Here is a 56425-nt window from a genome sequence, read left to right as displayed (position 1 = left end):
TCCATGCCGTGACCCTGCTGGACCTCACGCCCGACGAGGCCGGCGCCGTGATGCGCACGGCCCAGCGCGTGGCGCAGGCCGTGCAGGCAGCGTTCGACCCCGATGGCATCAGCCTGTTCCAGGCCAACGGCGCGGCGGGCGGGCAGACTGTCTTCCACTTCCACCTGCATGTGCTGCCGCGCCACGAGGGCGACGGCGTGGGCCTGGGCTGGCCGCGCAAGGAGCCCGGCATGCAGGCGCTGCAGGACCATGCCGAGCGTCTCAGGCAGGCGCTGGCCTGAGCGGACTCAGGCCAGGGCGGCGTAGCGGGCGAACACGGCCTCCAGCTGGCGCATCCAGTGGGCGCGCTGCTGGGGCGTGACGAAGCTGGCGTCAAAGCTGTTGACCGCCAGCTGCCAGGCCTGCTGCGAGTTCATGCCGGTGGCGGCGAACAGCTGCAGGTAGTTCTCGTTCACATAGCCGCCGAAATAGGCCGGATCATCGGAGTTGACCGTGACCTTGAGCCCTGCCTCCAAGAGCTGGGGCAGGTTGTGCTGGGCCAGGTCGGACACCACGCACAGCTTGAGGTTGGACAGCGGGCACACGGTCAGCGGCACGCCGTCGCGGACCAGGCGCTGCATCAGGGCCTCGTCGCGCGCGGCCTGCACGCCGTGGTCTATGCGCTCGGAATGCAGCACGTCCAGCGCGCCCCAGATATAGGCGGGAGGTCCCTCCTCGCCCGCATGCGCGACCAGGTGCAGGCCCAGCTCGCGGCAGCGCGCGAACACGCGGGCGAACTTCTCGGGCGGGTTGCCAACCTCGCTGCTGTCCAGCCCTACGCCGATGAAGCGGTCGCGCAGCGGCAGCGCGGCCTCCAGCGTGGCGAAGGCGTCCTCTTCGCTGAGGTGGCGCAGAAAGCTCAGGATCAGCGCCGACGAGATGCCCTGCTCTATCTCCGCATCGCGGCAGGCGCGGTACAGGCCGTTGATCACGGTCTCCATGCCCACGCCGCGCTGGGTGTGGGTCTGGGGGTCGAAGAAGATCTCGGCATGGACCACGTTGTCCTGCGCGGCACGCGTCAGGTAGGCGCGGCCCATGTCGTAGAAATCCTGCTCGTACAGCAGCACGCTGGCGCCGGCGTAGTAGATGTCCAGAAAGCTTTGCAGGTCGGTGAAGGCATAGGCGCGGCGCAGGTCTTCCACGCTGGCATAGGGCAGCTTCACGCCGTTGCGCTGGGCCAGCGCGAAGATCAGTTCGGGCTCCAGCGAGCCTTCGATGTGCATGTGCAGCTCGGCCTTGGGCATGGCCTTGAGCAATTGGGGCAGATGCGCGGCATCCACGGCGGGTACGGTGTGCATCAGCAGACTCCGAAGGTGATGCCGCTGGCCCGGAGGTAGCGGCGGTAGGCGGACGACATGCGGTCGGCCGCAGAGTGCATTTCGGCGCGCGGGTCCAGCGGCAGGCACTTGGGCTGCTGCGACTCCAGCACGGGCTGGTCCTGGCAGAAGATGGTGTGCTGGAATTCCTGCAGCTGTGCGTCGGGCGAGTCGAAGTCTGCCACGGCCAGCCGGAACCAGACGCGGCTGGTCTCGGGCGTGACGGGGCAGATGAACAGGGCGATGGACTCGCGCCAGCCGGCCCGGGTGGTGCCGGACTCGGGCAGCTTGGTCAGCACGGCAGCATAGGGCGCCGTGACTTCGTAGGTGTATTCGACTTCGGCCGCGCTGGTGGAGTGCAGGTTGGACTGCGGCTGCACGGCCTTGCAGCCCGTGGCCAGCACGCCCGTGGCCGTGGTCTCCACGGCATAGGCTTCGATGGCCGTGGCATCGCGGCTGCCCAGCCAGCCTTCGTGGACAAAGCCGAAGTGCGACATGTCCAGGAAGTTCTCGATGATGCGCGGCGCGCTGGCGGCCACATCGTAGGGGCCGCAGTTGAGCTTGCGCAGGTGCACGTCCGCCTCGGCTTCAAAGGCTGGAAGGGCCGCCAGGGCCGCCAGGGCCGGAACAGCCGAGAGCTCCTCGCCCGTGGCCAGCCGCACCCAGACCAGGCCGTAGGCTTCCTGTGCCTCGAAGGCCTTCACGCATTGCGAGGGCGGCGGCGTGAAGCTGGGCAGGGCCGGCACCTTGACGCACTGGCCGCTGTCGGCGAACTGCCAGCCGTGGTAGGGGCATTCAAGGTGGCCGTTTTCGACACGGCCCATGGACAGGCGTGCGCCACGGTGCGGGCAGCGGTCCACGAAGACGCGGACCAGGCCTTGCGGATCGCGCCACAGCACCAGGGGCTGGTCCAGCAGTTGCACGCCCAGCGGCGCATCGACAACTTCGTGGGCCTGGGCCACGGGATGCCAGAGGGAGTTTTCGATCATGGGGGGAATCTCTTGCTGTCTGTCTGTGCCGCGGCGGCGGGCAGGCCGCGGCTGGGAGCGAGCATAAACCCACTCGATGCGCAGCACAGGTACGGCACAAGTACGGTAAAGGTGCGGCACCTGTTCAGCACCTGTGCGGCGCATGAACGCCAAGGCCGCCCGAAGGCGGCCTTGGCGGCAGCGGGCAACCCGGCCTGCGCCGGGCGGCCTGGCGTCTGTCTTACTTGCTGTCCTGGCCCGGCACCTTGCCTTCCACGCCCTTGACGTAGAAGTTGATGCCCGTGAGGAACTTGTCCTCGGCCACGGCGTCGGCGGCCAGCAGTTCCTTGCCGTCCTGGCCTGCGATCGGGCCCTTCCAGATATGGAAGGTGCCGTCCTTCAGGCCCTTCTTGACCTCTTCGATCTTCGCCTTGGCTTCGGCGGGCACGTCATCGGCCAGCGAGACGATGTCGATCGCGCCTTCCTTCACGCCCCACCAGGTCTGCTGGCTGCTCCACTTGCCGTCCAGCATCTCGCGCACGGTCTTGGTGTAGTAGGGTGTCCAGTTGATGATGGCCGAGCCCAGGTGGGCCTTGGGGCCGTAGGCCGTCATGTCGGAGTCCCAGCCGAAGGCGCGCTTGCCCTTTTCCTCGGCCGTCTTGAGCACGGCGGCGGAGTCGGTGTTCTGGAACAGGATGTCGGCGCCGCCGTTGATCAGCGAAGTCGCAGCCTCGGTTTCCTTCGGGGGTGCGAACCACTCGTTGACCCAGACCACCTTGGTCTTGATCTTGGGGTTCATGGACTGCGCGCCCAGCGTGAAGCTGTTGATGTTGCGCAGCACTTCGGGAATCGGCACGGAGCCGACCACGCCCAGCACATTGGACTTGGTCATGGAGCCCGCGATGATGCCGGCCAGGTAGGCACCTTCGTAGGTGCGGCTGTCGTAGGTGCTGACGTTGGCGGCGGTCTTGTAGCCGGTGGCGTGCTCGAACTTCACATCGGGGAAGTCGGGAGCGATCTTCTGGATGGGCTCCATGTAGCCGAAGGTGGTGCCGAAGACCAGCTTGTTGCCGTTGGCGGCCATGTCGCGCAGCACGCGCTCGGCGTCGGCGCCCTCGGGCACGCTCTCCACATAGGAGGTCTTGATCTTGTCGCCGAATTCCTTCTCCAGCGCCAGGCGGCCCTGGTCGTGGGCAAAGGTGTAGCCGCCGTCACCGACGGGGCCCACGTAGGCGAAGGCGATCTTCAAAGGCTCGGTTGCAGCGGCAGCAGGGGCCTCGGCAACGGGAGCGGGCGCAGGCGCGGCCTCCTCCTTCTTGCCACAGCCGGCCAGCGCGGCGGCGGCCACGGCCGACAGCGCTGCCACCTTGATCAGGGAGCGTTTGTGAAGATCAGTCATCGAAGTTTCCTCAAGTGGTCCTGCGGCAGGCAGGAAGAAGGCAGGTCTGCAGGGCGCAGGCCCGCCGCGATGGGTCCAGAGAATAAAGCAAGAATGACGCCAGCCGGCCTGTTCATGGGCTGCGTGCCCCTGGAAAACGACATTTTCCGGGGTGCGCACGGAATCGGTGCATGAACAGGACGGCGCCAGCCCTCAGGAACTGCCCAGCATCGCCACCAGGCGTTCCACCGCACGGCGGTGCCCGGTCTCCAGCGCGGCAGGATCGGCGGGATCGAACACCGCGAGGCCGATGCACGGGGGAATGCCGGTGACCTCGAAGGCCACGCCGGCACCATCGCGGTAGATCTCGTTGGACAGGGACACGAAGAAGTTGCCCGGCAAGGGCTTGACCAGGGAGTTGGACAGTGAGCCCGCCGTTGGCTGGCCCACCTGGGTCACCTGGGGCAGCGCCCGCATCATCAGCGTGAAGGTCTCGGCGGCGCTGACGGTCAGATCGCTGGTCAGCACATGCACGGGCCTGGCATAGGTCTGGCTGCCCCTGGGCTCGACATACCAGCTTTGTTCGCTGCGGCCCTGCGGGCGATGCGCCTGCTTGGTGAAGCCCAGCACGCGCTGCCGCGTGAAACTGCCCGCCATCTCGGCGCTGACCTGGTCGAGTCCGCCCAGGGTGTTGAGCGACACATCGACGATCAGCGCGCGCGTGTCCGCCAGCGCGCCCAGCGCGCGGTCCATCTCTGCCCGCGCCGCGGCCATGTCCTTGTGCGCATCGAAGGGGCTGGAAAACTCGCCCATGCTGCCGATCTCGATGTAGCCCACATTGCCCGGCAACCGACCCCAGACCATGGTTCCTCCCAGCACGGGGCCGCTGCCACCCTGCAGGCGGGATGCCAGGTCCTCACGGACCCGCGCCTTCCACAGCTCCTGGAAAACCAGGAAGTCCTTGACCTCGGTCTGCGCCTCGAAGGCCTGGCGCAGGCGCTTCGTGGTGGGCTTGTTGCCCCCCAGGAAGGCATAGCTCAGCGCGCCGTCGCGCGAGCGGATCAGGGCGGTATGCACGTCGTTGAAGTCCTTCAGCGCCTCGCTCATCACGGCCTGCAGGGCATCGTCGTTGGCAGCGGCCGCCGCCCGGGGTGCCAAGCGGCTGGTGATCTGCGGCCAGTCGATGTTGCGTTCCTTGAGAAAGGCGTAGTCCAGGGCAATCACGTCGCTCAGGGCCTTGAAGGTGGTGGCAGGGTCGGTCGCCGGCGCATTGCGGCAGGCCGAGGGCACGCTGCCCAGGCGCTCCAGGGAGTAGGTGGCAGGAAAGCCCGGCAGCTCGAACAGCTCGGCGCGGATGCCATGCAGATTGGCCGTGGTGCGGTAGCTGTATCCCTTGAACTGCTCCACCGTGCCGCCTGCAGCGCCGGCCTGGGGGTAGCACAGGGCTCCGGCCTCCTGGTAGCGCGCCACGGAATTCGACTTGAACTCCATCAGCGTGCCTTCTCCAAGGATGCGCCATACGCCCTCCAGGTCGCCGGACGTGCGGCCATCCACCACGACCTGGCCGCTGCGCTCCGACAGAATCTTGGAGTCGTCGCCGCCGCAGGCCGCCAGCAGCAGGGATGACAGGGCCGCGGCAAGCAGCCAGCGGGGTTGGGTGGGAGCGGGAACTCGAACGTGCATGAAACGCCTCCGTGCAATAAATGAAGAGGTCCGCACTGTCGGCGGCGGGCCTGAAGAAAACCGGACGGCCGCCTGAAGGAATCCTGAAGACCCTGTCTGGGAAAATCCGGCATTGCCCCCACCGGCCCCGCGCCCTGCCCCATGAAGCTATTGCTGGTTGAAGACGATCTGGACCTTGGCAACGGGGTGCGCCTGGCGCTGCAGGACCAGCGCTTCGATGTCACCTGGGTTCGCCGCATCGCCGAGGCCCGCCCCCTGCTGGACCAAGGCGCCTGCGACCTGCTGGTGCTGGATCTGGGCCTTCCCGATGGCGACGGACTGTCGCTGCTGGCACGCGTGCGGCGTGAACGCAAGGACCTGCCCATCCTGATCTTGACGGCGCGGGACGGGCTGGACGACCGCCTGCGCGGGCTCGACGGCGGAGCCGATGACTACGTGGTCAAGCCCTTTGCGCTGGCCGAACTGCTGTCGCGCATCCGCGCGCTCAGGCGTCGCAGCCTGGGCACGGAAGAGCAGGTCTTCGACGTGCGCGGACTGGTGCTGAACGAACGAAGCCGGCGTGTCAGCGTCTTCAGCCGCGAGATCGATCTGTCGCCCAGCGAATTCGCCCTGCTGGCCGCCCTGATCCGCCGCCCCGACCAGGTGTTCAGCCGCCACATGCTCGAAGAGGAGGTGCTGCCGGGCAGCGGGCGCTATGCGAGCAACAGCCTGGAGGTGCACATCTCCAGCCTGCGGCGGCAGATCGGCGAAGGCTATGTGCGCACGGTGCGCGGCGTCGGCTATGTGCTGGACCGCCAGCCTTATGAAGGCAGGCGGCGATGAAGGCCGCAGCCTGCCTGCGCCGCGCCTGGCGCGCAAGGGCCGAGCCCAGCCTGATCCGGCGCCTGGTGCTTGCCCAGGCCGTGGTGCTGGTCGTGGTGTGGATCGCCCTCGGCGCGCTGCTGATGGTGGAGTTCCAGAGCGATGCCTCGGAGCTGGACCCGTTGCGCCACGACGCGGTACTGGCGGTTGCCGGCCCCCTGCTGGACCGCCCTGCCGCGCTGCAGGAAGCCCTCGCCCGCATCGACCTGGCCCGCAGAACCGAAGGGCAGCTGCCCGATCAGCCGCGCTGGCGCGTGAACATGATGGTGTGGCACGGACCGCAGCTGCTGTTTGCCTCGCCCGGCCTTTCCGCCCCCATCGTGCAGACCGCCACGGATCGCATCGAGACAGTCACGGCGGCCGGGGAACGCTGGCGCGCCATGACGCGCTCCGATGCCTCGGGCCAGTTGCGCGTGACGCTGGCCATCTCCAATGAGCCCGGGCGCGGCATGCTCACGCTGGCCTCCAGCAGCCTGCTGGTGCTGCCCCTGCTGATCAGCGCGCCGCTGCTGATTTTTCCGGCATGGGCCGCCGTGTGGCTTGCGCTCAGGCCCTGGCGACGCCTCAGTGCCGAAATCGCGCGCCGTGGCATGGGCGACCTTGCGCCGCTGGGTTTTCAGCCGCGCCACCGCGAGCTCAAGCCCCTGGCCCACTCTGTCAACCGCCTGCTTCAGAGCGTCAGGGACGGGCTGGCCAGGGAGCGCAGCTTCATCGCCGATGCCGCCCATGAGCTGCGCACACCCGTGGCCGCCATCCGCGTGCACGCGGAAGCCCTGAACAACCTGCCTTTGCCGGCAGGGCTGGCCGACCGCCTGGGCGCACGCCTGGATGCGCTGGTCGGCTGCAGCGCACGCGCGTCCCGCCTGGTGGACCAGATGCTGGCACTGATGCGGGCCGACGCCGGGCCCTCCGCGCCGGGCATGCAATCGCTGGAGATCGACAGACTGCTGCAGCAGCGCCTGGGTTGTCTGGCGGGCCTGGCCCGCGAGCGCGGCGTGGAGCTTGATCTGGACGCCGAAGGCCCGCTGCCGCTGTGGGCCGAACGCCAGGCAATGGAATCCCTGATCGACAACCTGGTGGACAACGCCATCAAGTACAGCCCGCCAGGCGGCCTGGTGCGCGTGCGCGCGCGCCGGGATGCGGCCACGCAGGCGATGGTGCTCGAAGTCATGGACGAGGGACCGGGCATTGCGCCGGCCTGGCGCAGCCGTGTCTTCGACCGCTTTTTCCGCGCGCCCGACCAGGCGGTGGCGGGCAGCGGGCTGGGCCTGGCCATCGTGGCGGCCGTGGTGCGCCAGCATGGGGGGAGCATCGACTGCGATGACGCGGACGATGGCCCCGGACTGTGCATGCGCGTCAGCTTCCCCGGCGGGACTGCCCCGCACTAGACAAGCCGCCGCGCATGCGGCGCCTGCGCTTACTTGGCGCCCGGCACCTTGCCTTCGACGCCGTTGACGAAGAAGTTGATGCTGGTCATGAAGCCCAGGTCGCCAACCTGGCCTGCCGTCAGCACTTCCTTGCCGGCGTTGTCCTTGATGGGGCCGGTCCAGACGGCGAAGCTGCCGTCCTTCAAGCCGTCGCGTGCCTTGGCGACCTTGTCCTTGATGTCCTGGGGCACGTCGTCGGCGATCTTCACGAGGTCGATGGCGCCTTCCTTCACGCCCCACCAGAACGAGCCGCCCTGCCACTTGCCGTCCAGCGTGTCCTGGGTGACCTTGCTGTAGTAAGGCGTCCAGTCGATCACGGCCGAGCCCAGGTGGGCCTTGGGCGCGAAGGCGCTCATGTCGCCGTCCTTGCCGAAGGCGCGCGCACCGCGTTCCTCGGCCGTCTTGAGCACGGCCGGGGAGTTGGTGTTCTGGTAGAGCACGTCCACGCCGCCGTTGATCAGCGAAGTGGCGGCCTCGGACTCCTTGGGTGGGGCGAACCATTCGTTGACCCAGACCACCTTGGCCTTGATCGAGGGATCGACGCTTTGCGCACCCAGCACGAAGCTGTTGATGTTGCGCACCACTTCAGGAATCGGCACCGAGGCCACGACGCCGACGGTCTTGGTCTTGGTCATGCCGCCAGCCACGATGCCGGCCAGGTACGCGCCCTCGAAGGTCTTGGTGTCGTAGGTGGCCACGTTATCGGCGTTCTTGTAGCCGGTGGCGTGCTCGAACTTCACGTCCTTGAGGTCGGCCGCGACCTTCTGCACGAACTCCTGGTAGCCGAAGCTGGTCGCGAAGATCAGCTTGTTGCCCTGGCCGGCCATGTCGCGCATCACGCGCTCGGCATCGGCGCTCTCGGGCACGCTTTCGACGAAGGAGGTTTCCACCTTGTCGCCGAACTTCTCCTGGATGGCCTTGCGGCCCAGCTCGTGCTGGAAGGTCCAGCCACCGTCGCCGATGGGGCTGACGTACATGAAGCCGATCTTGAGCTTCTCGGCCGGCGCCTGGGCGGCAGGCGCGGCAGCGGGAGCGGGCGCTGCGGCCTCTTCCTTCTTGCCGCAGGCGGTCAGGGCCGCCACCGAGATGGCCGACAGGCCGATCATCTTCACAAGCGTGCTTTTCAGGCCAGGTTTCAGGGTGCGTTCGCGCAAAGCGGGCATGCGTTTGTCCTTTTGTGGTTCTGGAGGGAGAGAGAAAAAATGAAAGCGTCAGGAGCCCGGATAGAAGGGCTTGCCCAGCGAGGCCGGCATGTTGGCACGGATCCAGGCCGGATTGCGCGAGATCAGCACCAGCACGACGATGGTCGCCAGGTAGGGCAGCATGGACAGCAGCTGGCTGGCCACCTGCACGCCCGTGGCCTGCAGGTGGAACTGCAGCATGGTCACGCCGCCGAACAGGTAGGCGCCCAGCAGCACGCGCGCAGGGCGCCAGGTGGCAAAGGTGGTCAGCGCCAGCGCGATCCAGCCCCGGCCCGACACCATGCCCTCCACCCACAGCGGCGTATAGACGGTGGAGATGTAGGCGCCGGCCAGCCCGCACATGGCGCCGCCGAAGACCACGGCCGCCAGGCGGATGCGGCGCACCGGGTAGCCCAGCGCATGGGCCGACTGGGGCGACTCACCCACGGCGCGCAGCACCAGGCCGGCCCGCGTGCGGTAAAGGAACCAGACCAGGGCCGCCGCAATGACCACCGCGCCATAGACCAGCGGGTGCAGGCGGAACAGCGCCGTGCCCACCACGGGCAGGTCGGACAGCCAGGGCACGGCGAACTTGGGCAGCTCGGGCAGGCGCGCCTGCACATAGCCCAGGCCCAGGAAGGCCGAGAAGCCCGTGCCGAACAGCGACAGGGCCAGCCCCGTCGCGTACTGGTTGGTGTTCAGCCAGATCACCAGCACGCCGAAGATGGCGGCCAACAGCGCGCCCGCACCCATGCCGGCCAGAAAGCCCACGGTGGTGCTGCCCGTGTGGACCACGGCGGCAAAGCCCGCGATGGCGGCGCACAGCATCATGCCCTCGGCACCCAGGTTGACGATGCCGGCCTTTTCATTGATCAGCAGGCCCAGCGCGGCCAGCGCCAGCACGGTGCCGGCGCTGAGCGTGGAGCCCAGCAGCAGTGCATAGGATTCCATCAGCGGGCCTCCTTGACGGCAGGCGCCGCTGCGGGCGGGACCACGGGCGTGCGGGACACCCAGCGCACGCGGTAGGCCACCAGCGTGTCGCAGGCCAGCAGCGTGAACAGCAGCAGGCCCTGGAACACGCCGGTCAGCGCCTTGGGCAGGCCCAGGCGCGACTGGGCGAGTTCGCCCCCGATATAGAACATGCTCATGAGAATCGCGGAAAAGATCATGCCCACGGGATGCAGGCGGCCGACGAAGGCCACGATGATGGCGGCGAAGCCGTAGCCGGCCGGGACATAGGGAGTGAGCTGGCCCAGCGGGCCGGCCACTTCCAGCGCACCGGCCAGGCCGGCGGCGGCGCCCGAGATCAGCAGCGCCGTCCACAGCGCGCGGCGCGAGGAAAAGCCCGCGTAGCGCGCAGCAGCCGGGGCCAGGCCACCGACCTGCAGCGCAAAGCCGGCGCGGGTGCGGAACAGGAAGACCCACAGCATGGCCGCCGCAGCCAGCGCCAGCAGCAGGCCGATATTGGTGCGCATGCCCTGCATGAGCTTGGGGATCTGCGTGACGCGCTCGAAGGTCTTGGTCTGCGGGAAGTTGTAGCCCATGGGGTCCTTCCACGGACCGTAGACCAGAAAGCCCAGCACCAGGGTGGCCACGTAGACCAGCATCAGGCTGACCAGGATTTCATTGGCGTTGAAGCGGTCGCGCAGCAGGGCCACGATGCCGGCCCAGACCATGCCGCCGAGCATGCCGGCCACCAGGATGGCGGGCACGATCCACGGGCCCGTGGTCTTGTCCGCCAGCAGCGCCACGCCGCCTGCGGCCACGGCGCCGATCACGAACTGGCCTTCGGCACCGATGTTCCAGACATTGGAGCGAAAGCACACGGCCAGCCCCAGCGCGATCAGCAGCAGCGGCGTGGCCTTGACGGCCAGCTCGCCCAGCGCATAGGTGGACTTGACGGGGTCCCAGAAGAAGGCCTGCAGGCCGCGCACCGGGTCCTTGCCCAGCATCACGAACAGGCACACGCCGATCAGCACGGTGATGGCCAGCGCCAGCACGGGCGAACCGTAGGTCCACAGCTTCGAGGCCTGGGGGCGTTGCTCAAGCTTGAACATGGGCGCCTCCCCTGGCGGCATTCTGGGCGGCGTTCGGGGTGGCAGCACCGTCCCACAGGCCGCTCATCCACTCGCCGATCTGCTGCACGGTGGCATCGGCCCGCGCCACCGAGGGCGACAGCCGGCCCTTGGCCACCACATGCAGGCGGTCACATATTTCGAACAATTCGTCCAACTCCTCGCTGAGCACCAGCACGGCGCAGCCTTCGTCACGCAATTGCAGGATGGCGCCGCGGATCTGCGCGGCCGCCCCCACGTCCACCCCCCAGGTAGGCTGGGAGATGATGAGCAGCTTGGGCCTGGCATCGATCTCGCGGCCCACGATGAATTTCTGCAGGTTGCCGCCCGACAGCGACTGCGCCGCCGCGTTGGGGCCACCGGCCTTGACGTTGAAGCGCGCGATGATGGCGCGCGCCTGCTCCTGCAACTGGCCCATGCGGATCCACCCGCCCGCGCCCAGCGCGGTCTTGCGCGTCAGCAGCAGGTTGTGCGCCAGGCCCATGCTGGGCACGGCGCCACGGCCAAGACGCTCCTCCGGCACGAAGTGCAGGCCCAGCGCACGGCGCCGGCCGGGGCCCAGGCGCCCCGCCTCCCGGCCGGCAATCTGCACCATTTCGGGCGCTGCGCGCGTGTCCTCGCCGGACAGGGCGTACAGCAATTCCTTCTGGCCATTGCCCGAGACACCGGCGATGCCCACGACTTCGCCCGCGCGCACATCGAGCTGTATGCCATGCAGGTCCACGCCGAAGGGCTCCGAGCGTGGCAGCGCCAGGCCCTGCACGCGCAGCACGCTGGCGCCGACCTGGGATTCGCGGTGCGTGAGCTCGGGCGGCTCCGAGCCGATCATCAGCCGCGACAGCGAGGCATTGCTCTCCACGGCCGGGTTGCACACGCCGGTCACCTGCCCGCCGCGCAGAACGGTACAGGCCGTGCACAGCGAACGGATCTCGTGCAGCTTGTGGCTGATGTAGAGGATGGAGCAGCCCTCGGACGCCAGGCGGCGCAGCACGACGAAGAGCTTTTCCACCGCCTGCGGCGTGAGCACCGAGGTGGGCTCGTCAAGAATGAGCACGCGCGGGTGCGTGAGCAGGGCGCGGATGATTTCCACGCGCTGCATCTCGCCCACGCTCAGCGTGTGCACGGGGCGGTGGGGATCGACCTCCAGCCCGTAGTCATGCGCCGTGGACTCGATGCGCTTCACCACCTCGGCCAGCGGCAGGCTCTTGTCCAGGCCCAGCCAGACGTTCTCGGCCACGGACAGCGTGTCGAACAGGCTGAAATGCTGGAACACCATGGCGATGCCCAGCTGGCGCGCCTCCTGCGGGTTGCGGATGTGGACCGGCTTGCCATCGACCTCGATGCGGCCCTCGTCGGGCTTGACGGCGCCGTAGATGATCTTCATCAGCGTGGACTTGCCGGCACCGTTCTCACCCAGGATGGCATGCACTTCGCCGGCGCCCACGGTCAGCGAAATGCCGTTGTTGGCCACCACCGCCGGATAGCGCTTGGTGATGCCTGTCAGCTGCAGCCGGGGCGGCGCTGCGGCTGGCAGGGGGACTGTATCGGGGGGATTCATGCCTGGGATTGTCTTTCAATTTCTGCAACAAACTGGAACACAAGTCCTTGAAACCGCCTTGGCGGCCCTCATATCGACCACCACTTTGTTCACCAAAAAGGCGGTTCCTGCCGCCCTCACCTAGCGGGCACGGGACATCAGGGCCACATGCCGCACGGCGTCGCGCAGCCAGCGCGTGGAGGCTCCCATGTGCGTGCGGGCATGCCACAACTGGTAGTACACCAGCGGCGCGAACTCCACCGGGCAGGGCAGGATCACCAGGGGCAGGCGCTGGCTGAAGCGCTCGCAGAACAGCCGCCCCGTGGTCAGCACCAGCAAGCTGGTGGCCACGATGTCGGGGATCAGGCTGAAATGCGCGCAGCGCGCCGCCACCTGGCGCTGCAGGCCCATGCGGGACAGCTGGTCGTCGATCACGCCGCGCGCACCCGGATAGGTGGGCGTGGGCGCGATGTGCTCGGCCTCCAGCCACTGGGCCACGTCCCAGCCGCGGCGCACGGCCGGGTGCTGGGGGCTGACCAGGCAGACCACCTCGTCCTCGAACAGGCTGGCCATGTGCAGGCCCTGCGGCGGCTCGGGCCAGTTGCCGATCACCACGTCCACATCGCCCTGGGCCAGTTGCACCTCGTAGTGCGCGTCGCCGTTGAGGGCCAGGATGTCCACGGGGCAGCCGGGCGCCTCGGTCTTGAGATGGGCCACCAGGCGCGGCAGGAACAGCGGGTCCAGGTAGTCGCTGGCGGCGATGCGGAAGGTGCGCGTGGAGGTGCGGGGATCGAAATGCCGTGCATCGCTGAACAGACCCTCGGCCGCGCGCAGGATGTCGGCGGCCGGCTGCACCATGCGCAGCCCGGCCTCGGTGGGCTGCATGTGCGCGCCCGAGCGCACCAGCAGCGAATCGCCGGCCAGGTCGCGCAGGCGTTTGAGCGCAGCGGACACCGCCGGCTGGTGCATGCCCAGGCGCAATGCGGCACGCGAGACGCTGCGCTCGGTCAGCACCGTGTGCAGCACCCGTATCAGGTGCAGATCAATCTTGTCGAACAGGGCCTGGTCGCGCATGTAGCGAAGCAATCAGCGAAAAAAAGAGCGGTCGCGCCGGGGACGCGCCGCAGGTCATGGGGAGCCCGCAGCGTAACCCAGCCATGCCCCCCGCAAGCTAGATACAAGCACCAAGAATGCCCTGGGCAGGGGCGGTTAAACACTTGTGCACGCAGCACATGCAATATGCGAGCCAGTCGCTGGCAAACCATTGTCCAAACCTATACAGACTTGCAGACTGTTAGCGTGATTCAATGAAATCGCTTCAAAAGGAAGTGGATTGCAGGAGACAAGACGATGAAACAGCCAACCCCTTTTTTGGGCATCGTGGCCGCAGCCACGCTCGCCAGTGTGCTGACCGCCTGCGGCGGCAGCGGTGACTCAGGCCTGGGTGTCATCGAGATACGCAGCCTGTCCAACCGGGCCGACATGATCAGCGACGGCAATGCCTATATTGAAATTGTGCTGCCCAAGGGCAGCCCGCCCGGTGCACTGAAGGTGGCGCTCAATGGCACGGATGTCACCGCCCGCTTCGCCCAGCGCGCCAATGGCCGGATTCTGGGCCGGGTCGAGGGATTGAAGGTGGGCGCCAACACCCTCACCGCCACGGCGGCCGGCAGCGCGAGGGCACGGCTGGACATCACCAACCATGGCCGGGGCGATCCCATCTTCGCCGGGCCGCAGACCGCGCCGTGGATCTGCGCCACGCGCAATGGCGCGCAAGCCACCGTTTCCGTGCCCGGCACGGCACTTTCGGCGACCGTGACCACGCGCGTCAGCGGTCTGGATACCGATCCGGTGGATGTCCAGTGCAATACCAGGACCCAGTACACCTACTACTACATGCCCAAGGCCAGGCAAGGCAGCGCCTGCACGATGGGTCCGGCAGGCGCCACGCCCTGCCATGTGGCCTACGACCCATCGCAGCGCCCGGCCGACAGCGAGATCGCCGACTTCACCAACGACCGCGGAGATACGGTCAAGCACCTGCTGCGCATGGAAACTGGCGTCATGGGCCGCGGCACCTTCCAGATCCTGGCCTACCATGACCCCGCGCAGGCCTGGACGCCCTGGGAGCCGCAAAAGGGATGGAACGGCAAGGTGCTGTGGCGATTCGGCGCAGCCGCTTCCGGCAATCGCTTCCAGGAGCCGGCGGTCAACCTCCTCGACCAGTTCAGCGGCAGCCTGCCTTTCGACCCCAACGCGCTCGCGGCAGGCCACATGGTCGTGAAAGCCATGCTGACCAACCACCTGCACAACAACAATGAGTTGCTGGCCGCCGAGAACATGATGCGCATCAAGGAGCATCTGATCGAGAACTACGGCGAAGTGCGCTACACCATGGGCGACGGCGACTCGGGTGGCTCCATGATGCAGACAGTGATCGCCTCCGCCATGCCGGGTCTGCTGCAGGGCATACAGACGGGGCTGAGCTATCCCGATGCGGTGTCCACCTGGATGGAAACACGCGACTGCGGCCTGCTGTCCAGCTACTACAGGACGGCCGCAGGACAGGCACTGAGCGACACCGCGAAGGCCGCCATCAATGGCCATCCGGCCAGCTACTGCGACAAATGGGTAGGGAGCTTCATCGCCCCCCAGAACCCCCGGCTGCCCGACAACTGCGGCGTGGGCTTTCCCGCCTCCATCGTCTACGACCCGCGCACACGCGGCCAGGGCGTGCGCTGCTCGATCCACGACATGCTGGTCCCGGTGTTCGGGACGTTCAAGGACACCGACGGCCACACCAAGCCGCAGCTGCCGTATGACAACACGGGCCTGCAGTACGGACTCAAGGCACTGCAGTCGGGCGCCATCGACGCGGAGGCTTTCGTGCAGCTCAACGAAGGCATCGGCAGCTACACCAACGACATGGACTGGACCGGCGGCACTGCGTCCCGGCCGGCAGCCCGCGAGCGCGCAGTGGCCAGCCTGCTGCCCAGGCTCTACAGCAGTGGCCTCACCAGCAACGGCAGGAACCTGTCCCAGGTGGCCATCATTGACCTGCGGCCCGAGGGCGGCAGCGACATCCACATGACCTGGCGCAGCCTGCAGCAACGCGCACGGCTGGATGCCGCCAACGGCCACCATGACAACCATGTGATCCGTGCCAGCAAGGGCATGGTCCCGCTGCTGATCGCCCCGGCCATGCGACGCGAGGCCTTTGTCATGATGGACCGCTGGCTGACCGCCGTGGAGCGCGACACCACCGCCGCTGCGCTGGCACAGAAAGTGGTGCGCAACAGGCCTTCGGATGTCAGGGATGGATGCATCGCCGCAACGGGAGCCGCCCCTTCGGATCTCGACAAAGTCCTGGCTCTGGACGACCCAGCCTGTCCCCTCAAGCCGACCCTGTCGCCACGCCAGGTGGCCGGAGGTCCGCTCGCGGAGGACATCTACCAGTGCCAGCTCAAGCCCCTTTCGTTCACCAGCCCGGAGTACGCCGGCATCACCTTCAGCCCGGCCCAGCAAAAGCGCCTTGCCGCAGTGTTTGCGGCGGGAGTGTGCGACTGGAGCCAGGCCGGAACGGGCCAGAGCCAGGAGGCGGCCTTCCTGACCGATTTCAGTGCCGGCCCGGCGGGCACCAAGGCCGGGCCTGCGCCGGTCTCGCGCAACGATTGAGTTGCACCCTGCGCGAAGTCCCGCAGGGGTCCGGGGGCCGGTGATCAGGGTTTGCAGCGTGCCAATTCATGCAATGAAGCAGCAGACTTTCATTGAAGATTTGCATCAAGCACCATGCAGCCGCCCACGATCAACGCCGTCCTCAAGTCCGCGCCCTTTGCGCCCCACCTGAGCAGGGCCCACCTGCTCAGGTTGCGGCGGGAGGTGCTGTTGCGGCACATACCGGCCGGCACCCCGCTTTGCCACAAGACGCACCGGGCCGGCCACTGGGCCGGTGTCGTCCAGGGAGCGGTCAAGATCCATGCGCTGTCGCCTACCGGGCGCAGCACCACGCTGGCCACCTTTACCCCGGGTTGCTGGTTCGGCGAGGGCACACTGCTCAAGAACGAATGCTGGCCGTTCGACGCGACGGCGATCGAGGATACGCTGGTGGCACTGATGCCGGCCAGCACCTTTCACTGGCTGCTGGAGCGCAGCCTCGGCTTCAACCGCTTCCTGCTGGACCAGCTCAATGCGCGCCTGGGCCAGTTCATCGGCCGCTGCGAGCATGCGCGGCTGCACCATTCCAGCCGCCATGTGGCGCACTGCATCTCGGAGCTGACCGATTCGAGGCTGTATCCGGACACCGGCAACCGGCACCTGGGCATGTCGCAGGAGGAGTTGGCCAGCCTGGCCGGCGTGTCGCGCCAGATCGTCAATCGCACCCTGGGGGAGCTGGAGGACATCGGAGCGGTCCGCGTCTCCTATGGCGCATTGACCCTGATCGATCCCGAGGGACTGCGGCGCTTCAGCGAATCCTTCGAGTGAGGCACGGCCCCGGCGCTCAGGCGGCCTCCAGCACCTCGACGCGGTTGCGGCCCTTGCGCTTGGCCGCATAGCAGGCCATGTCGGCCGAGCGCAGCGCGCTGCTGACCGTGTGCTGGCGGGCATCGAGCACCACCATGCCGACGCTCACACCCATCAGGTAGCGCTGGCCCTCGTGCGCGCCTTCCCAGTCCTGCACGGCCATGCACAGGCTTTGCGCCAGCAGCATGCCCTGCTCCGCCGAGATGCCCGCCAGCAGCACGGCGAATTCATCACCGCCCAGGCGCGCCACCCAGCCCAGCGGCCGGACCACGCTGTCGATCAGCCGGGCCATGTGGCACAGCACCTCGTCGCCGGCCGCATGGCCTCCCTGCTGGTTGACGTGGGCGAAGTGGTCCAGGTCCAGGAACAGGATCACGCCATGCTGCGGCAGGCCGACGGTCTCCTCCTCCGCCTCTTGCGCCTCCTCGACCGTGGCGACGGCGGTGTTGTCGCTCTGCTGCAGGGCGGATTCACCCTGCTGCAGCGCCTCGGCCGGCAAGCGCTGGGCGGCACTGCATTCCTGCAGCCATTCATGCAGACGCATGGCAAAGGCCTCGCGATTGGGCAGCAGGGTCAGCGGATCGTGCATGGCCTTCCAGCCCGGCTGCTCGCGCACCAGTCGCTGCATGGTCACGTCCTCGACCACCCAGACCAGGGTGGGGTCTGCCGGCACCACGGCGCGCGGCTCCAGGCCGCGCTGCAGGCGCTGCAGGCTCTGGCCGTGCAGGCGCACCCAGATGGGGCGGCCGTCCTTGCGGACAAAGCACTGCTCGCTGTCGAACTGGCCGTACATGTCCAGGTCCTTGCGCACGCGCTCCAGCAATTGGATGTGCGCCGCGTCGGAGGCGCACAGCTGGCGTATCGCCTGCCCCTGCAGCTCGCGCGGCGGGTAGCCGAGCATGCGCGCGGCCTGCAGGCCCACCAACTCCAGATGCGCCGACCGCGTGACCACCAGGCCCACGGGCGCGTAGTCCATCAGCGTCTGCAGCTGCAGTTGCAGCCGGCCGACCTCGTGCGCCTGCTCCTGCCCCATCTGCCCCAGGCGATGCAGGGCCTGCCACAGCGTGGAGGCTTCGCCCCAGGCATGGGTCCAGGGCATGCGCCAGCCGCCTTCCTCGGCATGGCCCGGCTCGGGTTCGGGCGCGGGATCGGGCTCCTCGGCCATCAGCCTTCCCTGGCTCGCCAGCCATTGGCGTGCAGTGCGGTGCAGGGCCGCCATGGGTTCGGTGACCAGGATCAGCAGCAGGACCAGCAGGCCAGCGACACCGGCCACGGCGGCCAGCAGCCACCACAGCACGCGCGGCGCCAGGCTGGGTGCGATGGCTTCCTCGGGGGTGATCCTGACCACCAGCCACTGCGGCAGCGGCATGCCTGCCGTCGTCACCAGGTAGCCCGCGCGCCGCTGGGTGTCGGGGCCCACCTGCACTGCGCCGGCCGCGGGGTCCTGCAGCCAGTCCGCGCCCAGGCCGGGCTCGGCCTCGGCGCGCGCCGACCAGCGCGAGGGGTCGGAATGGGCCAGGATCTGCCCGTCGCGCTGCATGACCAGCAGGCGCCCGCCGGAGCGCGAGGGATCGATGCTGGGCGGCAGCAGGGCCTGGGCGGACATGCGCACTCCGGCCGACAGCACGCCGCTGACCGTGCCATTGCCGGTGCGCAGCGGCACGGCGTACAGCAACTCCATCATTCCGGGATCAGCGCCCTTGCGCACCATGGTGGAGACCACGGGCCGGCCATCGGCCAGGCTGCGCCGCATCACGTCGCGCACGCCTTCGTCCAGATCGACCAGGGGCTCGGAACGGCCGCCGCGCAGGCTGAGCTGCAGCTGGCCACGCGCGTCGGCCAGTTGCAGGGTGTCGAACAGCCGCACGGATGCGTCTCCGCGCAGCATCTCGCCCATCAGGCGGCTCGGGTCGCTGCCCTGGTCGGCAATGCCCTGGGCCAGCACCCACAGCAGGCGCTGCTGCTGCTCCAGCCGAGCGGCCAGCATGCGCGCCACGGTATCGACCTCGTCGGCCTGCCGGGCCATGGCGCGCTCCAGCGTCTGCTGGCGCATGTTGTGCGAGACCCACCAGGCACTGCCAAGGCCCGCCAGCAGCACGGCCGCAGCGGCCAGTGCCAGCACCGTGCAGCGCATGGCGCCCCAGCCTGGGGCCGCGCGCGGCCGCGAGGGCGAACCCGACAGCTGCGGAGCATCCTGGGATGCCAGCAGTACCTGGAAAAAGGGAGATCGGCGGGCGTCCAGTGACATGACGCCATCAATATATGCAGGCCCGAAAGCCGTCCCACTGGGTGGAACCCGCGAACCAGTGGTTACCCCGCCCCGCAAGGCCCGGCGCTTGCAGGCCGGCACCCGTCAGCGGCGTGGGAATCAGCCTACGGCGAGCACTTCGAGGGCCGCCGGCTTGGGCAGATCGATGACATTGCCCCGGCCCGCGATGAGCCCGTGCTCACGCAACTGGCGCAGCACGCGCGAGAAGGTCTCGGGCGCAATGCCGAGCTGGGCGGCGATCAGCCGCTTGCGCAGGTGCAACGTCACGCGCAGGCCGCCAGCTTCGTGCGGCATGGCATGGCGCAGCAGCCACTGGGCGCAGCGCGCCTCGGCGTCCTTGGACAGGCGGCTCACCGCCAGCTCGGTCTGCGCGCAGTAGGCCTGGGCCATGTCCTGCAGCAGTTGCTGGGCGGGCGACGGCAGCTGCGATACGGCCTTCAGGAAGTCGGTCTGGGGCAGTTGCTGCACGCGGACATCGCTGTCGGCCAGCATGTCCAGGCTGCTGCCGCGCCGCTGCAGCACAAAGGCGGCGTCCAGCCAGGCCGGCCCCTCCACGACACCGAGCTGGTGGCGCATCTGCCCACCCTGGCCTATGCCCAGGAGCACGCGACCGCGCTCCAGATACATCACCGTATCCGGCGACTGCCGACGCAGCCTGAGCCAGGTACCCGCGGCCAACACCTGGGCGGAACCCGGCGCGAAGGCGAAAGCTTGCAAGGAAGACAGGGCGAACATGCATGCAACTTTGCCGGCTTTGCTCCCGCCGCGTTTTGAGCCATGTCAATCCGCCGCCAGCACACCGGTCCGCAGGCGGCATACTTGTCACAAGCATGTCACCAGTGAAACGTAATGTATCCAACTGAAAAGTTGAGCCCATGATCGATCCCCAGATGCTCGCCAGCCTGCCCGCTGCCGCGGCCGTGCTCTCCGCCGCCGTGCGGTCCGGCGCAGGCCCCGTGGCGCAGCTCATGCGCGCGGGCGGCCTGTACTGCGTCTTCCAGCCGCTGGCCGATCTGCGCAGCGGCAGCATCTATGCGCACGAGGCGCTGATCCGCGGCCCCCGGGGCATGCCGTTGCACACGCCCGACGCCCTGCTCAAGGGCGCTGCGGCCGAGGGCATTCTTCGGGAATTCGAGCTGCTTGCGGTCTGCGTGGCGCTGCAGGACTGGGGCCGGCAGAGTGCGCCGGGCCGGCTGTTCGTCAACCTCAGCGCCCAGGCGCTGGTGCAGGCCGTCGGGGTCTGCGGCCCCGGCATGGTCGGGGACACGGTGCGCAGCTTCGGCGTGCAGGCCCGCTCCCTGGTGGTGGAGATCACCGAACACGACCATGTGACCGACATGCCCGCCGTCTGCGCCGCCGTGAAGGCCGTGCATGCCACGGGCGGGCGCCTGGCGCTGGATGACTTTGGCGACGGCCGCTCCAGCCTGCGCCTGTGGTCCGAGGCCAAGCCCGACTTCGTCAAGATCGACAAATACTTCATCCACCAGATCGAGCAACGCCCGGCCACGCTGCAGCTGCTGCAGGCCATCAAGGGCATTGCCGAGGTCTTCGGCACCACGCTGATCGCCGAAGGCATAGAGACCGAGGACGAGCTGCGCACCCTGCGCGACCTGGGCATTCCATATGGCCAGGGCTGGCTGCTGGGCCGCCCTGCCGAAACCGCCCAGCCCCAGATCAGCACGCAGGCGCGCAGCGTGGCGCAGGACCCGCGCGTGGCCGTGCTGCCCCACCAGGGCCACAGCGCCCGCCCGGGCGTGCTGCGCAACCTGATGGTGATGCAGGCGCCCTGCGTGATGCCTGCGGCCAGCAACGACGAGGTGGCCGAGCTGTTCCAGGCCGGGCAGCAGCTGCATGCCATTGCCGTCGTGGAGGCCGGCCGGCCGCTGGCGCTCATCAACCGCCAGCAGTTCATGAACCACTACGCCACGCTGTACTTCCGTGAAGTCCACGGGCGCAAGCCCTGCCTGGCCTTTGCCAATGTGCAGCCGCGCATCGTGGAGCTGGACTGCGATGTGGACCAGCTCGTCGGCATCCTGACCTCGCAGGACCAGCGCTACCTGAGCGACGGCTTCATCGTCACCGACAACGGCCGCTATGTGGGCCTGGGCACGGGCGAGCAGCTGGTGCGCCGCGTGACCGAGGCCCGCATCGAGGCCGCGCGCCACGCCAACCCGCTGACCTTCCTGCCCGGCAACATCCCCATCAGCCTGCACATGCAGCGACTGCTGGACAGCGGCGCCGGCTTCGTGGCCTGCTACGCCGACCTCAACCACTTCAAGCCCTTCAACGACCACTACGGCTACTGGCGCGGCGACCAGATGATCCGCCTGGTGGCGCGGCTGGCCGTGGCGCACTGCGATGCGCGGCGCGACTTCGTGGGCCATGTGGGCGGGGACGACTTCATGCTGCTGCTGCAAAGCGAGGACTGGCAGCGGCGCTGCGAAGGCATTGTGGGCGCCTTCGCAGGCGAGGCGCGCCAGCTGTTCGACGACCAGGCGCGCGAGGCCGGAGGCATCTGGGCCGAGGACCGACACGGCATCCGGCGATTCTTTGCCTGCACCACGCTGTCCATCGGCGTGGTGCGCGTCACGCCGGGCAGCATGCTGGCACCCGAGGACATCGCCAACCTCGCGGCCCTGGCCAAGCAGCAGGCCAAGGCGCAAAGCCTGCCGGGGCGCGGCGCCATCGCGCTGCACACGCCGCCCGATGAAGCGCGGCGCCCGGCCCTGCACGGCACCGCGACGGCCTGGCCTGCCTGAAACAGAAAGCCCGCAGGCTCTTGCGAGGCTGCGGGCTGGTGGCTGGCCGCCGAACGCTGACAGCAAACGCTGACAGCGTGTGGGCGCGGCCCAGCGATCAGTTCACCGATGCACCAGACTCGTACCAGCGCTTGACCATGCTGCGCTCGTCATCGTTCAGGGCACCCGGATTGCCAAAGGGCATCTTGCGCAGTTGCACCACCTGCTGGTAGATCTGCTGGGCGTGGGCCTTGACCTGCTCGGGCGAGTCCAGGCGCACATTCTTTTGCTGCAGGGCGGCACCGTGGCAGACCACGCAATGCTGCTGCAAGAAGGGCGCCATCTGGGCATAGCCCACGGCGCCGTCGGCGGCGGGAGCAGCGGTCGCAACGGGTGCAGCAGCTTCGGCACCGGGCGCCGCCGTCGCAGCGGGCTCGGCACCAGCAGGCGCCTGCACGGCGGCGGGACCCGGTGCGGGGGCTGCGGCAGGCGCAGACACAGGGGCGGCGGCAGGCGCCGGTGCAGGCTTGAGCCAGACGGCCGTGCCGATCAGCACCAGCACGCCGACCAGGGCGTAGGGCCAGGGATGGGCATTGCGGCCCAGCTTGAAGCCGTGGCGCATCACGAAGAACTGGCGGATGGCAGCGCCCGCGAACATCATCAGGATCAGCACCAGCCAGTTCAGCTCATGGCTGTAAAGCCAGCCGTAGTGGTTGGACAGCATGGCGAACAGCACCGGCAGCGTGAAATACGTGTTGTGCACGCTGCGCTGCTTGCCGCGCTTGCCGTGGATGGGGTCCACGGGCTGGCCTTCCTTCAGGGCCTTCACCACCGTGCGCTGGCCGGGGATGATCCAGAAGAACACGTTGGCGCTCATCGAGGTCGCCAGCATGGCGCCCATCAGCAGGAAGGCGGCCTGGCCCGGGAAGATGTGGCAGGCCAGGAAGGCCGCAATGCACACCAGCACCAGCACCATGGCGCCCACCGTGGCGTCGCCGTTCTTCTTCTGGCCGAAGACGCGGCAGATGCCGTCGTACAGCAGCCAGAACACGACCAGGAAGGCCAGGGCCGAGGCAATGGCCGCAGCCGAGCCCATGGCGTTGGGATCGGCCGGATTGACGAGGTAGATCTTGGCGTTCCACAGATACGACACCGTCAGCAGCGCAAAGCCGCTGAGCCAGGTGGTGTAGCTTTCCCAGTAGAACCAGTGCAGGTGGTCCGGCAGCTTTGGCGGGGAGACATTGAACTTGACGGGGTGGTAGAACCCACCGCCGTGCACGGCCCAGAGTTCGCCGCTGACGCCCTGCTTCTTGAGGTCGTCATCGACAGGCGGCGTCAGGCTGCTGTCGAGGAAGACGAAATAGAAGGAGGAACCGACCCAGGCGATGGCCGTAATGACGTGGAGCCACCGCAACAGCAGGTTGGCCCAGTCGAGAATGTAGCTTTCCATAGCTCTCAACCTTGGCAGCGTGGGGGCCGCCGGTGTTCAACCTGCTCACCACTGCGGGCGCTCTGAGCAGAAGAAAAAGGCCGCGCACCCGGTAGATATACCGCCGGTGCACCGCTGCGACCATTTCGTAGACACAAAGTGTATGCAATTTTTCGACAGCCAGCCGGCTTGCGCGACATCAATTCACTAGAGATTTCCCTGATTCTGCGCAGGCGCGGCGCTGCGCCGCTGCAGCAGCTGCGCCGCCACGGCCACCGCGATCACCTCAGGCTCCTTGCCCTTGATGCCGGGCACGCCGATGGGGCATGTCACATGGTCCAGCTCCGCATCGCTGAAGCCGCGCTCGCGCAGCCTGCGCCGGAAGGTGGCCCATTTGGTGGCGCTGCCGATCAGGCCCACATAGGGCAGGTCGCCGTGCTGGCGCTGGCGGCTCAGGCATTGGGCGACCACCTCCAGGTCCTCGGCATGGCTGAAGCTCATGATCAGCACCTGGGAGCCGGTGGGCAGGTCGGCCACGGCGGATTGCACGGGATCGGAGTATTCACACTGCACGAGCTCGTGCTCTTCCTCGGGGAAGACCGAATCGCGGCTGTCCACCCACATCACGCGGTAGGGAAGATTGCACAGCAGGCGCACCAGCGCATGGCCGACGTGGCCTGCGCCAAACAGCGCCACGCAGTCGCGCGGCGGCTGCAGCCGCTCGCGCAGCATGTCCATGCGGCCCTGGGGCACCAGCACGAACCTCAGCATCACCACGCCGCCGCAGCACTGACCCAGGCTGGGGCCCAGCGGATAGCGGTGCTGGTGCTCGGCAAGGGCGGGACCGGCCTGCCCAGGCTGTCCGGGCAATCCGGCCTGAAGCGCCGCGTCGCGCAGCAGGCTGCGCGCGCGGTCGATGGCGTCGAACTCCAGGTGCCCGCCGCCAATGGTGCCGGCCACGCGGTCGGCAAACACGGCCATCCAGGCGCCGCGCTCGCGCGGCACCGAGCCGCGCGACTCCATCACCTCGACCCAGCACAGCGGCCCCTGCGCAAAGCCCTGCTCGACTTTCTTGAACGTGTCACTCCACATGGGCGCACCTGACAGCCCGTCGTGGCGCCTGCGGGCTTCGTTGGAATTTGTTGCGGGATTTTCCGCTGCGGCACTTGAGTTTTGCGCTCCGACTGCCGGTGCCGCAGCGTTTCAGGATACGCTCGCAATCATGCCCGATTCCCCCGATTCCTCTCAGCACAGTTCCGTGCAAAAGCCACGTTCCGGCCGTCCCTGGCTGTGGGCGGGACTGATGGCCGCCATTGCCTCCCTGGTCACGGCCTGCAAGTCGCCACCCGGCCCCGGCCCGCGCCCCGACGAGGCCACATCCAGCGCACAGCTGCAGTACCGCAAGGTGGCGGCCAATCATCTGTACACGCGCAATGCCGAGCGCATCTACAAGGGCCAGTTGCCGCCCATGCTCTACGCGATCGGCGTGCTGCAGGTGCAGATCGACCGCAACGGCCAGGTCCAGCGCCTGCACTGGATGCGCGCGCCCAGCCATGCCCCCGAAGTGGTGAGCGAGATCGAGCGCCTGGTGCGCGCCGCCGCGCCCTTCCCCGCCCCGGCCGGCGCCGCCCGCATCACCTATACCGATACCTGGCTCTGGGACAAGTCCGGTCGCTTCCAGCTCGACACGCTGACCGAAGGCCAGCTCTGAGCCTCAGGCCGCCAAGGACTGGTTCATGCCGGTTCATGCCGGTTCAGGCAGATTCACGCGGCTGGCCGTCGGCAAAGCTCCTGGCGCTTCTGAGCAGGCAGGTCACGGCATAGAGCACCAGGTCGTCCGGGGCATCGTCGTTCACGCGGTCGATGACCTCGATGGCATAGCCCAGGTCCTGCGACAACTGCGGCAGCACGCCTGCCGCACGGTTGCCGGCCTGCAGGCTGGCCACCGCCTGGTCAGCGCTGGCGTGGTAGCCGCGCAGCAAATCACGCGCGGCACACACCATGGCCGAGCCGGCGCGCTCTGCATGCAGCTCCAGCACGCCCAGGGCCGCGCCCATGTGGCACAGCGCATCGACCGCCAGCACCTCCTGGTGCTGTGGTGAGTATCTTCGGTGGCTGCGGCCCGATGGGTTGACTGTCTTCATGGCTCCCCTTGCGCGGGACCGTGCTGGTCCCGAAGCAACAATACCTTTCAGGTCCCTTGCAGTCAATACCTTTCCGGTCCATGATTGCCGGCGATGAAACAGACCGATCCTCAGTACAAGCTGCGCCTGCCGCAGGAACTCAAGGACCTCGTCGAGGAGGCAGCCAAGCGCACCGGCCGTTCCATGAACGCCGAAGTCGTGGCCCGGCTGCAGACCACGTTCGAGGCCCCTCTGCTCGGCCGCCTGTCGGCCGCGACGGACCCTGCGCTGGAATGCGAGGAGCCCGTGAGCATCTACGACATCAAGATGAGCGCCGAAGCCGTGGAGCGCATCGAAAAGCGCCTCGAACGCATAGAGCAGGCCTTGCTCCCGCCCGCTGCGCCGGGCAGCGCCAATGAAGACGGCGCCGCTGGCGCCGACTGAGACAACCGCACAAAGAAAAACCGGCCCGCAGGCCGGTTTCGTTCAAAGGCCCATCAGGGCCGGGATCACTCGACCACCTTGGTGATCTTCGAGCCCTGCAGCGACACGCCGGCTTCCAGGCCCGCATTGGTCAGCACATAGCTGGTCACGGGGCCCTGGGCGGTCGTGGTGTCCACGCTGCCATTGGCGCCCACCTTGCCTGCGGCCACCGTGGCATCGGCGCCCACGGACCAGCCCTCGCTGGCCAGGAACTTGTCCAGCGCTTCCTGGGTGTTGAACACATAGATCACAGCCTTGGACTGGCCACCGGCCTGCCAGCCCACCGAGGCGCCTGTCGTGCTGTAGTAGCCCTTGTTCTGGCCGCCGACGCGCAGCACGCCGCGGCCATGCTCGACACCGATGACGAAGCTGCCGCCGATCACCGAGGGGAAGATCAGCACGCCCTTGGAGCGGGCCACCATTTCCTTGGAGCCTGGCGCCGTCTGGTACAGCCGCTCCAGCGCGGCGTTGGCGCGCGCATTGACGGTGGTGGCATCAGCGCGCGGCGCGGACTGGGTTTCCGGCTTGGTGGTGGTGCAGCCGACCATGGCAATGCTGCCGGCCGCCAGTGCAGTGGCCATCACGACGGTACGCAAAGAAAACTGACGCATGGGAAAACCTGCCTTTCTTGATTGGACGTTTTGGGGAGACCCCATCGGTTCATTGGATTGATCACCTTGCCTCCCGGTCCCGGGCACCCCTTCCAGTGCTCGCAAACCGTTTCTGAGACAGGCTGGGGACGATGCTAGGCCGCTTTGCGGTACTTGTGATGAGACATGTCACAAGTTGCGCCATAGGACTACAGGCCCGCAGGAAATGTCTGAAAATCCCGTGCCGGGCTGCCACAGCCGACACCGAAAGCGCGCTGATGCCAGAATGCACGCACAGCAACACCCGGCCCACCGGGCCTATCCACACCGAGGGAGTTCATGAAGTTCTGGAGCCACTTTCACCATCCCCAGGCAGCCATGGTGCTGCTGCGCGTCACGCTCGCGGTCCTGTTGCTTTTTCACGGCTGGGCCAAGCTGCGCTACGGCATAGGCAGCATCGAGCGCATGGTGGAGTCCACGGGCGCGCCGGGCTGGCTGGCCTATGCGGTCTATCTGGGTGAGGTGGTGGCGCCGCTGCTGCTGCTGGTCGGCCTGTGGGTGGTGCCTGCGGCGCTGGTGATTGCGATCAACATGGTCGTGGCCTTTGCGCTGGTGCACACGGGCCAGGTGATGCAGCTGCACAGCTCGGGAGGCTGGGCGCTGGAGCTGCAGGCCTTCTTCTTCATCACGGCCCTGGTCGTGGCCATGGGGCACGCCAAGGGCAAGTAGCCCGCACGCTTGCTGGAGCCCCAAAAGCAACGGCCCGCAATGCGGGCCGTTTTTCGTTTCAGGGCTCACTCCAGGCCATCCCCCGACAGCCTGCCTGCAGCAGGGCTCAGGAGCCCCGGTACGTGGAATAGCTCCAGGGGCTGACCAGCAGGGGCACGTGGTAGTGCTGGTCGGCATGGGCCACGCCGAAGTCCAGGCTCACCTTGTTGAGGAAGTTGGGCTCGGGCAGTTGCACGCCACGGGCCTTGAAGTAGGCCGCCACGTCGAAGGTCAGGCGGTAGGTGCCGGTCCTGAGGCTGTTGTTGTCGAACAGCGGCGCATCGGTGCGGCCGTCGTGGTTGAGCACCAGGCTCTTGATCAGCGTGGCCTGGTCGCCATCGGTGGAATACAGCGCGACAGCCATGCCGGCTGCGGGGCAGCCATTCATGGTGTCGAGGACGTGGGTGCTCAGGCCCATGGAAATCTCCTGTGCGGCGGGAGCTGGCCCGCCCGGTTGTCATTGGTTGGTCAATGCACGGAGCGCGGCGCGCGACAGCACTCGCGGCCCTGCCCTGCATTCGCAAAGTGTATACAGTTTTTGTACGCCCTTGAAGGGCGTTGCACGGCCGACACCTAGGCAGATACCCGCACTTTCGGCGCCCGGGCCGGCGCGCGGGAAGGCTGCCGACGCCATGCTTCTACACTGTGGTCCGCCGCCGCCCCGGCCGCAGGACTATCCGGCCAGCGCACACAGGGCGGCACAGGACTCGCGCTCTTTTTCCACTGTTCCACTGTTTCATCTGCCAAGGAGATACCGATGCAACTTCGCTCCCCCTTGCTTGCAACCAGCCTGGCGCTGGCCATTGCCAGCCTGGCCGCCTGCAGCAGCACGCAGCCGCCCGCGGCTTCGGCGGCGCCAGCACCCGTGGCCGCAGCGCCTGCCCCGGCAGCGGCGCCCATCACGCAGAGCAGCGCGGCCCAGGCCGCCAGCGCCGCCTATGACTTCGACATGGATGTGTTCCATCCCGTCGTGGGCAGGAGCGGCATGGTGGCCAGCGAGCAGGAGCTGGCCTCGCGCATCGGCCTGCAGATCCTGAAGTCCGGCGGCAATGCGGTGGACGCCGCCGTGGCCATGGGCTTTGCGCTGGCCGTGGCCCTGCCCAACGCAGGCAACATCGGCGGCGGCGGCTTCATGGTGGTGCATGACGCCAAGAGCGGCAAGAACATTGCGCTGGACTTCCGCGAGGTCGCGCCCTCCAAGGCCACGCGCGACATGTACGTGGGTGCGGATGGCAAGGTCATCGATGGCAAATCGCTCTACACCCACTACGCCGTGGGCGTGCCCGGCACCGTGGCCGGCATGGAGCATGCGCTGAAGAAATGGGGATCGCTGCCTTTGTCCACGGTGATTGCGCCGGCCGCAAAGCTGGCCGACAAGGGCTTTACGGTCAGCGAGACCCTGGCCAAGATCCTGGAACAGGAAAAGAAGAACATGGGCCAGTGGCCCGCCACCCAGGCCATCTTCTGGCGCAACGGCGAGCCCCTCAAGCGCGGCGACCGCCTGGTGCAAAAGGACCTGGCGCAGTCGCTGCGCCTGATCGGCCAGCAGGGCTCCAAGGTGTTCTACGAAGGCTCCATCGCCCGCAAGATCGCGGCCGAGATGGCGCCGCATGCAGGCGCCCTCTCGCTGCAGGACCTCAAGAGCTACAAGGTCGCCGAGCGCGAGCCGCTGCGCGGCACCTACCGCGGCTACGAGATCGTGACCATGCCGCCTCCGTCCTCCGGCGGCGCCCACCTGATCCAGATCCTCAACATGATGGAACGCTGGCCCATGAACCAGTGGGGCGTCAACAGCGCGCAGAGCATCCACTACATGGCGGAAAGCATGAAGCTGGCCTATGCCGACCGTGCCGAATACCTGGGTGATCCCGACTTCGTGACCGTGCCGCTCAAGGGCCTGACCTCCAAGCGCTATGCCGAGGCACTGGCCGCCGGCATCGACCCCTACCAGGCGCGCGCCGGCAAGGACATCCGCCCCGGCAAGCCCCAGCCCTACGAGAGCGACCAGACCACGCACTACTCGGTGGTGGACAAGGCGGGCAACGCCGTGGCCGTGACCTATACGCTGAACACCAACTTCGGCAGCGGCATCGTGGCCAAGGGCACGGGCATCCTGCTCAACAACGAGATGGACGATTTCTCGGCCAAGCCCGGCGTGGCCAACGCGTATGGACTGGTCGGCGGCGATGCCAATGCGGTGGCCGCAGGCAAGCGCCCGCTGTCGTCGATGACGCCGACCATGGTGCTCAAGGGCGGCAAGCCCGTGCTGGTCACCGGCAGCCCCGGCGGCGCACGCATCATCACCACCGTGCTGCAGACCGTGGTCAACACCATCGACTTCGGCATGAACCCGGCCGAGGCCGCCGCCACGCCGCGCTTTCACCACCAGTGGACGCCCGATGAGCTGCGCGTGGAAAAGGGCATCAGCCCCGACACCGTGGCCCTGCTCAAGTCGCGCGGCCACAACGTTGCCGTGAAGGCGTCTATGGGCCGCACCCAGACCATCGAGCTGCGCGACGGCATGCTCTACGGCGCCTCCGACCCACGCAACCCCGACGGGCAGACACTGGGATATTGAAGCAAGAAAAAGCCGCGCCCGTTGCCGAGCGCGGCTTTTCACAACAGGGCGGCGCAAGGCCGCCCTCCCACCAATCGTTGTCTCAAAGGCCGGCCATCAGTCCTGGACCTTCTGGCCCACTTCGAAGTTGGCCTGGATCTCCAGCGCACGCACCATGCCCGAGTGATCCCAGTTCGCGCCGCCGTGGGCCACGCAGCTGTTGAACAGCTCCTGGGCCTGGGCGGTGTTGGGCAGGGACACGCCGAGCTGGCGCGCGCTGCTCAGGGCCAGGTTCAGGTCCTTCTGGTGCAGCGAGATGCGGAAGCCCGGATCGAACGTGCGCTTGATCATGCGCTCGGCATGCACCTCCAGGATCTTGGACGAGGCAAAGCCGCCCAGCAGCGCCTCGCGCACGCGGGCCGGGTCGGCACCGGCGCGCGACGCGAACAGCAGGGCCTCGGCCACGGCCTCGATGTTCAGCGCCACGATGATCTGGTTGGCCACCTTGGCGGTCTGGCCGTCGCCGTTGCCGCCCACCAGGGTGATGTTCTTGCCCATGCGCTCGAACAGCGGCTTGACGCGCGCGAACACGTCCTCCGGGCCGCCGACCATGATGGACAGGGTGGCGTTCTTGGCGCCCACCTCGCCGCCGGAGACCGGCGCATCCAGGTACTGGGCGCCGATGGCCTCGATGCGGCGAGCGAAGTCCTTGGTGGCCACGGGCGAGATGGAGCTCATGTCCACCACCACCTTGCCGCTGCTGCCCTTGAGGCCGGCGGCCACGCCGTCCTCGCCGAACAGCACCTTCTCGACATCGGGCGTGTCGGGCAGCATCAGGAAAATGATGTCGGCCCGCTCGGCCACGCCGCGCGCCGTGGTGCACTGGGTGGCGCTGCTCTCGGCGATCTGCGCGGGGATCTTGCCCAGGGTGTTCACGAACAGCTGGTGGCCAGCCGTGAGCAGGTGGCCCGCCATGGGCGCGCCCATGATGCCCAGGCCCACGAAACCAAGCTTGAGAGAGGATGCATTCATGCTGTGTACTCCTTGTCGTTTTTGAAAAGCTGAAAAAAACTTCGGCGGCGCTCAGGCGGCGACTGCCGCGCGCACGCTGGTGTGGGCGTCCAGCCAGCCCAGGCCCGATTCGGTATCGCGCGCGGGCTTGTACTCGCAGCCCACCCAGCCCTGGTAGCCGATGCGGTCCAGGTGCGCGAACAGGAAGGGGTAGTTGATCTCGCCCGTGCCCGGCTCGTTGCGGCCCGGGTTGTCGGCCAGCTGCACGTGGCCGATGCGCGCCAGGTGCTTTTGCAGCGTGGCCGCCAGCTCGCCCTCGGTGCGCTGCGCGTGGTAGATGTCGTACTGCACGAAGGCGTTGGGCGCGCCCACCTCGTCGAGGATGGACAGGGCCTCGTCCGTGCGGTTCAGGTAGAAGCCGGGAATGTCGAAGGGGTTGATGGGCTCGATCAGCAGGCGCAGATTGGCCGCGCTCAGCGCCGATGCGGCAAAGCGCAGGTTGTCCACGAAGGTGCGGCGCAGCAGCGCGGCATCGGCACCGGCAGGCGCCTTGCCGGCCAGGCAGTTGAGCTGGGGCACGCCCAGCGCATGGCCATAGGTCACGGCCTTGGCCACGCCGGCGCGGAACTCGTCCACGCGGTCGGGGTGGCAGGCAATGCCGCGCTCGCCAGCATCCCAGTCGCCGGCAGGCAGGTTGTGCAGCACGATCTGCAGGCCGTGGGCGTCCACGCGCTCCTTGATCTCTTCGACCGTATGGGCGTAGGGAAACAGGAATTCCACGGCCTCGAAGCCGGCTCGCGCCGCGCGCTCGAAGCGGTCGAGGAAGGGCACCTCGGTGAACAGCATGCTGAGGTTGGCAGCAAAACGGGGCATGTCAGAAGTCTCCGGTTGTCGTTTGGTGGGTGGGTGGCGGCAGGGCCGCAAGGCGCCCCGCCGGTAAAAATGCCCAAGGGGCAATGGAAATCGGAACCCCCGAGTGCCTGCACCGCCCGCAATGCAGGCATTGGCGCAGCGCCAGCCAGGGATGCCAGGCAAGGGCTGCCCCGCAGCGATGGCATCGTCCCCCTCCGAAGAGAGGGGGAAGCGGCGCAGCCGCTCAGGGGGTGCCTTGCTTCAGTCCAACAGGGCCAGGGCGCTGGGCACGTCGGCAGGCGCTGCGGCCAGATCCTCGAACTCGATCACGTTGTCGATCTCGGCGCCCATGGAGATATTGGTCATGCGCTCCAGGATGACCTCGACGACGACCGGCGTGCGGTGCTCTGCCATCCAGGCCTCGGCCTGCTGCATGGCGGGCGCGAAGTCCTCGGGACGGTGTACGCGGATGGCCTTGCAGCCCAGGCCCTCGACCACCTTGACGTGGTCCACGCCATAGCCTTTGGACTCTTCCTTGTCGTCGACATTGATGTTGTCGAAGGCCAGCTGCACGCAGTAGTCGATGGAGAAGGCGCGCTGCGCCTGGCGGATCAGGCCCAGGTAGCTGTTGTTGACCAGCACATGGATGTAGGGCAGCTTGAACTGCGCGCCCACGGCCAGCTCCTCGATCATGAACTGGAAGTCATAGTCGCCCGACAGCGCCACGATCTTGCGGGCCGGGTCGGCCACGCGCACGCCCAGGGCGGCCGGAACGGTCCAGCCCAGCGGGCCGGCCTGGCCGCAGTTGATCCAGTTGCGCGGCTTGTAGACATGCAGGAACTGCGCGCCGGCAATCTGCGACAGGCCGATGGTGGAGACATAGCAGGTGTCCTTGTCCAGGCTGCGGTTCATGCACTGGTAGACGCGCTGCGGCTTCATGGGCACGTTGTCGAAATTGGTCTTGCGCAGGTACTCCACATTGTTCTTGCGGGCCTGGCATTCGGCCACCCAGCCGCTGCGGTCCTTCAGGCGGCCAGCCGCCTTCCACTCGCGCGCCACCTCCACGAAGAGCTTGAGCGCGGCGCCTGCGTCCGAGACGATGCCGTAGTCGGGCGCGAACACGCGGCCGATCTGCGTGGGCTCGATGTCCACGTGCACGAACTTGCGGCCCTTGGTGTAGACCTCGACCGAGCCCGTGTGGCGGTTGGCCCAGCGGTTGCCGATGCCCAGCACGAAGTCGGAGGCCAGCATGGTGGCATTGCCGTAGCGGTGGCTGGTCTGCAGGCCGCACATGCCGGCCATCAGGCGGTGGTCATCGGGAATGGTGCCCCAGCCCATCAGGGTGGGAATCACGGGCACGTCCAGCAGCTCGGCGAACTCCACCAGCAGTTCGGAAGCGTCGGCATTGATCACGCCGCCGCCCGAGACCAGCAGCGGGCGCTCGGACTCGTTGAGCATGGCGATAGCCTTTTCCACCTGCTTGCGCGTGGCGGCAGGCTTGTAGACAGGCAGGGGCTCGTAGGTGTCGATGTCGAACTCGATCTCGGCCAGCTGCACGTCGATGGGCAGGTCGATCAGCACGGGGCCGGGGCGGCCCGAGCGCATCAGGTGGAAGGCCTGCTGGAAAGCGCGCGGCACCTGGGCCGGCTCCAGCACCGTGGTGGCCCACTTGGTCACGGTCTTGGCGATGGAGGCAATGTCCACGGCCTGGAAATCTTCCTTGTGCAAACGCGAGCGCGGCGCCTGGCCCGTGATGCAGAGAATCGGAATCGAATCCGCGCTGGCCGAGTACAGGCCCGTGATCATGTCCGTGCCGGCCGGGCCGCTGGTGCCGATGCACACGCCGATGTTGCCGGCCACGGCGCGGGTGTAGCCCTCGGCCATGTGGCTTGCGCCTTCGACGTGGCGCGCCAGGATATGGCCGATGCCGCCATGGTCCTTGAGCGCTGCGTACAGCGGGTTGATGGCGGCACCGGGAACGCCGAATGCGACGGTCACGCCTTCTTTTTCCAGCACGCGGACTGCGGCTTCGATTGCTTTCATTTTTGCCATGGGAGGTCTCCTTCAAATTGGAGTCAACTCTAGGCAGACAGGCCGATTGGCGGAACGCCTGCGCAGACCATAAAATTTATTCCGTACAGGAATAACTACCAATGAAAAAGGAGACAACGCCATGGACAGACTCGATGCCATGCACATGTTCGTGCGCGTGGTGGAGACCAGCAGCTTCACCAAGGTCGCTCACGAATTCGCCACCACCCAGCCCACGGTCACCAAGCAGATCGCAGCCATGGAAGCGCGCCTGAAAGTGCGCCTGCTCAACCGCAACACGCGCGGCGTGAGCCTGACCGAAGCGGGCGCGCTGTACTACGAGAAATGCAAGACCATCGTCAACGACGTGGCCGAGGCGGACAAGGTGGTCCAGGTGCGCCAGACCCAGGTGCAGGGCCAGCTGCGCATTGGCAGCTCGGTGGCCTTTGGCCGGCGCGTGCTGATACCGCTGGCGCTGGAGTTCATGGCGCACAACCCCCAGGTGCAGGTCGACCTGAGCTTCGAGGACCGCTACACCGACTTGGTGGCCAACGGCATCGACGTGGCCCTGCGCCTGGGCAAGCTGGCCGACTCCAGCCTGGGCGCACGCACGCTGGGCGTGAACCCCTGGGTGCTGGTGGCCTCGCCCACCTACCTGCGCAAGCGCGGCACGCCGCGCCGCCCCTCCGACCTCAAGGAACATGCCACGCTGATCTACAGCAGCGTGCAGGGCAACGACATCTGGCGCCTGCGCAACGCCAGCGGAGAACCGGTCTCGGTGGCGGTCACGGGCCGGCTGCGCTCCAACAACCTCTCGGCCCTGCTGGCGGCCTCACGCTCGCACATGGGCATCGCCGCCCTGCCCCGCTACGTGGCCCACGATTCCCTGGAAGCCGGCCGCGTGGTCGAAGTCCTCAAGACCTGCCGCCTGCCCGAGCAGGAAATCCACGCCGTCTACCCCTCGCCGCGCCTGGTGCCGCAGAAGGTGCAGTCCTTCATCGCCTTCCTGCAGGGGCGGTTCGATGCCGAGTGGTGGGAGACGCTGCCGCGCGGGGCGTGAGCGCCTGAAACAGGCGAGCCTGAAACAAGTGGCCGGGCGCACGCCCCGGCCTCGAAAAACAACCACCCGGCAGGAGCAAAAACCTAGAGAACCAGAATCGCCCGAAAGTCGTTCACGTTGGTATGCGTAGGACCGGTCACCACCAGATCCCCCAACGCATCAAAGAACCCATACGCATCATTGCGATCCAGATACTCGGCAATCCGCATACCCTGGTCCTGGGCCCGCGCCAACGTATCCGGTGACACGCGCGCTCCCGCGTTGTCTTCCACGCCATCGATGCCATCGGTATCGGCCGCCAGCGCCCAGACCTTCTCCTGCCCCTGCAGGGCCTGGGCCAGGCCCATGCAGAACTCTCCAGCCCGGCCACCGCGTCCCTTGGGCGTGCCGGCCGGGCGCTGCCGGATGGTGACCGTGGTCTCGCCGCCGGACAGGATCACGCAGGGCTTTGCAAACGGCTGGCCGTGGCGCGCCACGGCGCGCGCCAGGGCGGCGTGGACCTTGGCGACTTCGCGCGATTCGCCCTCGATCTCGTCGGACAGCACATGGGTGCGCAGGCCTGCGGCCTCGGCCACGCGTGCGGCCGCCTCCAGCGAGTGCTGGGGCGTGGCGATCATGTGTACCTCGTGGCCCGCAAAGCGCGCGTCGCCGGGCTTGGGGGTTTCCAGCTCGCCCGCCTCCAGCGCGCGGCGCACGGATTCGGGCACGTCGATGCGGTAGCGCGCGAGGATGGCCAGCGCGTCGGCGCAGCTGCTGGCATCGGGCACTGTGGGGCCGCTGGCGATGATGGAGGGATCGTCGCCCGGCACATCGCTGATGGTCAGAGTGACCACGCGCGCAGGCGCGCAGGCCGCGCCCAGGCGCCCGCCCTTGATGCGCGACAGGTGCTTGCGCACGCAGTTCATCTCGCCGATGGCGGCGCCGCTTTCCAGCAGGGCGCGGTTGATGCGCTGCTTTTCCTCCAGGTCGATGCCTTCGGCAGGCAGGGTCAGCAGGGCCGAGCCGCCGCCCGAGATCAGGCACAGCACGAGGTCGTCCTCGGTCAGCCCTTCGGTCAGTGCGAGGATGCGTTCGGCGGCGGCCAGGCCTGCCGCATCGGGCACGGGGTGGGCGGCCTCGACCACCTCAATGCGCTGCGCCAGCCCTTCGGGGCGCGGCGGGATGTGGTGGTAGCGCGTGACCACGAGGCCGGACAGCGGCGCGTCCGCTGGCCACAGCGCCTCCAGCGCCTGGGCCATGGAGCCGCCGGCCTTGCCCGCGCCCAGCACCAGGGTGCGGCCCTTGGGAGGCTTTGGCAGGCATTGGGCCATGCTGTACAGGGGCTGCGCATCCTTGACCGCAGCGCGGTAGAGGTCGAGCAGAAAGGCTTGGGGATCGGTGAGGTGCAGGTCCGTGGTGCTGGTCATGGTGTGTTGTCTCCGCCGGGCATTATGGAATTTCCTGCACCGGCGGTGGCATGCGGTCAAGTCACAACTGATTCGCCCGGCCTCGTTCCTCGCGCCAACTCAACTCAATCCAGGGCCACCTTGGCATCCTTCACCAGCCTGGCGAAGCGGTCGGTGTCGTCGCGGATCTGGCGCGCCATCTGCTCGGGCGATCCGCCGATGGGCTCGGCGCCTATCTCTTCCATCTTCCTGCGGAACTGCGGGGACTCGATGATGCGGTTCATGTCCGCGCCCAGCCGCGCCAGTACCTCCCGGGGCGTGGCGGCCGGTGCCAGCACGCCGAACCAGGTGCCCATGTCGAAGCCCTTGAGCCCGGCCTCGTCCAGCGTGGGCACATCGGGCAGGGCCACCGAGCGCCGGGCCGTGGTCACGGCCAGCGCGCGCAGCTTGCCAGCCTTGATGTGGGGCAGCACAGGCGTGACGGTATCGAAGGACATGGCGATCTGCCCGCCCAGCAGATCCGTGGTCAGCGGCCCGCTGCCCTTGTAGGGCACGTGCAGCAGCTGCACGCCGCCCATGGACTCGAACTGCGCGCCGATCAGGTGCTGGCCCGTGCCCGCGCCGTTGGAGCCATAGGCCAGCTTGCCGGGCTGGGCCCGAGCCTGGGCCAGCAGCTCCTGCACGGTTTTGGCGGGCACCTGCGGATTGACCACCAGCACATTGGGGACCACGGCCACCACGGTGATGGGCGCCAGGTCCTTCTGGAAGTCATAGCCCAGCCTGCGGTAGACGCTGGTGGCAATGGTGTGGTGCACGGCGCCCATGAGCAGGGTGTAGCCGTCAGGTTTCGCCTTGACCACATGGTCGGCGCCCAGGGTGGCGCCCGCGCCGGGGCGGTTTTCCACGACCACGGGCTGGCCCAGACTCTTGGACAGCTCCTGGCCCAGCGCACGTGCCAGCACGTCGGTGGTGCCGCCTGCGGGAAACGGCACGATGAGGTTGACGGGGCGCGCCGGCCAGGCCTGGGCCCAGGCCGAAGACATGGCGGCTGCAATGGTGGCGGTGGCCAGCGCGCACGCGGCGGCAACCCTGGTGATGCGGTTCATGGCTTGTCTCCTGTCTGTTCTTTTGTGGGTTATCGGACCATGCAGCGCACGCTCAGGCAGGCACGGGCTCGGCCTGGACCTCGGCGGTCTGCGCGCGCAGCCGAGTGCAGACCGCGTCGGTGACCTGGCGCGTGGTGGCCTTGCCGCCCAGGTCGCGCGTGTGCAGCGCGGCATCGGCCGTCACCTGCTCCACGGCCTGCATCAGGCGCTGCGCGGCGCGGTGCTTGCCCAGGTGCTCCAGCAGCATCACGCAGCTCCAGAAGGTGCCCACGGGGTTGGCCAGGCCCTGGCCCATGATGTCGAAGGCCGATCCGTGGATGGGCTCGAACATGCTGGGATAGCGGCGCTCCGGGTCGATGTTGCCCGTGGGCGCAATGCCCAGGCTGCCGGCCAGCGCGGCCGCCAGGTCGCTGAGGATGTCGGCATGCAGGTTGGTGGCGACCAGGGTGTCCAGCGAGGCGGGGCGGTTGACCATGCGCGCCGTGGCCGCGTCCACCAGCTCCTTGTCCCAGCGCACGTCGGGAAACTCGGCGGCCACCTGCACCGCAATCTCGTCCCACATCACCATGGCATGGCGCTGGGCGTTGGACTTGGTGATCACCGTCAGCAGCTTGCGCGGCCGCGACTGCGCCAGGCGGAAGGCAAAGCGCATGATGCGCTCCACGCCCGCGCGGGTCATCATGCTCACGTCGGTGGCCACCTCGATGGGATGGCCCTGGTGGGCGCGGCCGCCCACGCCCGCGTATTCGCCTTCGGAGTTCTCGCGCACGATGACCCAGTCCAGGTCCTCTCGCGCGCAGCGCTTGAGCGGCGCATCGATGCCGGGCAGGATGCGCGTGGGCCGCACATTGGCGTACTGATCGAACCCCTGGCAGATCTTCAGGCGCAGGCCCCACAGCGTGACATGGTCGGGAATGTGCGGGTCGCCGGCCGAGCCGAACAGGATGGCGTCCTGGCCGCGCAGCGCGTCCAGCCCGTCGGCCGGCATCATCTCGCCGTGCGCGCGGTACCAGTCGCCGCCCCAGCCGAAACTGGTGAAGGCAAAGCCCAGGCCGGGCTGGGTTTCGGCCAGCGCCTGCAGCACCTCCTGCCCTGCGGGCACCACTTCCTTGCCGATGCCATCGCCGGGAATGCAGGCGATGCGGTATGTCTTTGTCATGAGGGCTCCTTGGATTGCGGTGGATGAAGCGCCATGCGGTTCCATGGCCTTGTCCGTGAATCTATCGATGGAACAACGCCGCGCGCGCCTCTAGAGTGATGGCATCGTTCACTTTGATTCAACAATGAGCACACCCGTCTCAGCGCCATCGGAGATGGCCTTCTTCTGCCTGCTGGCCCGCAGCGCCAGCCTGTCGGCCACGGCCCGCGAGCTGGGCATCACCACGCCGGCGGCCAGCAAGCGCCTGTCCCAGATGGAGGCGCGGCTGGGCGTGCAACTGGTCAGCCGCACGACGCGGCGCCTGGGCCTGACCGATGAGGGCCAGACCTACCTGGCCCATGCGCGGCGCATCCTGGACGACATTGCCGCCATGGAGCAGGCCGTGGCCGGCATGCCCGGGCAGCCGCAGGGCCTGCTGCGCATCAATGCCACGCTGGGATTCGGTCGCAGCCATATCGCGCCGCTGATCGCCAGCTTCGTGCGCAGGCACCCGCAGATCCAGGTGCAGCTGCAGCTGTCGGCCTCGCCGCCGCCCCTGGTCGATGACAGCTTCGACCTGTGCATACGCTTTGGCGAACCGCCGGACGCGCGCATCATCGCGCGGCGCCTGGCGCCCAACCGGCGGCTGCTGTGCGCGTCTGCCGCCTACCTGGCACGGCGCGGCACGCCAGCCACCCCGCGCGAGCTGATGCAGCACGACTGCATCGACATCCGCCAGGGCGACGACACCCACGGCGTCTGGCGCTTCACCCACAACGGCCCCGGCCGCAAGACCGAGGCCATCCGCCTGCGCGACAGCCTGAGCACCAACGATGGCGAGATCGCCGTGGGCTGGGCCCTGGCCGGCCTGGGCATCGTCATGCGCGCCGAATGGGATGTCGCCCGCTACCTGCGCAGCGGCCGCCTGGTGCAGGTGCTGGCCGACCATGCCACGGCGCCGGCCGACATCCATGTGGTCTATCCGCAGCGGCATGCGGCAACCCAGCGCGTGCAGCGCTTTGTCGAGCACCTGGCACGGCACTTCGACACGGCCGCGCCCGGTTTCTGAAAAGGCATGCCGTATGCGGGGAAACGCCAATAAGCAGTAGACAGAAACTGTATACAACTCTTGTGACCAGCCGCTATGATGGCTGAATGGAGACTTCCACCACCAGTTTCATTGTCGAGAGCCTGACCCGGGCCATCGTCGAACACCGTCTTCTGCCCGGCACCAAGCTGGCCGAGCAGAAATTGGCAGACCATTTCGGCGTCTCGCGCACCCTGGTGCGCCAGGCGCTGTTCCAGCTGTCGCAAAACCGCCTGATCCGGCTCGAACCCGCGCGCGGGGCCTTCGTGGCCACGCCCTCGGTGGACGAGGCGCGCCAGGTCTTCGCCGTGCGCCGCATGCTCGAAGCCGAGATGGTGCGCGCCTTCATCGCCCAGAGCACGCCGGCCAAGATCCGCGCGCTGCGGCAGCACGTGGCGGCCGAGAAAAAGGCCATGGACGGCAACGACGTCGGCCAGCGTACCGAGCTGCTGGGCGACTTCCACGTGCGCATGGCCGAGCTCATGGGCAACGAGGTGCTGGCCCAGTTGCTGGGCGAACTGATCTCGCGCTGCGCGCTGATCACGCTGATGTACCAGTCCAGCACGGCCGCCGAGCATTCCCATGACGAGCATGCCGAAATCGTCACGGCCCTGGCCGGCGGCGACGCCGACCACGCCGTGCAGCTCATGCAGCAGCACCTGGACCACGTGGAAGCCGGCCTGACCTTCGACCGCGACATGCCGACCAGCGATCTTTCGATGGCCCTTTCCTCCGTATCCGCATGACCTACGACGCCACTGCCCCCTATCCCCGCGACCTGATCGGCTACGGTCGCACGCCCCCCCACGCCCGCTGGCCAGGCCAGGCCCGCGTGGCCGTGCAGTTCGTCCTCAACTATGAAGAGGGCGGCGAGAACTGCGTGCTGCACGGCGACGCCGCCAGCGAGCAGTTCCTGTCCGAAATGTTCAACCCGGCCGCCTACCCCGAGCGCCACATGAGCATGGAAGGCATCTATGAATACGGCTCGCGCGCAGGCGTCTGGCGCATCCTGCGCGAGTTCGAGAAGCGCGGCCTGCCGCTGACCGTGTTCGGCGTGGCCACGGCCCTGCAAAAGCACCGTGAGCTGGCCCAGGCCTTCGACGAGCTGGGCCATGAAGTGGCCTGCCACGGCCTCAAGTGGATCCACTACCAGAACATTCCCGCCGAGGTCGAGCGCGAGCACATGCGCCAGTGCATGGAGATCTTCGGCGAGCTGTACGGCCACGATGGCGACCACGGCCTGGGCTGGTACACGGGCCGCGACAGCCCCAACACCCACCGCCTGGTGGCCGACGACGGCCGCTTCGCCTACGACAGCGACTACTACGGCGACGACCTGCCCTTCTGGATGAAGGTCGGCAGGAGCGACGGCAGCACCCGCAGCCAGCTCATCGTGCCCTACACGCTGGACTGCAACGACATGCGCTTCGCCCTGCCCCAGGGCTACTCGCACGCCGACCCGTTCTTCCAATACCTGAAGGACACGTTCGACGCCCTCTACGCCGAGGGCGATCCGGCCGGCGATGACTCCCCCAAGATGATGAGCATTGGCATGCACTGCCGCCTGCTGGGCCGCCCCGGCCGCATCACGGCACTGCAGCGCTTTCTGGACCACATTCAGCGGCACGACAAGGTCTGGGTCTGCCGCCGCATCGACCTCGCGCGCCACTGGGCGCACCACCATCCCGACAAGGAATAACGCAGCATGGCTCTGACGCTGGAACAACTCAACGCCGCCGACCTGGCCACCGCCGCCGGTCTGCTCGACGGCCTCTACGAACACTCGCCCTGGATTGCCGAGGCCGCGCTGGCCCAGCGCCCCTTCCGCTCGCTGGCACAGATCAAGTACGCCATGGCCCAGGTGCTGGACAAGGCGCCCGTGCAGGCCAAGCTCGACCTGATCCGCGCCCACCCGGAGCTGGCCGGCAAGGCCATGGAGACCAACACGCTCACGGCCGAATCCACCAACGAGCAGAACAAGGCCGGCCTGACGCGCTGCACGCCCGAGGAGCTGGAGCACATCCGCAAGCTCAACGCCGAGTACGGCAAGCGCTTCGGCTTTCCCTTCATCCTGGCCGTGCGCGGTCCGCGCGGCGCGGGCCTGGCCAAGGCCGAGATCATCGAGACCTTCGAGCGCCGCCTGCACAACCACCCCGACTTCGAGCTGGGCGAGGCGCTGCGCAACATCCACCGCATTGCCGAGATCCGCCTGAACGACAAGTTCGGCTACACGCCCGAGCTGGGCAACGATGTCTGGGACTGGCAGGAAAAGCTGGCCCAGCACAGCGACCCCGGCTATGCCGAAAAGGGCCAGCTCACCGTCACCTACCTGACCGATGCCCACCGCGCCTGCGCCCAGCGCATCAGCCACTGGATGCGCGACTGCGGCTTCGACGAGGTCGAGATCGACGCCGTGGGCAACGTCGTGGGCCGCTACAAGGCAGCCACCGAGGACGCCAAGACCCTGCTGACCGGCAGCCACTACGACACCGTGCGCAACGGCGGCAAGTACGACGGCCGCCTGGGCATCTTCGTGCCCATGGCCTGCGTGCGCGAGCTGCACCGCCAGGGCAAGCGCCTGCCGTTCCACATCGAGGTCGTGGGCTTTTCCGAAGAGGAAGGCCAGCGCTACAAGGCCACCTTCCTGGGCTCGGGCGCACTGATCGGCGACTTCAGGCAGGAATGGCTGGAGCAAAAGGATGCCGACGGCATCACCCTGCGCGAGGCCATGCAGCATGCCGGCCTGTGCATTGACGACATTCCGAAGCTGCAGCGCGATCCGGCCCGCTACCTGGGCTTCATCGAAGTGCACATCGAACAGGGCCCGGTGCTCAACGAGCTGGACATCCCGCTGGGCATCGTCACCTCCATCAACGGCAGCGCGCGCTACATCTGCGAGATGATCGGCATGGCCAGCCACGCCGGCACCACGCCCATGGACCGCCGCCGCGATGCCGCCTGCGGCGTGGCCGAGCTGGCGCTGTACATCGAAAAGCGCGCCGCGCGCGACGGCACCTCGGTGGCCACCATGGGCCAGCTCAATGTGCCCAGCGGCTCGGTCAACGTGGTCCCCGGCCGCTGCCAGTTCAGCCTGGACCTGCGCGCGCCCACCAACGAACAGCGCGACGCCATGGTGGCCGACATCCTGGCCGAGATCGAGGCCATCGCCCAGCGCCGTGGCCTGCGCTACAGCACCGAGCTGGCCATGAAGGCCGCCGCCGCCCCCAGCGCCCCCGAATGGCAGCAGCGCTGGGAAGCCGCCGTGGACGCCCTGGGCGTGCCCCTGTACCGCATGCCCAGCGGCGCCGGCCACGACGCCATGAAGCTGCACGAAATCATGCCCCAGGCCATGCTGTTCGTGCGCGGCCTGAACGCCGGCATCAGCCACAACCCGCTGGAAAGCTCCACCGCCGACGACATGCAACTGTCCGTCGATGCCTTCTCCCACGTACTGAACCAGCTGGCCCAAGAGCAGCAATGACCGACATGAACCAAGACAAGCAAGCCACCTACGCCGCCCTGGACGCCTGGATCGACCAGCACTTCGATGAAGAGGTGCAATTCCTGCAGGCCCTGGTCCAGGTTCCGACCGACACCCCGCCCGGCAACAACGCACCCCACGCCGAGCGCACGGCCGAGCTGCTCAAGACCCTGGGCTACGAGGCCGAGAAGCACACCGTGCCCGAGGCCGAGGTCAAGGCCTACGGCATGGAATCCATCACCAACCTGATCGTGCGCCGCCCCTACGGCAGCGCAGGTGACGCCGGCGGCGGCCTGACCATCGCGCTGAACGCCCACGGCGACGTGGTGCCGCCCGGTGAAGGCTGGACCCAGGACCCCTATGGCGCCGCCATCGAGGACGGCAAGCTCTACGGCCGCGCCGCCGCTGTGAGCAAGAGCGACTTCGCCACCTTCACCTACGCCGTGCGTGCGCTCGAAGCCGTGGCCAGGCCATCCAAGGGCGCGGTGGAACTGCACTTCACCTATGACGAGGAATTCGGCGGCATCCTGGGCCCCGGCTGGCTGCTGGCCAACAACCTCACCAAGCCCGACCTCATGGTCGCGGCCGGCTTCAGCTACGAAGTCGTCACCGCCCACAACGGCTGCCTGCAGATGGAAGTGACCGTGCAGGGCAAGATGGCCCACGCCGCCGTGCCCCACACGGGCGTGGACGCGCTGCAGGCCGCCGTGGTGCTGATGAACGCGCTGTACGCCGAGAACACCAAGTACCAGCAGGTGACCTCCAAGGTGCCGGGCATCAAGCACCCCTACCTGAACATCGGCCGCATCGAAGGCGGCACCAACACCAACGTGGTGCCCGGCAAGGTCGTGCTCAAGATCGACCGCCGCATGATCCCCGAGGAGAACCCGGCCGAGGTCGAGGCCAGCATCCGCGCCGTCATCGCCCAGGCCATTGCCGACTTCAACGCCAAGGGCGGCTACACGGGCGAGGATGCCGTGCGCGTGGACATCAAGCGCCTGCTGCTGGCCAATGCCATGACGCCGCTGGCGGGCAACAAGCCCCTGGTGGACGCCATCCAGGCCCATGGCGAAGCCGTGTTCGGCGAAAAGCCCCCGGCCGTGGGCACGCCGCTGTACACCGACGTGCGCCTGTACGTGGAGCGCGGCATTCCCGGCGTGATCTACGGCGCCGGCCCGCGCACCGTGCTGGAGTCCCATGCCAAGCGCGCCGACGAACGCCTGGTGCTGGAGGACCTGCGCCGCGCCACCAAGGTCATCGCGCGCATGCTGTGCGACCTGACCGCCTGACCGCCTGACGGCCCGCATCAAGGCCTGACACCCAAGCCCGGCGCCGCCGGGCTTTTTTGCGCCCGGGCACCGCATCGGGGCACATGCACCGCCGCAGCCCATGCCGTGCGCCAGAGCCGCGCACGAGCCACGCACGAGCCGCGTCCAAGTCGCGCCAAGCCGCGCGGTAGCGGCCGCCAGGCACCAGCACGGTGCCTGGCGCTTGCCTGGCGGCTGGCATCCATCTTGCAATGCACCATGGCACTCCCGCCCTGGCAGGCGATGCGCACCAAAACGGGTTGGCGCGACTGCCGCAACAGGGTTTACCGGGAGCAGAAATTTCCCATGATCTGTATACACTTTTTGTATGGATGTTGGCGCCGAACCCTGCCACGCCGGCGTCCGTTCCCATAAATCCCGAGGAGACAAATCCCCATGCAATCTTCCGTTCATCCCGTCGATGAGATGCTGCCCGCAGGCAAGCTCACGGCGCTGGGCCTGCAGCACGTTCTCGTGATGTATGCGGGCGCCGTGGCCGTGCCCCTGATCGTCGGCCGCGCACTCAACCTGCCGCCCGAGCAGGTGGCCCACCTGATCTCGGCCGACCTGTTTTGCTGCGGCCTGATCACGCTGATCCAGGCCATGGGCGCGACCCAGTGGTTCGGCATCAAGCTGCCCGTGATGATGGGCGTGACCTTCGCCAGCGTGGCGCCCATGGTGTCCATGGCGCAGAGCACGGGCGGCTCGGCGGGGGCGGGGCTGATCTTCGGCTCGGTGATAGGGGCGGGGATCGTGTCCATCCTCATCGCCCCGCTGATCAGCCGCATGCTGCGCTTTTTCCCGCCCGTGGTGACCGGCACCATCATTGCCGTCATCGGCATCAGCCTGATGCGCGTGGGCGTGAACTGGATCTTCGGCAACCCCGTCGGCCCCACCGCTCCCAGCGTGCCCAACCCCGAGCACCTGAAATGGCTGGCCGACGCCCAGGCCACGGCCGGCGCGCCGGGCTCCTCGCTGCCGCCCGTGCCCAAGGGTTTCGCGGTGGTGCCCACCATCCCCAACCCCAAGTACGGCGACCTGACCGGCGTGGGCATCTCGGCCATCGTGCTGCTGTCCATCCTGCTGATCGCGCGCTTTGCCAAGGGCTTCCTGGCCAACGTCTCGGTGCTCATGGGCATCCTGATCGGCGGCGTGCTGTCCGTGGCCATGGGCCTGATGGACTTCAGCAAGGTCGCCAAGGCCGAATGGTTCACGATGGTGCTGCCCTTCGAGATCGCCACGCCGGTGTTCGACCCCATCCTCATCCTCACCATGAGCCTGGTGATGGTGGTGGTGATGATCGAGTCCACCGGCATGTTCCTGGCCCTGGGCGACATGACCGATCGCAAGATCAGCCAGGACGAGCTGACGCGCGGCCTGCGCACTGACGGCCTGGGCACGCTGATCGGCGGCATCTTCAACACCTTCCCCTACACCAGCTTCTCGCAGAACGTGGGCCTGGTCGCCGTCACCGGCGTCAAGAGCCGCTGGGTCTGCGTGGCCGGCGGCGTGATCCTGATCGTGCTGGGCGTGCTGCCCAAGATGGGCGCCCTGGTCGAGTCCCTGCCCACCGTGGTGCTGGGCGGCGCGGGCCTGGTGATGTTCGGCATGGTGGCCTCCACCGGCATCCGCATCCTGAGCAACGTGGATTTCCAGACCAATCGCAACAACGCCATGATCGTCGCCGTGTCCATCGGCGTGGGCATGATTCCGCTGGTGGCGCCGAATTTCCGCCAATGGATGCCCCACGGCATTCATCCGTTGATCGAATCCGGTATCCTGCTGGCCTCGATTACCGCGGTGGCATTGAACATTTTCTTCAACGGAGCCAGCAGCGATACCTCTGCTGCCGTCCGGGCCGCACGCCAGGCAGACGCCCACTGATGAAACAGTGCCCGCCCTGGCGGGCACGCCCAACAATCGCCCGGCCTACCCGCCGGGCTGTGCGCCCCCTGCCGTCCATAGGCGCCAGGGGGCTTGTTGTCGAAATCCCTGAGGCAAAACTGTCCTGACCCTCATAGGCTGTAGCTATCCGGTAAGCTCCGAGAGCATTTGCAGAGAATTCCTGTATGACCCAAAACCTGTCCAACGCCGAACAAGCCCTGCGCGACGCAGCCCGCGAATACCATCGCAGCCCCAACAAGGGCAAGATCTCCGTCACGCCCACCAAGCCCTTGTCCAACCAGCGCGACCTGTCGCTGGCCTATTCGCCCGGCGTGGCCTACCCCTGCCTGGACATCCAGGCCGACCCCTCGCTGGCCGCCGAATACACGGCGCGCGGCAACCTGGTCGGCGTCATCACCAACGGCACGGCCGTGCTGGGCCTGGGCGACATCGGCCCGCTGGCCGGCAAGCCTGTGATGGAAGGCAAGGGCTGCCTGTTCAAGAAGTTCGCCGGCGTCGACGTGTTCGACATCGAACTGGCCGAGCGCGATCCGGACAAGCTGATCGAGATCATCGCCTCGCTCGAACCCACGCTTGGCGGCATCAACCTCGAGGACATCAAGGCGCCCGAGTGCTTCTACATCGAGCAGGAGCTGTCCAAGCGCATGAACATCCCCGTGTTCCATGACGACCAGCACGGCACGGCCATCATCTCCAGCGCCGCCCTGCTCAACGGGCTGGAGCTGGTGGACAAGCAGATCGGCAACGTCAAGATCGCCGTCTCCGGCGCCGGCGCCGCTGCCATCGCCTGCGTGAACGTGATGGTGGGCCTGGGCGTCAAGCGCGAAAACGTCTTCATGTGCGACTCCAAGGGCGTGATCTACGAAGGCCGCCCCGGTGGCCTGGACGCCTCCAAGGCCCAGTACGCGCAAAAGACGGACGCCCGCACCCTGGCTGATGCCGTCAAGGATGCCGACGTCTTCCTGGGCTGCTCGGCTCCCGGCGTGCTCACTGCCGACATGGTCAAGACCATGGCCGACAAGCCCATCATCCTGGCCCTGGCCAACCCCGAGCCCGAGATCCGCCCCGAGCTGGCCAAGGCCGTGCGCCCGGACTGCATCATGGCCACGGGCCGCTCGGACTACCCCAACCAGGTCAACAACGTCCTGTGCTTCCCCTACATCTTCCGTGGCGCGCTGGACTGCGGCGCCACCAAGATCACCGAAGCCATGAAGCTGGCCTGCGTGCGCGAAATCGCCGCACTGGCCAAGCAGGACGTCAGCGATGAGGTCGCCGCCGCCTACCAGGGCAAGGAGCTGAAGTTCGGCCCCGACTACCTGATCCCCACGCCCTTCGACACCCGCCTGATCCTGCGCATCGCGCCGGCCGTGGCCAAGGCTGCCGAAGAGTCCGGCGTCGCCACCCGCCCCATCGCCGACTACGACGCCTACCGCGAGAGCCTGACCCGCTTCGTCTACCAGACCAGCATGTTCATGCGTCCGGTGTTCGCCGCTGCCAAGGCCAACCAGCAGCGCGTGGCCTATGCCGAAGGCGAAGACGAGCGCGTGCTGCGCGCCGCCCAGGTCGCCGTCGATGACGGCCTGGCCAAGCCCATCCTGATCGGCCGCCCCGCCGTGATCGAGGCCCGCATCGCCAAGGCCGGCCTGCGCCTGGTGCTGGGCAAGGACGTGGAGATCTGCAACCCCGAGGACGATCCGCGCTTCCGCCAGTATTGGGAAACCTACCACCGCCTGATGGGCCGCAACGGCGTCACGCCCGAGACCGCCAAGGCCGCCGTGCGCCGCTCCAACACGCTGATCGCCGCGCTCATGGTCCACCTGGGCGATGCCGACGCCATGCTCTGCGGCCTGGTCGGCAAGTTCGACAGCCACCTGGCCCATGTGCGCGACGTGCTCGGCCTCAAGCAAGGCGCTGGCGAATTCGCCACCGTCAACGCCGTGATGCTGGACAGCGGCACGCTGTTCATCGCCGACACCTACATCAACGAGGCGCCCAACGCCACCGAGCTGGCCGACATTGCCCGCCTGGCGGCCGAGGAAGTGGCCCGCTTCGGCCTGCCGCCCAAGGTGGCCTTCCTGTCGCACAGCAACTACGGCTCGTCCAGCCGCCCCTCGGCGCTGAAGATGCGCGCCGCGCGCGACCTGTTCGCCGCCGCCAACCCCGACGTGGAATGCGACGGCGAAATGCACGGCGACTCCGCCCTGTCTGAAGCCATCCGCGACCGCGCCCTGCTCGAGTCCTCGCTGCACGGCGAGGCCAACGTGCTGATCTGCCCCAACCTGGACGCCGCGAACATCCTGTTCAACGTGCTCAAGACCACGGGCGGCCACGGCACGACCATCGGCCCCATCCTGCTGGGCGGCGCTGCCGCAGCCCATGTGCTGACCCCCTCCGCCACCGTGCGCCGCGTGGTCAACATGACGGCCCTGGCCGCAGCCCAGGCCATCGCTGCCCGCGGCTGATCCGCGCCGCACCCAAAAAAGGCGCCCCTTCACAGGGGCGCCTTTTTTACGCCCCCTGCCCCGGCAGGAGCGGCATAAGCCCGGCTAGAATACGCAGCTTCGGAGGTTTGGGTGAGTGGTTTAAACCAGCAGTCTTGAAAACTGCCGACGGGCAACCGTCCGTGAGTTCGAATCTCACAGCCTCCGCCAGATAGCCATATAAATCAATAGGTTACGAGGCACAAAAGAGCAATACCCACAGAAGTGCCCACATAAAAAAGCGCCCCGATGCCGCAAGGCAGCGGGGCGTTCCTGCGTCTGGGGCATTGGCGGGCGCCTCAGCGTGGCGGCTCGTGGTTGGTGACGAAGTCGGCGGGCACGTCCGGCCCCCAGACGTAGAGCGAATCCTCGGGAGGATGGTCGGCCGCAGGCCACACCGCGCCCGCCTCGACAAAGTCGATGTCACAGGAGTACTCGGCGAAGCTGCCCCACGGATCGCGCACATAGCGAAAGAAGTTGGAGCCCAGCACATGCCTGCCCACGCCCCAGCCCTGCGCATAGCCCGCCTCGGCCATCTGCCGGGCGCCGCTGCCCACGGCATCGACAGAAGGCACGCACCAGCTGCTGTGGTGCAGGCCGGGTCCATGCGATGCGGCCAGTGCCAGCAGGTGGTGGTCGCTGCCGTGCGGGCTGTGCAGGAAGGCGATGACCGAGCCCGAGCGGTCCGAGAGCCTGAGTCCCAGCACATCGGTGTAGAACGCCAGCGCGGCATCCACGTCTGCGCAGAACAAAAGCACATGCGACAGGTGCAGCGGCCGGATCTGCGGCATGAGGCTGCGAGCCGGCGCGCGGCCGGCATTGCGGCAGGCCGGCGGCAGCACGTGCGGTGCGGGCGCCGACGGAGAGCTCTTGGCGGCTGCACGCAGCTGGATGGGCACCCCGTCGGGGCTGGCGATCCAGATACCGTCGGCCTGGGCACCGGCCGGCGCAGGAATGCGTGCGATCCCCGCGCCGTCGATCCGGCGCGAGAAGGCATCGAGATCGGCCGCATGGATGCCCAGGCTCAGCCACTGCAGCCGCTTGTGCGTTGCGGCCTCCAGCACCCGCGCCCAGCGGTGGGGGTGCCCGTAGGTGTGCAGCGCCAGCGCGCCGTCGATGTCGCGCACCTCGAGCCCGAAACTGGCGTAGAAATGCCGCGCCGCTTCGAGATCGGGCACGCTGAAGACAAACTCATCGATCGAATGCACGGCCGGCTGCCCGGCCGTGCCGGATGGCGTTCCGTATGTCGTTCCAGATGGCGTGGGAAGGCTGCTCATGGTGTCCCCTCCTTTGCATGCTCACTGTGCGAAGACCGGCGGGCAGCGCCACGCGGCCGGTGGGCGGGCGAGGCCATCACCGCACCCGCTGGAGCTGCCGCCCAAGAACCCCGCCGTCCAGCGTCATGACATCGCCGGACTTCAGGAAGCGGGGCGGCTTCATGCCCAGGCCGACACCTGCGGGCGTGCCGGTGATGACAAGGTCGCCGGGCAGCAGCGTCATGAACTGGCTCAGATAGGACACGAGACAGGCCACCGGAAAAATCATGTCTGCCGTGCTGCTGCGCTGCATGACCTCGCCATTGACGGACAGCGTCAGTTCGATGGCCTGGGGGTCGGGCAGCTCGTCGGTGGTGACCAGCCACGGCCCGACCGGGCCGAAGCCATCGAAGCTCTTGCCCTTTCCCCACTGGCCGTTGCGCTTGATCTGCCAGTCACGCTCGGAGATGTCGTTGGCCAGCAGGTAGCCGGCCACATGCGCGAGCGCACCTTCCACGGGGATGCGGCTTGCGCGCGTGCCGATCACAAAGCCCAGTTCGATCTCCCAGTCGGTGGCAACCGACGCTTCGGGCAGGCGCACCTCGTCGTCCGGCCCGGCCAGCGATGAAAGCGCCTTGTGAAAGACCACGGGCTCCTTCGGAATGTCGAGACCCGACTCCTCGGCATGCCGCCGGTAGTTGAGCCCGATGGCAACGAACTGGCGCGTGCCGGCGACAGGGGCGCCCAGGCGGCTGCCATGCGCCACCAGCGGCAACCGCTGCAGATCGACGGCGGCCAGAGCGGCCAGCCTGCCGGGCGCCATCCACTCGGGCGTGAAATCGGGCACCAGGTCCGACAGGTCGCGCGCCTGGCCTTGGGAATCGATGGCGCCGGGCTTCTCGCAGCCGCTGGCGCCGTGGCGTATCAGTTTCATGGTCTGTCTCCTGGAACGGGAAGTGGGAAGTGGAAAGTGGGAAGGAAATGGATCGGGACGCGGACGCGGGCCCTGCATGCGGGTTGAGCCTCAGAAGCTATGCCGCACGCCGGCAGCGAAGCCGTTCTGCGAACGCCCGGGGGCGGGCGCGGCGCCTGGCGCCGCATTGCTGACCGACAGCGCAAGTGCTCCCTCGTTGGACAGATGCCCTGCGGTCGCATACAGCGTGGTGCGCTTGGACAGCGAATACTGGGCCCGCAGGGCAAAGAGCCGGGCCCCGTCGTCGCTTCGCCTGAAACGCAGATCCAAGGCCTGCGCGTCGAGGGTCAGGGCCGGTGTGGCGGCGACACTGGCGCCCAGATACCAGAGATCGCTGCGTGGCGCATCGGGACGGCCGTCGTTGTGGCGGGCAATGACCCCGGCGCCGAGCTTCCATGCTCCCCAGCGCACCCATCCCGCGGCGGTGGAGCGACGGTCCTTGCGCGCGCTGCTGGTCAGGCCTGCGAAGGCGCCGGGGCCTCCACGGATTTCATCGACGGCCAGCGCGATGCCCCAGGCCTTGGCCTCGTACTTGAGCATTGCCGACCATTGCCGGCAGGCGCTGGAGTCGCCCGGCTGCTCGCCGGGGCAGTTGGTTCCCGCGGGACCGGGGCCCGCGTTGACGGCATCACGCCCCAGGCTGTAGGTCGCGCCGACAGTGAAGCCGCCAAGGCCGGCGCGCCACGCAAGCGCGTTGTCCGCACGCGCATTGGGCAGGTAGCTGTCCAGCGAGGCCGCGCCGTAGGCATTCGGGCCGAGGATGTCCGCATCGAGCTGGGACCAGTACAGCATGGTGTACTGGCGCCCCAGTGTGAGGCTGCCCCAGTCGCCGGACAGGCCGACAAAGGCCTGGCGCCCCCAGGCGCGCCCGCCCTGGTTCAGCACGCCCGCGTCGAGCGCCAGGCCCTGCTCCATCGTGAACAGGGCACGCAGGCCGCCGCCCAGGTCCTCCGAGCCGCGCAGGCCGATGCGCGACGGCACGCTGCCGGTGAGGCCCGGCATGCGGTTCAGCGAAGCGCCCCCCTGGCCCACATCGGTCAGGTGCTCGACGGATGCATCGAGCAGGCCATAGAGCGTGACGCCCTGGGCCAGGGCGGGTGCCGAGGGCACGGCAGCAGCACCGGCCAGGCATAGCGCGGCGCGAACAGGAAAGGAGGGGTGTGGCATGTTGTCTCCTGAAAGTGATGGATGTCGGCAAGGACGGCGAAGGCTCAGACTCAGGCGCAGGCCGGCGTCCCCCGGCCGGACTGGCCAGGGTCACGAAAGCGCAAGGCCGGACGGCCCGGGGAGCAGGCGGCCGGATGGGCCGGGGCTAGCCGGGCCCCACCGGCGGGCTGCGATGGCCCAGCGCCAGCGCCATGACCTCGGTCGGCTGCGCCGCACCGTCGCCGCGCCAGGCGATGTGGTGGTCCGGGCGGATCAGGACACGGTCGGCGCCATACAGCGCACGCGTCTGCCCGTCTTCGCCCCTCACCACATCCAGCCGGATGCCGTATTGCGCAGCAGCCTGCCTCCAGGGCTCCAGCCCGTCCGGGCCGAATGCAAGCAGTGTGAAATCGCGTCCGAACTCATCGAGCAGGGACCGGTCCGGCCCCGTTGCCACATGCGGAGCGCGCGTGCCGGGATAGCCGCCGGGCAGGTAGCGGTTGGGCTCGTCCGGCGGGGGCTCGGCCAACTCCCGGGCGACGACGGGGCTGTCGGCATAGCGCAGGCCCAGTTGCAGCCCCGGGATGTTGAACTCGCGTGCCACATGCTCCGAAAGTGCCTGCCCGAGCGCATGGCGGGCGCCGTCGCCCGCAGGCCCCTCCTGCTCCACTGCGGCCGTGACCGGCAGGCATCCGATGCTGTCGGCCATGCTGCGTGCAAAACTGGTGTTGCGCTGGGCGATCGGCCGCCGCTCGGCCTCATAGCTGTCCAGCAGCGCCGGGCCGGCCGCCCCCTGGATGGCCGCCGCCAGCTTCCAGCCCAGGTTCACGACGTCGTCCACGCTGGTGTTGTAGCCCATGCCGCCCGTGGGCGTGAACAGGTGCGCCGCATCGCCGGCGATGAACATCCTGCCGTGCCGCAGGCGCTCGGCCACCAGGGCATAGCCCGCGTTCCAGGGGGTCAGCGCGATCAGCTCGTGCGCAAAAGGCCGGCCGACGACGGCCTGCAGCGCCTGCTGCGGATGGAAATCGGCAGGCTGGGTGCCTTGGGGCAGTTGCACGATCAGCACGAACCGGTCCACGCCGTCGATGGCGCACAGCAGGCCGCGCTGCCCGGGACCGACGGCCCAGTACTGCCAGGCCCTGGGCTTGCCGATCAGCCCGTACAGACCGGGAGCGCGGAAGTAGATGGACATCATCTGGCCGCCCAGGAAGTCCCGCCGCTCGCTGCCATGGCCTGCGTAGACGACGCCCATGGCCTGGCGGACCAGGCTGCGCGGCCCGTCGCAGCCGACCACATAGGCGGCCTGCAGCAACTCGGTACGGCCCGTGTCCGGCTCGCGGCATTCGATCTGCACTGCGCAACCGGTGTCCTGCACCGCCTCGGCCCTCAGGCCAAAACGCAGCACGGCGCTGGCATGGCGTTCGGCCTGCGCCCTGAGCACGGGCTCGATGAACATCTGCTGCGCCCGATGCGGCAGCTCGGGCGTCGGCCAGGCCTGTTCCCCGTAGTCGCCATAGGCCGTGCCCGAGGCGGCCTCCTCGGCCGAGGGAATGCGAAAGCGCGCCAGCTCGGGCCCCGTGAGCCGCGTGCAATAGACGACGTCCTGGGGGTGAGAGGGCGGCAGCCCCAGCCTGCGCACCTGGTCGGCAAAGCCCCGGCGGCGGTAATGCTCCATGGTCCGGGACGAGGTGGCATTGGCCTTGGGCAGCGTCGGGGGCCCGCTGCGCTCCTCGATCAGCACGCACGGTATGTCCCTGCAGCCCAGCTCGATGGCCAGCATCAGACCCGCGGGCCCTCCTCCGATGATCGCAACTTCGGTCTTCATGGCGTCTCCCCGGGGCTCAATCGACGGTCACCTTGACGCGGCGCAGCACTTCGGCATAGCGCTCGCGGTCGGCCTGCATGAGCTCGGCGACCTGCCTTGCGGGGCCGATGCTGGTGAAGAAGCCGAAACCGGCCAGGCGATCCCTGACGTCAGGCGCGGACAGGGCCCGGTTCACCGCCTCGTTGATGCGCTCGGCGACGGCCGGCGGCGTGCCCTTGGGCGCCATGAGCGCGACCCAGGTCAGCGCATCGATGCCGGCCGGGCCACCGGCTTCCTGCACGGTCGGCACATCGGGCAGCGCCGGGGAACGCTGGCTGTCCGCCACGGCAAGAAAGCGCAGCTTGCCAGCCTGCTGCAGGGGGCCGGACGTCGCAATGCTGCCGTAAGCCCAGTCCACCTCGCCCGTCGACACGGAGGCGTACAGCTGCGAAGTCTCCTTGTAGGGGACATGCATCATTTCGACACCCATGGCGGTCGCGGCCCGGGCCGCGCCCAGATGCAGCGGCCCGCCCACCGCATTGGAGCCATAGGTCATGCCGGGCTTGCGCCGCGCCGCCGCCATCAGTTCGGCCAGGCTGTGGAAGGGGCTTTGCGCGCCGACCACGACGAAGAAGGCGGTCTTGTAGAGCAGCGCCACCGGCGTCAGCTCGCTTTGCGGGTCATAGGCCAGCTTGCGCAAGACCAGCGGATTGATGGACAAGTGGCCTACGTCCACCACCACCAGGTCGTTGCCCGTGGGCGGCGCGTTCTTCATCGCATTGATGGCCACCACGCCGGCCCCACCCGGCCGGGGGTCGACGACGACCGGCTGCCTCCATTGCGCCGAGAGCTTGTCGGCGACCAGCCGGGCCACCACGTCGGGGCCGCTGCCCGCGGGAAAGGCACTGGTGATGCGCACCGTGCCGCCGGCGGCCGTCTGCGCGGCGACGGAGCCCGCCGCCAGGGTTGCCAGCGCACAGGCGCCGGCCCATTTCCTAATGCTCATGCTGCTTGTCTCCTATGGGGTCGCCGGGCTGTGCCGACGTTATGGAGGGCATGCTAGGTCTGGCAGGCCGGCTGCGGCAGAGGGCAGAAACGCCTCAGCGATGCATGGCTGTTATCACTGGAGCGTTCTGCGGCGGCTCAGGCGCGGCGGAGCCCGCATGCACGGCCCCTGCGGGAAATCCCCTGGCCTTGGCGCGCTCGGAAACGGGCATAAACACGCTCCGACCGATGCCCAAACTTCATCACCTTCGCAATTTCGTCGCCGTTGCCCGGGCACGCAGCCTGCGCAGCGCCGCCCGCAGCCTGGGCCTGACCCAGCCGGCACTGACGCGCAGCGTGCGCGAGCTGGAAGCCGAGCTCGGCGTGGCGCTGTTCCAGCGCCATGCGCGCGGGGTATCGCTGACCGTGGCGGGCGAGCGATTCCTGCTGCGCGCGCAGGCCGCGCTCGAGGAGCTGCGTCGCGGCAGCGAGGAGGCCGCCCAGGCGCGCGGCGAAATGCAGGGCCATGTCGCCGTCGCTCTGTCCAGCGCGCCCGTGCTGTCGCTGCTGGCCCGCGCCTATGCCCAGTTCCGGCGCGACTGGCCGGATGTGCACCTGCGTTTCGTCGAAGGTCTGTTTCCGGCCGTCGAGCCGGCGCTGCGCGACGGCCGGCTGGACTTCTATCTGGGCCCTCGGCCCGAGAGGCAATTGAGCGCCAGCTACCAGGTGGCCCTGGTTCACCGCAACGAGCGTGTCGTGCTGACCCGCCGCGGCCATCCGCTGCGCACCGCCGGCAGCCTGCAGGCGCTGCTGGAGGCGGACTGGATCGTCACCGGCCTGCGCGAGCGCCGCGAGGAAGAGTTCGAGGAGCAGTTCTCCGCGCTCGGCCTGCGCAGCCCGCGCGTGGTGACGGTCGCCGAATCGTTGATGGCCCTGCTGGCGCTGCTGGCCAGCAGTGACGCCCTCGCCTTCTTGCCGCGCCAGTGGGCCGATACGCCCCTCTTCAACGGTGTACTGGAGCCCATTGCCGTGCGCGAGAGTCTGATGGCGCCCGACATCGTGCAGGTCACGCGTGCTGCGCTGCCTCTGACGCCCGCCGCGGAACGCCTGTCGACGCTGCTGCTGCGCGCGGCAGTCCACGACTTCGGCGAGCCGGCCGGCGCCTGATCCGCAGTCGCCGTCTCCACAGTATCTTCATACAATCTTTACATTGTATTGACCAGGCAGACATATTCTGCCGGACTCATAGCGCCTCGCGTAAGCCAAGAGTCCGTAGCCAACGCTGAAGCTCCCGTTCGACCGCCTTCCTGGGAATTCCCCCTGTGCCAGCGCACTTGTCATCGCCGCAGGCATTTCCTATGACCCATCCCGTCCCCTCTCAAGCAGCGAGCACGATCACGCGAAGCGCTCCGCTGGCCCTGGCCGCTCCGTCGCTTTCACTCGCACTCAAGATCGCCATCGGCCTGCTGGTCT

General features: G+C 67.9%; 47 protein-coding genes and 1 tRNA gene (2 of these 48 only partly in view). 21 read left to right on the top strand and 27 right to left on the bottom strand.

Annotation, left to right across the window (positions count from 1 at the left end; all coding sequences use genetic code 11):
- A protein-coding gene (locus tag ACUTR7_RS18325) for an HIT family protein (RefSeq protein ID WP_445609489.1) crosses the window boundary here: on the top strand, window positions 1-281 show its 3' portion. The gene continues 160 nt to the left of window position 1, outside the view; the window shows 281 of its 441 coding nt (coding positions 161-441); its start codon lies beyond the left edge, outside the window; its stop codon occupies window positions 279-281.
- A gap of 6 nt (window positions 282-287) precedes the next feature.
- Here the strand turns inward: ACUTR7_RS18325 and ACUTR7_RS18320 are convergent, their stop codons facing one another.
- The 4 genes from ACUTR7_RS18320 to ACUTR7_RS18305 all read right to left on the bottom strand — a co-directional run bounded on the left by ACUTR7_RS18320 (window position 288) and on the right by ACUTR7_RS18305 (window position 5384).
- Window positions 288-1337 carry an adenosine deaminase gene (locus ACUTR7_RS18320; RefSeq protein ID WP_034366623.1) on the bottom strand — a complete coding sequence of 350 codons (1050 nt, stop codon included), beginning with the start codon at window positions 1335-1337 and terminating at the stop codon, window positions 288-290.
- Window positions 1337-2344 carry an aromatic ring-hydroxylating dioxygenase subunit alpha gene (locus ACUTR7_RS18315; protein ID WP_445609488.1) on the bottom strand — a complete coding sequence of 336 codons (1008 nt, stop codon included), beginning with the start codon at window positions 2342-2344 and terminating at the stop codon, window positions 1337-1339. Before ACUTR7_RS18315 ends, ACUTR7_RS18320 begins: the two co-directional genes overlap by 1 nt.
- A gap of 220 nt (window positions 2345-2564) precedes the next feature.
- Window positions 2565-3722: a BMP family ABC transporter substrate-binding protein gene (locus tag ACUTR7_RS18310; RefSeq protein WP_012204065.1), complete on the bottom strand. Its 1158-nt coding sequence runs from the start codon at window positions 3720-3722 to the stop codon at window positions 2565-2567.
- 192 nt (window positions 3723-3914) lie between these two features.
- Window positions 3915-5384 (bottom strand): S41 family peptidase, encoded by a 1470-nt coding sequence (locus ACUTR7_RS18305; RefSeq protein ID WP_445609487.1) that lies wholly within the window; start codon window positions 5382-5384, stop codon window positions 3915-3917.
- Window positions 5385-5525: 141 nt separating this feature from the next.
- Here ACUTR7_RS18305 and ACUTR7_RS18300 point away from each other — a divergent pair, with 141 nt between their 5' ends.
- Window positions 5526-6206, top strand: a complete 681-nt coding sequence (locus ACUTR7_RS18300; protein WP_445609486.1) for a response regulator — start codon at window positions 5526-5528, stop codon at window positions 6204-6206.
- Window positions 6203-7633 (top strand): sensor histidine kinase, encoded by a 1431-nt coding sequence (locus ACUTR7_RS18295; protein WP_445609485.1) that lies wholly within the window; start codon window positions 6203-6205, stop codon window positions 7631-7633. The genes ACUTR7_RS18300 and ACUTR7_RS18295 overlap by 4 nt, the downstream gene beginning before the upstream one ends.
- 29 nt (window positions 7634-7662) lie before the next feature.
- Here the strand turns inward: ACUTR7_RS18295 and ACUTR7_RS18290 are convergent, their stop codons facing one another.
- From ACUTR7_RS18290 to ACUTR7_RS18270, 5 genes are all read right to left on the bottom strand, one after another.
- Window positions 7663-8835, bottom strand: a complete 1173-nt coding sequence (locus ACUTR7_RS18290) for a BMP family ABC transporter substrate-binding protein (RefSeq protein ID WP_445609484.1) — start codon at window positions 8833-8835, stop codon at window positions 7663-7665.
- 48 nt (window positions 8836-8883) lie between these two features.
- On the bottom strand, window positions 8884-9804 hold the full coding sequence (locus tag ACUTR7_RS18285) for an ABC transporter permease (protein ID WP_013803692.1): 921 nt from the start codon (window positions 9802-9804) through the stop codon (window positions 8884-8886).
- A complete protein-coding gene (locus tag ACUTR7_RS18280; protein ID WP_012204059.1) occupies window positions 9804-10910 on the bottom strand; it encodes an ABC transporter permease in 1107 nt (368 codons plus the stop codon). The genes ACUTR7_RS18285 and ACUTR7_RS18280 overlap by 1 nt, the downstream gene beginning before the upstream one ends.
- Window positions 10897-12486: an ABC transporter ATP-binding protein gene (locus tag ACUTR7_RS18275; RefSeq protein WP_445609483.1), complete on the bottom strand. Its 1590-nt coding sequence runs from the start codon at window positions 12484-12486 to the stop codon at window positions 10897-10899. Before ACUTR7_RS18275 ends, ACUTR7_RS18280 begins: the two co-directional genes overlap by 14 nt.
- Before the next feature lie 120 nt (window positions 12487-12606).
- Window positions 12607-13539, bottom strand: a complete 933-nt coding sequence (locus ACUTR7_RS18270; RefSeq protein ID WP_012204057.1) for a LysR family transcriptional regulator — start codon at window positions 13537-13539, stop codon at window positions 12607-12609.
- A gap of 276 nt (window positions 13540-13815) precedes the next feature.
- Between ACUTR7_RS18270 and ACUTR7_RS18265 the strand changes: the two genes are divergently transcribed.
- The gene (locus ACUTR7_RS18265; RefSeq protein ID WP_445609482.1) at window positions 13816-16140 is read left to right on the top strand and encodes a DUF6351 family protein; all 2325 of its coding nucleotides are present in this window, start codon (window positions 13816-13818) and stop codon (window positions 16138-16140) included.
- 114 nt (window positions 16141-16254) lie between these two features.
- Window positions 16255-16947, top strand: a complete 693-nt coding sequence (locus tag ACUTR7_RS18260; RefSeq protein ID WP_063326926.1) for a Crp/Fnr family transcriptional regulator — start codon at window positions 16255-16257, stop codon at window positions 16945-16947.
- A 16-nt stretch (window positions 16948-16963) separates the two neighbouring features.
- Here the strand turns inward: ACUTR7_RS18260 and ACUTR7_RS18255 are convergent, their stop codons facing one another.
- Both ACUTR7_RS18255 and ACUTR7_RS18250 read right to left on the bottom strand, forming a co-directional pair.
- Window positions 16964-19234 (bottom strand): sensor domain-containing diguanylate cyclase, encoded by a 2271-nt coding sequence (locus tag ACUTR7_RS18255; protein WP_216295368.1) that lies wholly within the window; start codon window positions 19232-19234, stop codon window positions 16964-16966.
- A 120-nt stretch (window positions 19235-19354) separates the two neighbouring features.
- Window positions 19355-19990, bottom strand: coding sequence for a Crp/Fnr family transcriptional regulator (locus ACUTR7_RS18250; RefSeq protein ID WP_088166726.1), 636 nt, complete (start codon window positions 19988-19990; stop codon window positions 19355-19357).
- 140 nt (window positions 19991-20130) lie between these two features.
- Between ACUTR7_RS18250 and ACUTR7_RS18245 the strand changes: the two genes are divergently transcribed.
- The gene (locus ACUTR7_RS18245) at window positions 20131-22014 is read left to right on the top strand and encodes an EAL domain-containing protein (protein ID WP_445609481.1); all 1884 of its coding nucleotides are present in this window, start codon (window positions 20131-20133) and stop codon (window positions 22012-22014) included.
- Window positions 22015-22111: 97 nt separating this feature from the next.
- Here the strand turns inward: ACUTR7_RS18245 and ACUTR7_RS18240 are convergent, their stop codons facing one another.
- Complete coding sequence (locus ACUTR7_RS18240; protein WP_445609480.1) at window positions 22112-23443, bottom strand: urate hydroxylase PuuD; 1332 nt, start codon at window positions 23441-23443, stop codon at window positions 22112-22114.
- Window positions 23444-23629: 186 nt separating this feature from the next.
- Window positions 23630-24514 (bottom strand): xanthine dehydrogenase accessory protein XdhC, encoded by an 885-nt coding sequence (gene xdhC / locus ACUTR7_RS18235; RefSeq protein ID WP_445609479.1) that lies wholly within the window; start codon window positions 24512-24514, stop codon window positions 23630-23632.
- A gap of 130 nt (window positions 24515-24644) precedes the next feature.
- On the opposite strand from xdhC, the gene ACUTR7_RS18230 reads away from it, so the two are divergent.
- Entirely contained in the window at window positions 24645-25133 is a 489-nt protein-coding gene (locus ACUTR7_RS18230) for a hypothetical protein (protein WP_043781144.1), read from the top strand.
- 43 nt (window positions 25134-25176) lie between these two features.
- Here the strand turns inward: ACUTR7_RS18230 and ACUTR7_RS18225 are convergent, their stop codons facing one another.
- Window positions 25177-25566, bottom strand: coding sequence for a hypothetical protein (locus ACUTR7_RS18225; RefSeq protein ID WP_445609478.1), 390 nt, complete (start codon window positions 25564-25566; stop codon window positions 25177-25179).
- Between the two features lie 93 nt (window positions 25567-25659).
- On the opposite strand from ACUTR7_RS18225, the gene ACUTR7_RS18220 reads away from it, so the two are divergent.
- A complete protein-coding gene (locus tag ACUTR7_RS18220; RefSeq protein WP_445609477.1) occupies window positions 25660-25989 on the top strand; it encodes an Arc family DNA-binding protein in 330 nt (109 codons plus the stop codon).
- 65 nt (window positions 25990-26054) lie between these two features.
- Here ACUTR7_RS18220 and ACUTR7_RS18215 read toward each other — a convergent pair whose 3' ends face one another.
- Complete coding sequence (locus ACUTR7_RS18215; RefSeq protein WP_013803704.1) at window positions 26055-26639, bottom strand: BPSL1445 family SYLF domain-containing lipoprotein; 585 nt, start codon at window positions 26637-26639, stop codon at window positions 26055-26057.
- A 318-nt stretch (window positions 26640-26957) separates the two neighbouring features.
- On the opposite strand from ACUTR7_RS18215, the gene ACUTR7_RS18210 reads away from it, so the two are divergent.
- On the top strand, window positions 26958-27347 hold the full coding sequence (locus ACUTR7_RS18210; RefSeq protein ID WP_034391114.1) for a DoxX family protein: 390 nt from the start codon (window positions 26958-26960) through the stop codon (window positions 27345-27347).
- A 106-nt stretch (window positions 27348-27453) separates the two neighbouring features.
- Here the strand turns inward: ACUTR7_RS18210 and uraH are convergent, their stop codons facing one another.
- The gene (uraH, locus tag ACUTR7_RS18205; RefSeq protein WP_012204044.1) at window positions 27454-27804 is read right to left on the bottom strand and encodes a hydroxyisourate hydrolase; all 351 of its coding nucleotides are present in this window, start codon (window positions 27802-27804) and stop codon (window positions 27454-27456) included.
- Window positions 27805-28143: 339 nt separating this feature from the next.
- Between uraH and ggt the strand changes: the two genes are divergently transcribed.
- Window positions 28144-29964 carry a gamma-glutamyltransferase gene (gene ggt / locus ACUTR7_RS18200; protein ID WP_012204043.1) on the top strand — a complete coding sequence of 607 codons (1821 nt, stop codon included), beginning with the start codon at window positions 28144-28146 and terminating at the stop codon, window positions 29962-29964.
- A 96-nt stretch (window positions 29965-30060) separates the two neighbouring features.
- Here ggt and glxR read toward each other — a convergent pair whose 3' ends face one another.
- From glxR to gcl, 3 genes are all read right to left on the bottom strand, one after another.
- Complete coding sequence (glxR, locus tag ACUTR7_RS18195) at window positions 30061-30975, bottom strand: 2-hydroxy-3-oxopropionate reductase (protein ID WP_043824000.1); 915 nt, start codon at window positions 30973-30975, stop codon at window positions 30061-30063.
- 51 nt (window positions 30976-31026) lie between these two features.
- Window positions 31027-31827: a hydroxypyruvate isomerase gene (hyi, locus tag ACUTR7_RS18190; protein WP_012204041.1), complete on the bottom strand. Its 801-nt coding sequence runs from the start codon at window positions 31825-31827 to the stop codon at window positions 31027-31029.
- A 240-nt stretch (window positions 31828-32067) separates the two neighbouring features.
- Entirely contained in the window at window positions 32068-33858 is a 1791-nt protein-coding gene (gene gcl, locus ACUTR7_RS18185) for a glyoxylate carboligase (protein WP_445609476.1), read from the bottom strand.
- A 121-nt stretch (window positions 33859-33979) separates the two neighbouring features.
- On the opposite strand from gcl, the gene ACUTR7_RS18180 reads away from it, so the two are divergent.
- Entirely contained in the window at window positions 33980-34897 is a 918-nt protein-coding gene (locus ACUTR7_RS18180; protein ID WP_012204039.1) for a LysR family transcriptional regulator, read from the top strand.
- An 83-nt stretch (window positions 34898-34980) separates the two neighbouring features.
- Here the strand turns inward: ACUTR7_RS18180 and ACUTR7_RS18175 are convergent, their stop codons facing one another.
- The 3 genes from ACUTR7_RS18175 to ACUTR7_RS18165 all read right to left on the bottom strand — a co-directional run bounded on the left by ACUTR7_RS18175 (window position 34981) and on the right by ACUTR7_RS18165 (window position 38547).
- A complete protein-coding gene (locus ACUTR7_RS18175; RefSeq protein WP_096915543.1) occupies window positions 34981-36303 on the bottom strand; it encodes a glycerate kinase type-2 family protein in 1323 nt (440 codons plus the stop codon).
- A 104-nt stretch (window positions 36304-36407) separates the two neighbouring features.
- Window positions 36408-37388, bottom strand: coding sequence for a Bug family tripartite tricarboxylate transporter substrate binding protein (locus ACUTR7_RS18170; protein ID WP_445609475.1), 981 nt, complete (start codon window positions 37386-37388; stop codon window positions 36408-36410).
- A gap of 52 nt (window positions 37389-37440) precedes the next feature.
- Window positions 37441-38547 (bottom strand): tartrate dehydrogenase, encoded by a 1107-nt coding sequence (locus ACUTR7_RS18165; RefSeq protein ID WP_445609474.1) that lies wholly within the window; start codon window positions 38545-38547, stop codon window positions 37441-37443.
- Window positions 38548-38671: 124 nt separating this feature from the next.
- On the opposite strand from ACUTR7_RS18165, the gene ACUTR7_RS18160 reads away from it, so the two are divergent.
- From ACUTR7_RS18160 to ACUTR7_RS18125, 8 genes are all read left to right on the top strand, one after another.
- The gene (locus ACUTR7_RS18160; protein WP_043823989.1) at window positions 38672-39595 is read left to right on the top strand and encodes a LysR family transcriptional regulator; all 924 of its coding nucleotides are present in this window, start codon (window positions 38672-38674) and stop codon (window positions 39593-39595) included.
- 86 nt (window positions 39596-39681) lie between these two features.
- Window positions 39682-40359 carry a GntR family transcriptional regulator gene (locus ACUTR7_RS18155; protein ID WP_012204034.1) on the top strand — a complete coding sequence of 226 codons (678 nt, stop codon included), beginning with the start codon at window positions 39682-39684 and terminating at the stop codon, window positions 40357-40359.
- On the top strand, window positions 40356-41312 hold the full coding sequence (gene puuE, locus ACUTR7_RS18150) for an allantoinase PuuE (RefSeq protein ID WP_013803714.1): 957 nt from the start codon (window positions 40356-40358) through the stop codon (window positions 41310-41312). The genes ACUTR7_RS18155 and puuE overlap by 4 nt, the downstream gene beginning before the upstream one ends.
- A gap of 6 nt (window positions 41313-41318) precedes the next feature.
- Complete coding sequence (gene uraD, locus ACUTR7_RS18145; RefSeq protein WP_043823985.1) at window positions 41319-43094, top strand: 2-oxo-4-hydroxy-4-carboxy-5-ureidoimidazoline decarboxylase; 1776 nt, start codon at window positions 41319-41321, stop codon at window positions 43092-43094.
- A complete protein-coding gene (locus ACUTR7_RS18140) occupies window positions 43091-44383 on the top strand; it encodes a M20 family metallopeptidase (protein ID WP_197957113.1) in 1293 nt (430 codons plus the stop codon). The genes uraD and ACUTR7_RS18140 overlap by 4 nt, the downstream gene beginning before the upstream one ends.
- 414 nt (window positions 44384-44797) lie before the next feature.
- Window positions 44798-46285, top strand: coding sequence for a nucleobase:cation symporter-2 family protein (locus ACUTR7_RS18135; RefSeq protein WP_013803717.1), 1488 nt, complete (start codon window positions 44798-44800; stop codon window positions 46283-46285).
- A gap of 185 nt (window positions 46286-46470) precedes the next feature.
- On the top strand, window positions 46471-48768 hold the full coding sequence (locus ACUTR7_RS18130; protein WP_012204029.1) for an NADP-dependent malic enzyme: 2298 nt from the start codon (window positions 46471-46473) through the stop codon (window positions 48766-48768).
- 101 nt (window positions 48769-48869) lie between these two features.
- Window positions 48870-48957, top strand: a tRNA-Ser gene (locus ACUTR7_RS18125).
- A gap of 128 nt (window positions 48958-49085) precedes the next feature.
- On the opposite strand, the gene ACUTR7_RS18120 is transcribed toward ACUTR7_RS18125, so the two are convergent.
- The 5 genes from ACUTR7_RS18120 to ACUTR7_RS18100 form a co-directional block, all read right to left on the bottom strand.
- Window positions 49086-50063, bottom strand: coding sequence for a VOC family protein (locus ACUTR7_RS18120; RefSeq protein WP_445609473.1), 978 nt, complete (start codon window positions 50061-50063; stop codon window positions 49086-49088).
- A gap of 76 nt (window positions 50064-50139) precedes the next feature.
- Window positions 50140-50976 carry a fumarylacetoacetate hydrolase family protein gene (locus tag ACUTR7_RS18115; RefSeq protein ID WP_197942712.1) on the bottom strand — a complete coding sequence of 279 codons (837 nt, stop codon included), beginning with the start codon at window positions 50974-50976 and terminating at the stop codon, window positions 50140-50142.
- A 90-nt stretch (window positions 50977-51066) separates the two neighbouring features.
- Entirely contained in the window at window positions 51067-52182 is a 1116-nt protein-coding gene (locus tag ACUTR7_RS18110) for a porin (RefSeq protein WP_445609472.1), read from the bottom strand.
- A 145-nt stretch (window positions 52183-52327) separates the two neighbouring features.
- Window positions 52328-53989 (bottom strand): FAD-dependent monooxygenase, encoded by a 1662-nt coding sequence (locus ACUTR7_RS18105; protein ID WP_445609471.1) that lies wholly within the window; start codon window positions 53987-53989, stop codon window positions 52328-52330.
- 16 nt (window positions 53990-54005) lie between these two features.
- Window positions 54006-54974, bottom strand: coding sequence for a Bug family tripartite tricarboxylate transporter substrate binding protein (locus ACUTR7_RS18100; protein ID WP_445609470.1), 969 nt, complete (start codon window positions 54972-54974; stop codon window positions 54006-54008).
- Window positions 54975-55201: 227 nt separating this feature from the next.
- Between ACUTR7_RS18100 and ACUTR7_RS18095 the strand changes: the two genes are divergently transcribed.
- Entirely contained in the window at window positions 55202-56119 is a 918-nt protein-coding gene (locus ACUTR7_RS18095) for a LysR substrate-binding domain-containing protein (protein WP_445609469.1), read from the top strand.
- Between the two features lie 191 nt (window positions 56120-56310).
- On the top strand, window positions 56311-56425 hold the start of the coding sequence (locus ACUTR7_RS18090) for a glycosyltransferase family 39 protein (protein ID WP_445609468.1). It continues 1418 nt past the right edge of the window; the window shows 115 of its 1533 coding nt (coding positions 1-115); it begins with the start codon at window positions 56311-56313; its stop codon lies beyond the right edge, outside the window.

Source organism: Delftia sp. NA_296.1 (assembly GCF_052692095.1).
Note: the sequence above shows the minus strand (reverse complement) of the source record. Positions and strands in the feature narration are given on the sequence as shown.

What these genes read in the sequence shown, in the direction of transcription:
- ACUTR7_RS18300 (WP_445609486.1), top strand. Translation starts at nt 5,526, where the DNA reads ATGAAGCTATTGCTGGTTGAAGACGATCTGGACCTTGGCAACGGGGTG.
- ACUTR7_RS18270 (WP_012204057.1), bottom strand. Translation starts at nt 13,539, where the DNA reads ATGCGCGACCAGGCCCTGTTCGACAAGATTGATCTGCACCTGATACGG.
- ACUTR7_RS18290 (WP_445609484.1), bottom strand. Translation starts at nt 8,835, where the DNA reads ATGCCCGCTTTGCGCGAACGCACCCTGAAACCTGGCCTGAAAAGCACG.
- ACUTR7_RS18275 (WP_445609483.1), bottom strand. Translation starts at nt 12,486, where the DNA reads ATGAATCCCCCCGATACAGTCCCCCTGCCAGCCGCAGCGCCGCCCCGG.
- ACUTR7_RS18130 (WP_012204029.1), top strand. Translation starts at nt 46,471, where the DNA reads ATGACCCAAAACCTGTCCAACGCCGAACAAGCCCTGCGCGACGCAGCC.
- ACUTR7_RS18165 (WP_445609474.1), bottom strand. Translation starts at nt 38,547, where the DNA reads ATGACAAAGACATACCGCATCGCCTGCATTCCCGGCGATGGCATCGGC.
- ACUTR7_RS18115 (WP_197942712.1), bottom strand. Translation starts at nt 50,976, where the DNA reads ATGAAACTGATACGCCACGGCGCCAGCGGCTGCGAGAAGCCCGGCGCC.
- ACUTR7_RS18220 (WP_445609477.1), top strand. Translation starts at nt 25,660, where the DNA reads ATGAAACAGACCGATCCTCAGTACAAGCTGCGCCTGCCGCAGGAACTC.
- ACUTR7_RS18280 (WP_012204059.1), bottom strand. Translation starts at nt 10,910, where the DNA reads ATGTTCAAGCTTGAGCAACGCCCCCAGGCCTCGAAGCTGTGGACCTAC.
- ACUTR7_RS18245 (WP_445609481.1), top strand. Translation starts at nt 20,131, where the DNA reads ATGATCGATCCCCAGATGCTCGCCAGCCTGCCCGCTGCCGCGGCCGTG.
- ACUTR7_RS18295 (WP_445609485.1), top strand. Translation starts at nt 6,203, where the DNA reads ATGAAGGCCGCAGCCTGCCTGCGCCGCGCCTGGCGCGCAAGGGCCGAG.
- ACUTR7_RS18230 (WP_043781144.1), top strand. Translation starts at nt 24,645, where the DNA reads ATGCCCGATTCCCCCGATTCCTCTCAGCACAGTTCCGTGCAAAAGCCA.
- ACUTR7_RS18225 (WP_445609478.1), bottom strand. Translation starts at nt 25,566, where the DNA reads ATGAAGACAGTCAACCCATCGGGCCGCAGCCACCGAAGATACTCACCA.
- xdhC (WP_445609479.1), bottom strand. Translation starts at nt 24,514, where the DNA reads ATGTGGAGTGACACGTTCAAGAAAGTCGAGCAGGGCTTTGCGCAGGGG.
- ACUTR7_RS18215 (WP_013803704.1), bottom strand. Translation starts at nt 26,639, where the DNA reads ATGCGTCAGTTTTCTTTGCGTACCGTCGTGATGGCCACTGCACTGGCG.
- puuE (WP_013803714.1), top strand. Translation starts at nt 40,356, where the DNA reads ATGACCTACGACGCCACTGCCCCCTATCCCCGCGACCTGATCGGCTAC.
- ACUTR7_RS18120 (WP_445609473.1), bottom strand. Translation starts at nt 50,063, where the DNA reads ATGAGCAGCCTTCCCACGCCATCTGGAACGACATACGGAACGCCATCC.
- ACUTR7_RS18305 (WP_445609487.1), bottom strand. Translation starts at nt 5,384, where the DNA reads ATGCACGTTCGAGTTCCCGCTCCCACCCAACCCCGCTGGCTGCTTGCC.
- gcl (WP_445609476.1), bottom strand. Translation starts at nt 33,858, where the DNA reads ATGGCAAAAATGAAAGCAATCGAAGCCGCAGTCCGCGTGCTGGAAAAA.
- ACUTR7_RS18110 (WP_445609472.1), bottom strand. Translation starts at nt 52,182, where the DNA reads ATGCCACACCCCTCCTTTCCTGTTCGCGCCGCGCTATGCCTGGCCGGT.
- ACUTR7_RS18135 (WP_013803717.1), top strand. Translation starts at nt 44,798, where the DNA reads ATGCAATCTTCCGTTCATCCCGTCGATGAGATGCTGCCCGCAGGCAAG.
- ACUTR7_RS18240 (WP_445609480.1), bottom strand. Translation starts at nt 23,443, where the DNA reads ATGGAAAGCTACATTCTCGACTGGGCCAACCTGCTGTTGCGGTGGCTC.
- ACUTR7_RS18310 (WP_012204065.1), bottom strand. Translation starts at nt 3,722, where the DNA reads ATGACTGATCTTCACAAACGCTCCCTGATCAAGGTGGCAGCGCTGTCG.
- ACUTR7_RS18170 (WP_445609475.1), bottom strand. Translation starts at nt 37,388, where the DNA reads ATGAACCGCATCACCAGGGTTGCCGCCGCGTGCGCGCTGGCCACCGCC.
- ACUTR7_RS18255 (WP_216295368.1), bottom strand. Translation starts at nt 19,234, where the DNA reads ATGTCACTGGACGCCCGCCGATCTCCCTTTTTCCAGGTACTGCTGGCA.
- ACUTR7_RS18315 (WP_445609488.1), bottom strand. Translation starts at nt 2,344, where the DNA reads ATGATCGAAAACTCCCTCTGGCATCCCGTGGCCCAGGCCCACGAAGTT.
- hyi (WP_012204041.1), bottom strand. Translation starts at nt 31,827, where the DNA reads ATGCCCCGTTTTGCTGCCAACCTCAGCATGCTGTTCACCGAGGTGCCC.
- ACUTR7_RS18140 (WP_197957113.1), top strand. Translation starts at nt 43,091, where the DNA reads ATGACCGACATGAACCAAGACAAGCAAGCCACCTACGCCGCCCTGGAC.
- ACUTR7_RS18175 (WP_096915543.1), bottom strand. Translation starts at nt 36,303, where the DNA reads ATGACCAGCACCACGGACCTGCACCTCACCGATCCCCAAGCCTTTCTG.
- ACUTR7_RS18100 (WP_445609470.1), bottom strand. Translation starts at nt 54,974, where the DNA reads ATGAGCATTAGGAAATGGGCCGGCGCCTGTGCGCTGGCAACCCTGGCG.
- ACUTR7_RS18265 (WP_445609482.1), top strand. Translation starts at nt 13,816, where the DNA reads ATGAAACAGCCAACCCCTTTTTTGGGCATCGTGGCCGCAGCCACGCTC.
- ACUTR7_RS18260 (WP_063326926.1), top strand. Translation starts at nt 16,255, where the DNA reads ATGCAGCCGCCCACGATCAACGCCGTCCTCAAGTCCGCGCCCTTTGCG.
- ACUTR7_RS18320 (WP_034366623.1), bottom strand. Translation starts at nt 1,337, where the DNA reads ATGCACACCGTACCCGCCGTGGATGCCGCGCATCTGCCCCAATTGCTC.
- ACUTR7_RS18155 (WP_012204034.1), top strand. Translation starts at nt 39,682, where the DNA reads ATGGAGACTTCCACCACCAGTTTCATTGTCGAGAGCCTGACCCGGGCC.
- glxR (WP_043824000.1), bottom strand. Translation starts at nt 30,975, where the DNA reads ATGAATGCATCCTCTCTCAAGCTTGGTTTCGTGGGCCTGGGCATCATG.
- uraH (WP_012204044.1), bottom strand. Translation starts at nt 27,804, where the DNA reads ATGGGCCTGAGCACCCACGTCCTCGACACCATGAATGGCTGCCCCGCA.
- ACUTR7_RS18095 (WP_445609469.1), top strand. Translation starts at nt 55,202, where the DNA reads ATGCCCAAACTTCATCACCTTCGCAATTTCGTCGCCGTTGCCCGGGCA.
- uraD (WP_043823985.1), top strand. Translation starts at nt 41,319, where the DNA reads ATGGCTCTGACGCTGGAACAACTCAACGCCGCCGACCTGGCCACCGCC.
- ACUTR7_RS18180 (WP_012204039.1), top strand. Translation starts at nt 33,980, where the DNA reads ATGGACAGACTCGATGCCATGCACATGTTCGTGCGCGTGGTGGAGACC.
- ACUTR7_RS18105 (WP_445609471.1), bottom strand. Translation starts at nt 53,989, where the DNA reads ATGAAGACCGAAGTTGCGATCATCGGAGGAGGGCCCGCGGGTCTGATG.
- ACUTR7_RS18250 (WP_088166726.1), bottom strand. Translation starts at nt 19,990, where the DNA reads ATGTTCGCCCTGTCTTCCTTGCAAGCTTTCGCCTTCGCGCCGGGTTCC.
- ACUTR7_RS18160 (WP_043823989.1), top strand. Translation starts at nt 38,672, where the DNA reads ATGAGCACACCCGTCTCAGCGCCATCGGAGATGGCCTTCTTCTGCCTG.
- ACUTR7_RS18285 (WP_013803692.1), bottom strand. Translation starts at nt 9,804, where the DNA reads ATGGAATCCTATGCACTGCTGCTGGGCTCCACGCTCAGCGCCGGCACC.
- ACUTR7_RS18210 (WP_034391114.1), top strand. Translation starts at nt 26,958, where the DNA reads ATGAAGTTCTGGAGCCACTTTCACCATCCCCAGGCAGCCATGGTGCTG.
- ggt (WP_012204043.1), top strand. Translation starts at nt 28,144, where the DNA reads ATGCAACTTCGCTCCCCCTTGCTTGCAACCAGCCTGGCGCTGGCCATT.